49 protein-coding genes and 5 tRNA genes (2 of these 54 cut by a window edge) are annotated in these 57,172 nt (G+C 69.3%); 37 read left to right on the forward strand and 17 right to left on the reverse strand.

Going from position 1 to position 57,172, the window contains the following annotated elements:
• Window positions 1-368 carry the 3' portion of a hypothetical protein gene (locus IPP98_00315; GenBank protein MBL0177562.1) on the forward strand. 277 nt of this gene lie to the left of the window's left edge, so 368 of the gene's 645 nt are visible here — the last part of the coding sequence; the start codon falls outside the window, past its left edge; the stop codon is at window positions 366-368.
• A gap of 33 nt (window positions 369-401) precedes the next feature.
• On the opposite strand, the gene IPP98_00320 is transcribed toward IPP98_00315, so the two are convergent.
• The 3 genes from IPP98_00320 to IPP98_00330 form a co-directional block, all read right to left on the reverse strand.
• Complete coding sequence (locus tag IPP98_00320) at window positions 402-1,418, reverse strand: flippase-like domain-containing protein (protein MBL0177563.1); 1,017 nt, start codon at window positions 1,416-1,418, stop codon at window positions 402-404.
• A complete protein-coding gene (locus IPP98_00325) occupies window positions 1,415-2,326 on the reverse strand; it encodes a phosphatase PAP2 family protein (protein ID MBL0177564.1) in 912 nt (303 codons plus the stop codon). Before IPP98_00325 ends, IPP98_00320 begins: the two co-directional genes overlap by 4 nt.
• Window positions 2,327-2,417: 91 nt before the next feature.
• On the reverse strand, window positions 2,418-4,676 hold the full coding sequence (locus IPP98_00330) for a hypothetical protein (GenBank protein MBL0177565.1): 2,259 nt from the start codon (window positions 4,674-4,676) through the stop codon (window positions 2,418-2,420).
• Window positions 4,677-4,931: 255 nt separating this feature from the next.
• Between IPP98_00330 and IPP98_00335 the strand changes: the two genes are divergently transcribed.
• Window positions 4,932-6,086: a response regulator gene (locus IPP98_00335; GenBank protein MBL0177566.1), complete on the forward strand. Its 1,155-nt coding sequence runs from the start codon at window positions 4,932-4,934 to the stop codon at window positions 6,084-6,086.
• Window positions 6,087-6,221: 135 nt separating this feature from the next.
• Window positions 6,222-6,779, forward strand: a complete 558-nt coding sequence (gene efp, locus IPP98_00340; protein MBL0177567.1) for an elongation factor P — start codon at window positions 6,222-6,224, stop codon at window positions 6,777-6,779.
• A 100-nt stretch (window positions 6,780-6,879) separates the two neighbouring features.
• Here efp and IPP98_00345 read toward each other — a convergent pair whose 3' ends face one another.
• The 3 genes from IPP98_00345 to IPP98_00355 form a co-directional block, all read right to left on the reverse strand.
• Complete coding sequence (locus IPP98_00345) at window positions 6,880-7,230, reverse strand: DUF983 domain-containing protein (protein MBL0177568.1); 351 nt, start codon at window positions 7,228-7,230, stop codon at window positions 6,880-6,882.
• Window positions 7,231-7,291: 61 nt separating this feature from the next.
• Entirely contained in the window at window positions 7,292-11,002 is a 3,711-nt protein-coding gene (locus IPP98_00350; GenBank protein ID MBL0177569.1) for a TonB-dependent receptor, read from the reverse strand.
• A gap of 163 nt (window positions 11,003-11,165) precedes the next feature.
• A complete protein-coding gene (locus tag IPP98_00355; protein ID MBL0177570.1) occupies window positions 11,166-11,477 on the reverse strand; it encodes a hypothetical protein in 312 nt (103 codons plus the stop codon).
• 442 nt (window positions 11,478-11,919) lie between these two features.
• On the opposite strand from IPP98_00355, the gene IPP98_00360 reads away from it, so the two are divergent.
• Window positions 11,920-13,629 carry an ABC transporter ATP-binding protein gene (locus tag IPP98_00360; GenBank protein MBL0177571.1) on the forward strand — a complete coding sequence of 570 codons (1,710 nt, stop codon included), beginning with the start codon at window positions 11,920-11,922 and terminating at the stop codon, window positions 13,627-13,629.
• Between the two features lie 12 nt (window positions 13,630-13,641).
• Here the strand turns inward: IPP98_00360 and IPP98_00365 are convergent, their stop codons facing one another.
• The 3 genes from IPP98_00365 to IPP98_00375 form a co-directional block, all read right to left on the reverse strand.
• Window positions 13,642-13,833 (reverse strand): hypothetical protein, encoded by a 192-nt coding sequence (locus IPP98_00365; protein MBL0177572.1) that lies wholly within the window; start codon window positions 13,831-13,833, stop codon window positions 13,642-13,644.
• 311 nt (window positions 13,834-14,144) lie between these two features.
• The gene (locus tag IPP98_00370) at window positions 14,145-16,433 is read right to left on the reverse strand and encodes a TonB-dependent receptor (protein ID MBL0177573.1); all 2,289 of its coding nucleotides are present in this window, start codon (window positions 16,431-16,433) and stop codon (window positions 14,145-14,147) included.
• A 7-nt stretch (window positions 16,434-16,440) separates the two neighbouring features.
• Entirely contained in the window at window positions 16,441-16,728 is a 288-nt protein-coding gene (locus IPP98_00375) for a hypothetical protein (GenBank protein MBL0177574.1), read from the reverse strand.
• 27 nt (window positions 16,729-16,755) lie between these two features.
• Here IPP98_00375 and IPP98_00380 point away from each other — a divergent pair, with 27 nt between their 5' ends.
• Window positions 16,756-17,631 (forward strand): sulfurtransferase, encoded by an 876-nt coding sequence (locus IPP98_00380; protein ID MBL0177575.1) that lies wholly within the window; start codon window positions 16,756-16,758, stop codon window positions 17,629-17,631.
• Here the strand turns inward: IPP98_00380 and IPP98_00385 are convergent.
• On the reverse strand, window positions 17,628-19,235 hold the full coding sequence (locus IPP98_00385) for an O-antigen ligase family protein (protein ID MBL0177576.1): 1,608 nt from the start codon (window positions 19,233-19,235) through the stop codon (window positions 17,628-17,630). The genes IPP98_00380 and IPP98_00385 overlap by 4 nt on opposite strands.
• An 81-nt stretch (window positions 19,236-19,316) precedes the next feature.
• On the opposite strand from IPP98_00385, the gene IPP98_00390 reads away from it, so the two are divergent.
• Window positions 19,317-20,030 (forward strand): hypothetical protein, encoded by a 714-nt coding sequence (locus tag IPP98_00390; protein ID MBL0177577.1) that lies wholly within the window; start codon window positions 19,317-19,319, stop codon window positions 20,028-20,030.
• A 33-nt stretch (window positions 20,031-20,063) separates the two neighbouring features.
• Entirely contained in the window at window positions 20,064-20,441 is a 378-nt protein-coding gene (locus tag IPP98_00395) for a hypothetical protein (GenBank protein ID MBL0177578.1), read from the forward strand.
• A gap of 96 nt (window positions 20,442-20,537) precedes the next feature.
• Here the strand turns inward: IPP98_00395 and IPP98_00400 are convergent, their stop codons facing one another.
• Window positions 20,538-21,434, reverse strand: coding sequence for an alpha/beta fold hydrolase (locus IPP98_00400; protein MBL0177579.1), 897 nt, complete (start codon window positions 21,432-21,434; stop codon window positions 20,538-20,540).
• 32 nt (window positions 21,435-21,466) lie between these two features.
• On the opposite strand from IPP98_00400, the gene icd reads away from it, so the two are divergent.
• From icd to IPP98_00415, 3 genes are read left to right on the forward strand one after another with little or no spacing between them, the layout of a single operon-like run.
• Window positions 21,467-22,738 (forward strand): NADP-dependent isocitrate dehydrogenase, encoded by a 1,272-nt coding sequence (gene icd / locus IPP98_00405; GenBank protein ID MBL0177580.1) that lies wholly within the window; start codon window positions 21,467-21,469, stop codon window positions 22,736-22,738.
• Window positions 22,739-22,769: 31 nt separating this feature from the next.
• The gene (locus tag IPP98_00410) at window positions 22,770-24,710 is read left to right on the forward strand and encodes a hypothetical protein (GenBank protein ID MBL0177581.1); all 1,941 of its coding nucleotides are present in this window, start codon (window positions 22,770-22,772) and stop codon (window positions 24,708-24,710) included.
• Window positions 24,707-25,822, forward strand: coding sequence for an HD domain-containing protein (locus IPP98_00415; GenBank protein MBL0177582.1), 1,116 nt, complete (start codon window positions 24,707-24,709; stop codon window positions 25,820-25,822). The genes IPP98_00410 and IPP98_00415 overlap by 4 nt, the downstream gene beginning before the upstream one ends.
• Here IPP98_00415 and IPP98_00420 read toward each other — a convergent pair.
• Entirely contained in the window at window positions 25,792-26,730 is a 939-nt protein-coding gene (locus IPP98_00420) for a COX15/CtaA family protein (protein ID MBL0177583.1), read from the reverse strand. The two genes, IPP98_00415 and IPP98_00420, sit on opposite strands and share 31 nt — an antisense overlap.
• Window positions 26,731-26,906: 176 nt before the next feature.
• On the opposite strand from IPP98_00420, the gene IPP98_00425 reads away from it, so the two are divergent.
• From IPP98_00425 to IPP98_00490, 14 genes are all read left to right on the forward strand, one after another.
• Window positions 26,907-29,078, forward strand: a complete 2,172-nt coding sequence (locus IPP98_00425; GenBank protein ID MBL0177584.1) for an ATP-binding cassette domain-containing protein — start codon at window positions 26,907-26,909, stop codon at window positions 29,076-29,078.
• A complete protein-coding gene (locus IPP98_00430) occupies window positions 29,075-30,430 on the forward strand; it encodes an HlyD family efflux transporter periplasmic adaptor subunit (GenBank protein MBL0177585.1) in 1,356 nt (451 codons plus the stop codon). Before IPP98_00425 ends, IPP98_00430 begins: the two co-directional genes overlap by 4 nt.
• Entirely contained in the window at window positions 30,427-31,839 is a 1,413-nt protein-coding gene (locus IPP98_00435; protein MBL0177586.1) for a TolC family protein, read from the forward strand. The genes IPP98_00430 and IPP98_00435 overlap by 4 nt, the downstream gene beginning before the upstream one ends.
• A gap of 1 nt (window position 31,840) precedes the next feature.
• Entirely contained in the window at window positions 31,841-32,707 is an 867-nt protein-coding gene (locus IPP98_00440) for a DMT family transporter (protein ID MBL0177587.1), read from the forward strand.
• Window positions 32,704-33,366 carry an aminotransferase class IV gene (locus IPP98_00445; protein ID MBL0177588.1) on the forward strand — a complete coding sequence of 221 codons (663 nt, stop codon included), beginning with the start codon at window positions 32,704-32,706 and terminating at the stop codon, window positions 33,364-33,366. The genes IPP98_00440 and IPP98_00445 overlap by 4 nt, the downstream gene beginning before the upstream one ends.
• A gap of 42 nt (window positions 33,367-33,408) precedes the next feature.
• Window positions 33,409-33,482: transfer RNA gene (locus IPP98_00450), tRNA-His, on the forward strand.
• Between the two features lie 46 nt (window positions 33,483-33,528).
• Window positions 33,529-33,601, forward strand: a tRNA-Trp gene (locus IPP98_00455).
• A gap of 55 nt (window positions 33,602-33,656) precedes the next feature.
• Window positions 33,657-33,729, forward strand: a tRNA-Glu gene (locus IPP98_00460).
• Between the two features lie 23 nt (window positions 33,730-33,752).
• Window positions 33,753-33,824, forward strand: a tRNA-Glu gene (locus tag IPP98_00465).
• Window positions 33,825-33,835: 11 nt separating this feature from the next.
• Window positions 33,836-33,908: transfer RNA gene (locus IPP98_00470), tRNA-Lys, on the forward strand.
• Window positions 33,909-34,635: 727 nt separating this feature from the next.
• On the forward strand, window positions 34,636-35,382 hold the full coding sequence (locus IPP98_00475) for a hypothetical protein (GenBank protein ID MBL0177589.1): 747 nt from the start codon (window positions 34,636-34,638) through the stop codon (window positions 35,380-35,382).
• A 361-nt stretch (window positions 35,383-35,743) separates the two neighbouring features.
• A complete protein-coding gene (locus IPP98_00480; protein MBL0177590.1) occupies window positions 35,744-36,289 on the forward strand; it encodes a hypothetical protein in 546 nt (181 codons plus the stop codon).
• Window positions 36,290-36,348: 59 nt separating this feature from the next.
• Entirely contained in the window at window positions 36,349-37,401 is a 1,053-nt protein-coding gene (locus IPP98_00485) for a hypothetical protein (protein MBL0177591.1), read from the forward strand.
• A gap of 120 nt (window positions 37,402-37,521) precedes the next feature.
• Window positions 37,522-37,983: a hypothetical protein gene (locus IPP98_00490; GenBank protein MBL0177592.1), complete on the forward strand. Its 462-nt coding sequence runs from the start codon at window positions 37,522-37,524 to the stop codon at window positions 37,981-37,983.
• On the opposite strand, the gene IPP98_00495 is transcribed toward IPP98_00490, so the two are convergent.
• Window positions 37,967-38,473, reverse strand: a complete 507-nt coding sequence (locus IPP98_00495; protein MBL0177593.1) for a paraquat-inducible protein A — start codon at window positions 38,471-38,473, stop codon at window positions 37,967-37,969. The genes IPP98_00490 and IPP98_00495 overlap by 17 nt on opposite strands.
• Window positions 38,474-38,530: 57 nt before the next feature.
• On the opposite strand from IPP98_00495, the gene IPP98_00500 reads away from it, so the two are divergent.
• Together IPP98_00500 and IPP98_00505 are read left to right on the forward strand one after the other, a co-directional pair.
• Window positions 38,531-39,673 (forward strand): beta-lactamase family protein, encoded by a 1,143-nt coding sequence (locus IPP98_00500; GenBank protein ID MBL0177594.1) that lies wholly within the window; start codon window positions 38,531-38,533, stop codon window positions 39,671-39,673.
• Between the two features lie 87 nt (window positions 39,674-39,760).
• The gene (locus tag IPP98_00505; GenBank protein MBL0177595.1) at window positions 39,761-40,612 is read left to right on the forward strand and encodes a hypothetical protein; all 852 of its coding nucleotides are present in this window, start codon (window positions 39,761-39,763) and stop codon (window positions 40,610-40,612) included.
• Window positions 40,613-40,762: 150 nt separating this feature from the next.
• On the opposite strand, the gene IPP98_00510 is transcribed toward IPP98_00505, so the two are convergent.
• Window positions 40,763-41,635: a thioredoxin family protein gene (locus IPP98_00510; GenBank protein ID MBL0177596.1), complete on the reverse strand. Its 873-nt coding sequence runs from the start codon at window positions 41,633-41,635 to the stop codon at window positions 40,763-40,765.
• A 384-nt stretch (window positions 41,636-42,019) separates the two neighbouring features.
• Window positions 42,020-43,993, reverse strand: coding sequence for a thioredoxin family protein (locus IPP98_00515; protein MBL0177597.1), 1,974 nt, complete (start codon window positions 43,991-43,993; stop codon window positions 42,020-42,022).
• A 133-nt stretch (window positions 43,994-44,126) separates the two neighbouring features.
• Here IPP98_00515 and IPP98_00520 point away from each other — a divergent pair, with 133 nt between their 5' ends.
• The 9 genes from IPP98_00520 (at window position 44,127) to IPP98_00560 (ending at window position 51,604) form a co-directional block, all read left to right on the forward strand.
• On the forward strand, window positions 44,127-44,573 hold the full coding sequence (locus IPP98_00520) for a hypothetical protein (GenBank protein ID MBL0177598.1): 447 nt from the start codon (window positions 44,127-44,129) through the stop codon (window positions 44,571-44,573).
• Window positions 44,570-44,830 carry a hypothetical protein gene (locus tag IPP98_00525; protein MBL0177599.1) on the forward strand — a complete coding sequence of 87 codons (261 nt, stop codon included), beginning with the start codon at window positions 44,570-44,572 and terminating at the stop codon, window positions 44,828-44,830. The genes IPP98_00520 and IPP98_00525 overlap by 4 nt, the downstream gene beginning before the upstream one ends.
• Window positions 44,831-44,977: 147 nt before the next feature.
• Window positions 44,978-45,646, forward strand: a complete 669-nt coding sequence (locus tag IPP98_00530) for a GntR family transcriptional regulator (GenBank protein ID MBL0177600.1) — start codon at window positions 44,978-44,980, stop codon at window positions 45,644-45,646.
• A complete protein-coding gene (locus IPP98_00535; protein MBL0177601.1) occupies window positions 45,646-47,085 on the forward strand; it encodes an aldehyde dehydrogenase family protein in 1,440 nt (479 codons plus the stop codon). Before IPP98_00530 ends, IPP98_00535 begins: the two co-directional genes overlap by 1 nt.
• An 11-nt stretch (window positions 47,086-47,096) precedes the next feature.
• Window positions 47,097-48,011 (forward strand): dihydrodipicolinate synthase family protein, encoded by a 915-nt coding sequence (locus IPP98_00540; GenBank protein ID MBL0177602.1) that lies wholly within the window; start codon window positions 47,097-47,099, stop codon window positions 48,009-48,011.
• Window positions 48,008-48,952: a proline racemase family protein gene (locus IPP98_00545; GenBank protein MBL0177603.1), complete on the forward strand. Its 945-nt coding sequence runs from the start codon at window positions 48,008-48,010 to the stop codon at window positions 48,950-48,952. The genes IPP98_00540 and IPP98_00545 overlap by 4 nt, the downstream gene beginning before the upstream one ends.
• On the forward strand, window positions 48,949-50,085 hold the full coding sequence (locus IPP98_00550) for an FAD-binding oxidoreductase (protein MBL0177604.1): 1,137 nt from the start codon (window positions 48,949-48,951) through the stop codon (window positions 50,083-50,085). Before IPP98_00545 ends, IPP98_00550 begins: the two co-directional genes overlap by 4 nt.
• Window positions 50,082-50,330: a (2Fe-2S)-binding protein gene (locus IPP98_00555; protein MBL0177605.1), complete on the forward strand. Its 249-nt coding sequence runs from the start codon at window positions 50,082-50,084 to the stop codon at window positions 50,328-50,330. The genes IPP98_00550 and IPP98_00555 overlap by 4 nt, the downstream gene beginning before the upstream one ends.
• Window positions 50,327-51,604: an NAD(P)/FAD-dependent oxidoreductase gene (locus IPP98_00560; protein MBL0177606.1), complete on the forward strand. Its 1,278-nt coding sequence runs from the start codon at window positions 50,327-50,329 to the stop codon at window positions 51,602-51,604. Before IPP98_00555 ends, IPP98_00560 begins: the two co-directional genes overlap by 4 nt.
• 4 nt (window positions 51,605-51,608) lie before the next feature.
• Here the strand turns inward: IPP98_00560 and IPP98_00565 are convergent, their stop codons facing one another.
• Window positions 51,609-54,233 (reverse strand): glycoside hydrolase family 3 C-terminal domain-containing protein, encoded by a 2,625-nt coding sequence (locus IPP98_00565; GenBank protein MBL0177607.1) that lies wholly within the window; start codon window positions 54,231-54,233, stop codon window positions 51,609-51,611.
• Window positions 54,230-54,664 carry a MarR family transcriptional regulator gene (locus tag IPP98_00570; protein ID MBL0177608.1) on the reverse strand — a complete coding sequence of 145 codons (435 nt, stop codon included), beginning with the start codon at window positions 54,662-54,664 and terminating at the stop codon, window positions 54,230-54,232. Before IPP98_00570 ends, IPP98_00565 begins: the two co-directional genes overlap by 4 nt.
• 207 nt (window positions 54,665-54,871) lie before the next feature.
• Here IPP98_00570 and IPP98_00575 point away from each other — a divergent pair, with 207 nt between their 5' ends.
• Both IPP98_00575 and IPP98_00580 read left to right on the forward strand, forming a co-directional pair.
• Window positions 54,872-55,945, forward strand: coding sequence for a hypothetical protein (locus IPP98_00575; GenBank protein ID MBL0177609.1), 1,074 nt, complete (start codon window positions 54,872-54,874; stop codon window positions 55,943-55,945).
• Window positions 55,945-57,172, forward strand: the 5' portion of a protein-coding gene (locus IPP98_00580) for a TonB-dependent receptor (GenBank protein MBL0177610.1). Its footprint extends 869 nt past the window's final position; 1,228 of the gene's 2,097 nt are visible here — the first part of the coding sequence; the start codon lies at window positions 55,945-55,947; its stop codon lies beyond the right edge, outside the window. The genes IPP98_00575 and IPP98_00580 overlap by 1 nt, the downstream gene beginning before the upstream one ends.

Genomic DNA, 57,172 nt, shown 5'->3' on the forward strand with positions numbered 1-57,172 from the left:
ATCTCAACACCGCGACCGATGCCGAGTTCAACCTGATCCCCGGCATGGGGCCGAAGATGCTGAAGGAATTCAACGAGTACCGGCCGTACGCGTCGCTCGCCGTGTGGCGCAAGGAGATCGGCAAGTACGTCGACGCCGCCGAGGTCGCGCGCTTCGAGCAGTACGTCTTCGTGCCGGTCGAGCTGAACGCCGCGACCGACGAGGACATTCTTTCGATTCCGGGCGCCGGTCGGCGGATGGTGCGGGAGTTCAAGGAGTACCGCCCTTGGACGAGTGCCGCGCAGTTCCAGAAGGAGATCGGCAAGTACGTGCCGGCGAAGGAAGTCGCGCGCCTCTGGCGCTATGTGACGATCGCACCGGCGAAGTAATTCGCGGCCGCGGTACGCAACGCCCCCGGTCGCCTACGCGGCCGGGGGTGTCGCGTGTCCGGCACGCGCCTCGGCGGCGGCGGCGCGGCCCCCGGGGCCGGCCAGCGCCAACCCGAGCGCACACCAGACGATCTCGCGCAGCCGCGTCATCACCGCCGCGATCAATCCAAGCGAGGCCGGGACGCCGGCGAGCCCGAAGAGGAGATAGAGCGACCCCTCGCGCGATCCCATCTCCCACGGCAGCAGGAAAAAGAGATTGACCGCGAGTGCCGAGAGACCGGAGATCATCACCGCCGGCGTGACGCCGAGCGGGGTGCCGACCGCGTAGGCCACCAGCAGCAGCTCACCCATCGCCACCCAGCGCGAGAGGTAGTCTACCGCAATCGCCGCCCCGAGCCGCCCTGGCTGCTCGGCGTGCAGCGAAGTGATCTGCGCATCCACGGCGACGAGGGCCTCCTCCTGCTTCGTGAGCCACGCGGAGAGGCGACCCAATCGTCGCCTCGCGATCCACCCCGCGAGCCGCGCGACGAAGCCGTGCCGGTGCCCGGAGCGCACCACGCCGAGCGCGGCGACGATCACGCCCCCCATCGCGAGCAGCGCCCACCAGATGCGTCCGTGCACGCCCGGCAACGTGAGCGCTGCGACGATCGCGGTCAGCCACATGAAGAGTGACGACAGCGCGTGCAGCATCGCGTACTGCAGCACGCTCCCCGCCGCACGGCGCGCCCCGAGCCAGGGCGCAAGCGCGGCCATGCGGTAGGGCTCGCCACCGGCGTTGACGACGGGGGTGAGGAAGTTGATCGCGAAGCCAACGACGGAAATCCGGAAGATGCTGCGGAACGGTGGGGCACCCGGTTCGTGGGCCAGGGTGATGTACCAGGCGAAGGCGTTGAGCCCGTAGACGATGGCGTGCAGGGCCACGATCGGGACGGCGAACCAACCAACAGTGCGAGCGCCATCCGCGAGCGTGTCGACACCGACTTCACGAATCAGCAGCGCGAGGACCACCGCGCCCACCAGAAAGGCGACGAGGCGGAGCGTGCGGCTCATGCGCGCGCGGTGTGTGCCGGGATGAGGCGCGCGGCCATCGTGGTCGCGAAGACGGCGATGATCAACCCGGCGACGGCGTCCACCGCGTAATGCACCTGGAAGTAGACCACGCCCACCAGAATGCCGAGGGCGAACGGCAGCAGCACGATGCCGAGCGGGCGCCAGTTGCGGAAGGCCAGGAGCACGGCGGCCATCGAGGCGGCGACGTGGCTCGATGGGAAGGCCGAGCCCCACGAGTCGCCCCCATCGATCAGGTCGCGCACCAGGCGCGACGGCAGGGCGGTGTGCGCACCGTCGGTCGGCCAGCCCCAGAGGTAGGTCGGCCCGGCGACCGGGAAGAGCAGGAAGACGAGGTAGCAGGTGAAGAAGGCGAGCGAGATACCGAAGATCGTCTGGCGCGCGCGGACGATGTGTCCGCGCCACCAGAGGACGGCCGGCGCGGCGATCACCAGCGGGAAGAAGCCGAGATAGGCGAGCGAAAGCGGCCAGGAGAATGCGGCCTGGGTCTGGCTCCGGCTCCAGTCATGCGCGAGCTGCCGTCCGAAGGTGGCGAACTCGAGGCGCTGAATCACGGCATCGTGGGAGAGGCCCGCCGCTTGCCGCGGCCCGTTCACCAGATCGACCGAGGCGTACACCGCCACCAGGACGACCAGTGGATACCACTCCGCCAGGAAACAATGCTTGGCGCACGCCTCGTTGCGCGCCTGCGCGGCGAGGAAGACCAGGACCACCAGCAGCGCGTGGGCGCAGAGGAGCCAGGCGAGTTCGGCCGACGAGACCCGCATCGTGTCCGCCCCAATGGACTGCACCGAGACCACGAGGAAAGAACTCGCCGTGTAGAGGATCGTCAGGATGTCGAGTGGGGCGAGGGTGCGCACCAACTCGGTCGGGCGGCGGGGCAACGACATCGTCGTCCGGTGATCGGGTTGATGGCGCGGCCGGCAGACTGGCGCGCTCCACCGAAAGATGGGTGGCCGGGCCCGGCAAAGCCACAGGACGCTACTTCCTGAGGAGTGGGACGAGGGGATCTCGGATGGAGTTCCAAAGGAACTGCGGGAGGGTCTCCCGCGGGGTCCAGCGGTGATCGATGGTGCCGTCCCGGGGTGGCTCCTTCTTCCCCGTGACATTGTCGTCCCGGACCATGAAGGCGTTGGCCACGAACTTCCCCACGGCCCGCTTGAGGCCCCCGAAGATGCCGGTGTTCTTTCGGTCCAGTCCGGGGAGTTCGATCCCGAGGTTGGTCCACCGCGGCGTGATCCGCCCCCGGGCCCGACCGCCGGCCACGGTGGCGTCGAAGCTGATCCCTTCGATCCGTCCGCGGGTGAATTTCACCCCGGCGCCATCGGAGGCGAACGGATTCAAGGCCGACGCGTCCATGGCGCCGAGGCGACCGCGATACCGCATGGTGAATTGATCGGCGAGCAGCGGCATCTCGAGTTCGAAGTGAAAGGGGGCCACTCCCATGAGGCGCGCGTCCGCCGTGAGCCGGAAGGGCGTGCTGTCCTGCATCCTCGCCGGGTCGTTGGAAAAGTTGAGCAGCGTGGCGCGCAACGATCGGAAGGCGATCACCCCCGGCGCCGGGGCCGCCACCGCATGCTCGCGATAGCGCGCCTCGCCCGTGAGGGTGAGCGTGTCGGCGCCGAACGGGAGTCCCAGGTCGCGGAGGGCTTGCTGCGGATACCGGTGACTGGTCCGCTTGCCACGTTCCACCGGCATCCGCTTGTCGGTGAGGATGTCGAGCTCGACGCCCGTGGCATCACCACGACGGATCCGGAACGCACCATCCTGCAGGTACGCGGGGAAGTCCACGCCGGCGATCGCCACGCGTGCCGCCGAGAGCACCATCCGGTCGGTACGGAAACGATGGCGTCGGCGAAACGCGGCGTCGTTGCCGTCGGGTCCGACGCGGAGTGAATCGACCCGGGCCGTGCCGGCCACGACGCTGAGTCGCAGCGCCCCGACCTGCAGCTGATTCTCGCCCTGCCGACGCGTGAGATGGTCGGCTTCCACCGTGATGCGGCCGACCGGAAAGGCGGTGCTCCAGCTGGTGGAGTCGTCGAAGTGCGCGCCTTGCACCGCGAGGCGCTCGAGGACGGTGACCGTGCTGTCCTGTCGATTCGTGGCGCCCTCGATGAGCGTGAAGCCCAGCACGCTGAGGGTGTCGAGTCGCATGTCGCGCCCCAGTGCGCGCAGCAGCGAGCCGACGGTGCGCTGCGTCAGGGGCGTCGAGATCGGCGCGGCAATCGGCTTGGAGGGGGCTGCGCCGCTGCGCTTCGGTGCTGCGCCCGGCGGTGGGAAGCGCAGCAGGGCGCGCTCGACGGCGAGCCGGCTCACGCCCACGTCCCCCGTGGTGAGGAAGCTGCGCCAGTCCACGCCGCGCAATTGCAGGTGGCCGACCTCGAGCGCCTGAAAGCCGAGGGAGTCGCCGAGCGACCCGACGATCGGCTCGTAGACCAGCCCATCGAGCTGAAAGGTCCCGCGACCGAGTGACGCCGACATCGAGTCGAGTGAGAGGCGAGTCGCCGCTTCGCGATTGCCCTCGAAGCCGACCAACCGCAGCGAGACGTCGCGCGAGAGCAGGGGGCCGCGCTCCTCGATCGGTTGCTTGGGGTCATAGTGCAGCGAGTCGAGGCGCACCGCAAAGCGGTCGAGCGAGAGCACCGTGCGGCGCCGGTTGCGCCCCGCGAGTCCGAGGGCGATCGACACCTGCGGGAAGGCGATGGTATCCACGCTGATGGAGGGCACCTCGCGCGGCAGGTCGAGGTTGTCACGCAGCGAGAGGAAGACGCCGGGGCGGATCGGGACCGGAGCCGCGCCCGGCTTCGGTGCCGGCACCTCGCCCTCCAGATGCACGCTGTCACAGCCCGCACTGCGCAGGTGGAGGCCGCGCCGCGCCGCCAACCGATCGAGGTCGATCCCCTCGAGATCACACCCCAGGAAGCGGAGCGAGACGGTCGGGAGCGGCGTCGGGCGGCGTGCGTTGGCCGCGACGTTGGTCACCAGCGTGATCGTGTCGATCGCCACCCGATGCCGGGCTTCGTCGACGACAATGGTCGAGGCGTGCAACTGATAGACACCGTCGGAGAGCCGGGAGACCTCGCGCTCGGCCCAGCGACGGACCTTCGGGTCGACGATCGCCACCGCGCGACCACTGATCGCCCAGCGCTGGCTGTACGCCAGCACGCCGAGCGCCACGACGGCGACCGCCGCCACGGCGATGAGGAGGATTCGACGCCGACGAGGGGAGAGGGAAGGCATGCCCGAAACGTGGGATCGGACGGGAGGCATCGCAACCACGTCGAAGGAGCGAGGTGTGGCGCGGACGCGTCGGAATGATCTCGCCACAGCAGCACCCTCCAGCGCCGCGCCCACCAACCTTCCGACAACCTGTTGGCAACAAAGCACTTGCGTGGAGGCCCGCGGATCGATTCTCGCGGCCCGTCGCTTGCGAATGTGGGGGGCGTGAGTCGCTGCACCTGGCCGCGACCGATCGACACGAGCACGGATGGACCTGTGACGCTGACTGACGCCGCCATGCCAAGCGATCTCGACCAGGCCGACTGCGCCCGCCGTCGCCACGTGGAGAAGATGGAGGCCATCACCCGACTCGCCTCCGGCCTCTCGTGCGAACTCACCCCCTTGCTGCGCGACGCCGGGACCACGGTCCAGACGTTGGTGGGCAACCCATTGGTCGACGTCTCGGTGCAGGCGCGGCTCGAGGAGGTGCGCGAATCGCTCCAACGCGGCGCGATGATCGTCCGCCAGCTGGAAGCGGTGGGCCGCGCGGTGCCGCGCCCGGCCTCCGAGGTCGATCTCGACGAAGTGATCGCGCGGTTGCGTCCACTCTTCCCGCGACTCGCCGGTCCGCACATCACGATCACCGAGGAGAGCGGCACCCGCCGCGAACGCATCGTCGCCGAACACGGGCAGGTCGAGCAGGTGCTCCTCACGCTGGTGGTCAACGCCCGCGATGCCATGCCGCTTGGCGGCCGAATGACCATCTCCACCCGACGCTGGACGCTCGACGCGCCCCAGCCACATCGTCACGGCATCCTGCCGGCGGGCGAGTGGGTGGTCGTCGAGGTGAGCGACACCGGCATCGGCATGGACGCGGCGACGCAGGCGCAGCTCTTCGAGCCCTTCTTCACCACCAAGGCGCTCGGTGTCGGCAGCGGCCTCTCGCTCTCGGCGATGTATGGCATGATGGGCCAACGCGGCGGACAGGTCATCGTCGCGAGCGAACCGGGGGTCGGCACCACCGTCAGCGTGTGCTTTCCAGCCCAGGCGGTGGCCGTCGGGCAGGCGCGTGATGACGACGCCCAGACCGCGGTCCTCGTCGTGGATGATGATGAGTGGGTGCGCAACGTCACCGCGCGGATCCTGCGGCGCGCCGGGTACGGCGTCCTCGAGGCCGAACACGGCGAGTCGGCGTTGGAACTGCTCCGCGATGTGGCCGGACAGTGCGTCGGCACGGTGCTCACCGACATTCACATGCCGCGGCTCGACGGGCACCGGCTGGCGGAAGTCGTGCGGCGCGAGCATCCGGGGCTCCACGTCGTCCTGATGACCGGCGACGCCGATGGCGCGGACGGCCTCCAGGCGGTCCTCCGGAAGCCGTTCACGGCGGGCGAACTCCTCTCCGCGGTGCAGCGTCCCCACCCGGTCTAGCGCCGCGGCATGGGGCACTCGGACGCCTGGGGGGAGGCCGTCGTGGCTCCCCCCGGAGTGTTTCGGGCGATTATCTTCTCGCGCTGGCCGGCGGGGACGAGTCCTGCCGGCAATCGATCACTTCCGAGAGTGGCCATGAAAGCGAACGACATCCGCAAGGGCACCGTGATCTACTACGAGGGGAAGCCGCACCTCGTGATGGACTTCACGCACCGCACGCCGGGCAACCTCCGCGCCTTCGTCCAGGTGCGCCTGCGCAATCTCAACAACGGCATGTCGCTGGACCATCGCTACAGCGCCACCGAGACGGTCGAGGAAGCGCGGCTCGACACGAAGGAGATGCAGGTGCTTTACGCCGATGGCAATGGTGTGCACGTGATGGATGCCGACACCTACGAGCAGTTCACGCTCGACCCCGAGATGGTGGGCGATGACGCGGCGTGGATGCAGGCCGAGATGCGCTTCGAGGCGGTGTGGCTCGAGGGGAAGCCGATCTCGTTCAAGCTGCCGTCGTCGATGGAACTCGAGATCGTCGAGACGGCGCCGGCCATGAAGACCGCGACCAAGTCGTCGAGCAGCAAGCCGGCGACGCTGAGCAACGGCGTGACCATCAACGTCCCCGAATTCGTGGAGCAGGGTGAACGGGTGCGGGTCAACCCGCGCGAGCGCGCCTACATCGAGCGCGTGAAATGACGTAGGGGCGACCTGTAGGGGCGACCCATGGGTCGCCCGGTTGTGTGGATGCGCCAGACCCAAGGGGGCGACCAGTCGGTCGCCCCTTTTGCGTCCAGCGTTACAATTCGCGCCGGAAGGTGAGGTCGAAGGCGAGGTAGAGCGTCTTGGTGAACGGGAAGAGCACCAACGGCCCCAGCGCCATCAGCGCCGGGCCGCCCCACTGGAGCAGCCGCCAGGGCGGGTCGGGCCAGGTGGCGATGAGGATGGCGGCCAGCAACCCGACGAACAGCAGCTCGATCGCGATCATTGCCACCAGATACGACCCCACCTGGTAGCCCGACTCGCCGCGGTCAAAGACCAGCCCGCAGGTGGGGCAGGCAGGAACCATGGCGAACCAGTGGCGGAGGATGCCACCACTGCCGCACTTGGGGCAGCGGAGACGGAGGGCGCGGAGGAAAGGACTCAGCATGAGGTAAAACTAAAGGGGCCCCCGCGTGGGGGCCCCTTCAGCGTGTCAGGCGGGCCGAGAGTTACTCGGCGCCGCCACCCGTCCGGCCACCCGGCCGCCCCGGGGCTGCGCCGCCTGCCGGCGCCGCTCCCCCCGGCTGCATCAGCCGGTTGATCCCGACCGGCTGCTTGGCGCTTTCCGGCATCAGCGACCACTGCACGTCGGTCAGCACCTTCTTGGTGAGTTCGATCGCCTTGATCTGGCTGCCCTGGAAGGCCTCGAAGATCGGCGTCAGCTGCGGGAAGAGCGCCTGCGTGTTGCCATTCGCGGTCTTGGCGGCCTCTTCCAGCTTGGCGACCAGCGGCTGCAGCGCGTTGTTCGTCGAGTCGATGAAGGCCTGCAACTCGGCGACCTGCTTCGGCGCCAGCGCCAGGGAATCCTTCCGCTCGATCGCAACCTGCGCCGCGTTGAACGGGAGGTTGGCCAGCATCTGCTGCACGAACGTCGTGCCGCTTGCCGCGCCGGCCGCGGCGTTGCCCTGACCGAACGCCATCCGCTGCATCTCGCGGCGCTGATCGAAGCCGATGATGTAGCGCATGTTCACGCCGACCTGGAACGGCGAGCGAACCGCCGTCGCCCCGCCACCCGTCGCGCCGAAGCGGCTGTTGACGGTGTACTTGTACCGGTTGGTCGACGGGTCGAAGCCGGTGACGGCGAGCAGCGTGCCGTCCGGGCGCGAGAAGCCACCCCAGCCCTTCAGGTTGTCTGCGCCGTTGAACAGCTCGTCCAGTCCGCCCAGCAGGTTGATCGTCGCGAAGGAGATCGTCAACCGGTTCTGGAACATTCCCGGCTTCAGGTTCACCTGCAGGTTGAGCGACGGCTGCCACGGCCCGATGCAGCTGTTGCGCTCGGCGACCTTGCCGACCTGCGACGCCAGACAGGCCTTGGCGCCCTTCGAGCCGTTCTTGAGCAGGTCATCCATCGCCGCGGCCAGGACCGGATCGTTGGCGTTGGCCGGATTGAAGACGTACGCCAGGTCGTTGCGCGACCCGTCGCCGTTGATGTCGCTGCCGACCACCGGCGAGTAGCGGGAACCCGACGCCATGCTGCCGATCGCGGTCAGCTCGAACGTCGGCGAGAAGACCTTGGTGAAGTTCAGCTGGATGTTGTGACGCCGCTCGTTCGACGACCGCGCCCACAGGAAGGCGTTCGGATCGCCCCGGGTCAGGTTGCCGCCGCCGCCGCCGAACCCGCCGCCACCACCGCCCTGGTCGCGGGCGAACTGCATGGTGTAGTTGGCCGACAGCGTCGAGCCGCGGGTGTTGAACCAGTTCATCGAGGCGGTGACCTGCTTCGTCTCGTTCTCGAGGCCGCTGAAGACCTGGTTGACCGAGCCGTAGCCGGCGTCCTTCCGGGTCGACGTGAAGGGAATCGCGCCCGTCGTCGGCACGATCAGCGACGGATTGATGTAGACCGGCCGGTCGCCCTCGTTCGCCAGCAGGAACGGGGTGCCGAGGTTCAGGTTCAGGTCACGAGACGCCGACTGGCCGATGCCCTTCACGTACGAGGCGTCGAGCGTCATCGTGAAGAACGGGGTGAGGCGGCGCGTCGCGCCGAGGTTGGCGCGGATGGTCTTCGCAGCGCCGTAGCCCTCGTCATACGTGGTGACCGACGGGCTGCCCGCGATGACCGGCGTGTTCTGGTTGTTCAGGCACTGCGTCGGAATCGACGACGGGTTGGTCGCGAAGTTGTTCCAGTCCGGGATCGGCACGGCTGCACCCACGCAGACCAGTTGCGCTTCGGTGGTGCTGAAGCCGGCCTGGGCCTGCGCGGTGCTCGGCAGGGTGCTCGACATCGTGCCGCGGAAGACACCGACGCCGCCACGGAGCACGACGGCCGGCGGCGCGAAGCCGCGCTGCCCGAAGCCCTGCTGCTCGGCCGCCGGGATCGTCCACGAGAAACCGAAGCGCGGCGTGAAGTAGGTCTCGGTCGGGAGCAGGTCGGTCCGGACGCCGAACTTCGCTTCCGCATCGGTGTTCCGCGCCGGGGCGCCGCCGAACTTCGAGTACTCCAGGCGGCCGCCGATCGTGAACTGCAGGTTCGGCCCCTTGCGCCACACGTCGCTCAGGAAGAGCGCCGAGTTCAGCGACGAGCCGTCGCGCACGACCGGCTGCAGCGTGCGACTGAAGGTCGCCGGGACGTTCGCCGCGAAGTCGGCCAGCGAGTTGTAGCTGTAGCTGCCGTACTGGTTGTTGGTGTTGTTCGCCGTGAAGCTCTGCATGTTCAGGAGTGCGCCGAGCTGGAAGCGGTGCGCGCCGCCCTTGGCGAAGTACGAAATCGTGTTCGTGAGTTCGAGCGACTTGGTCTTGTTCGTCGTCGGGAGGCCGGAGTTGCCGCCAAAGCCGAACGAGGTCGTCGCGATGTTGCCGTCATCGAGCGTCGACTGGTTTTGCACCCGGCCGACCGGGACGTACAGGAACGGCGTCGACTCGGCGTTGCTGAGCGAGCCGTAGGCGCGGAACTCGTTCGAGAGATCCACGGTCGGGCGCGAGACGAGCGAGACCTGCACGCCGCCGCCGTTGTTGCTCTGGTTGCCGCCGACCTGCGGGAGCTGCGTCTGCCCGACGCGAGTCGGGTCGGACGTCGTGGTGTTCAGGTCGCCGCGGACCGTGAGGATCTGCCGGTCGGCGACGTTCCAGTCGAAGCGGAGCGAGCCACTGAAGCGGTCCTGGGTCCGGTTCGGGTCGACGGTGCCGACACGATTCGTCAAGCCCGTCGCGCCAACCAGCGCAATGAAGCGCGCCACCGAATCCGGCGAGGCGCCGAGACGGAGCAGCGTCGTCGCGTCCGCGCGATCGAGCGAGGCCATCGGGTTGACGGCGCGATTGACGTTGAACGAGCCGAAGAGGAAGAGCTTGTCCTTCCGGAGCGCGCCACCGAAGCCGGCGCCGACCTGCTGCGAGGTCTGGCCCGCGGTGAAGACGTTGTCCGTCGCGCTGCCGAAGGCGAGGTTGCGATCGCGGAAGTTGCCGCTGATCGAGCCCTGCTGCCGGTTGCTGCCGCCGCGCGTCGTCGCCGAGACCTGGCCGCCGGAGAACTGGCCGCGCGAGACGTCGAAAGTGTTGGTGATGACACGGGTGCCGCGGATGCCGTCGGCCGGCAGGGCGCCGCCGTTCGACGTGCCGTCGACGACGATGTTGTTCGACGCGCCGCTCTGGCCGGCCACCTGGAAGGTCGTCGCGCTCGAGTCGCTGCCGGCCGTCACGATCACGCCCGGCACCAGCTGCGCCAGCGCGGCGAGGTCGGAGGCGTCGATCGGGAGGCGGGCCATCTGGCCGGCGTCGACGTTGCGCTCCGTGGCGCCCGGCGTCGGCCGCTCATTCTGGTCGCCCTGGGCGCGCACCGTCTGGGTGCGGATGTCGGTGAGGACCTGCGGCCGGTCACCGAGCTTGACGTTCAGCACGATGCGGTCGTCGTCTTCCTGGCGCGACACGTTGGTGATGAACGGCGTCTTGCCGATCGCGCGCACCGTCACGCGGTAGCGACCGCCACCATCGTTGAACGGAATGGAGAAGCGCCCCTTGTCGTTCGCCGTCGCCTTCTTGGTGACGTCGAGCTCGATGCTGTAGGCCTCGATCGTGGCGCCGACGACCGGCTTCCCGGTGCCATCGGTGACCGCGCCGGTGATCCAGTCGACGGTGCTCTGGGCGGCGAGGGGTCGGGCGGCGAGTCCCACCAGCAACAGCAGGCTGGCGAGGGAACTCGCGAATCGTGCGAATGAGCGAAGCGACATGTCGCGTTCCGTTATCGGGTCCGTCGGCACGGCCAGGGCGGGAGCGCCCTGTCGCACCACGGCCTTGGTACGCTGGCACCGGGGGTAAGGTTGCGGAGCGAGACGGGCGGGGGACAGCAACCCCGAAACCAGCGGCGGGCGCTGGTCTCGGGGCGGGGTGGGGCTAGGCGGCGGGCGGAGCGTCTGCCGGGGGCGGGGCGGGCGGTTCGGCGGCGGGGGCTGCGGGGGCGTCGGTCGTGGCCGGAGCCGCCGGGGTACCGTCGCGATCAAGGAAATCGGCCACCTTGGCGCGGAGCTCCTGCAGCTCCTCCTTCGCCTCGCCCTTGAATTCCTCCAACTCTTCCTTGGCGTCGGCAATGGCGCTGTCCATCCGCTCACGGGCCTTTGCCAGGAAATCGTCCTTGTTCTCGAGCGCGGCCTTCGCCTTCGCCGCCAGCTCCTTCGCCTTCTCGTCCAATTCGTCGAACACACCCATGGGACACCTCACTCTGGGACCGCCGATCGTGAACCGGGGCGACGGGCGGTGCGCGCCCCGGGATGACTGGAATATGGCAGGAGGGCGACCGCGGTGTTCCACGGCTGCAACGACGGCGTCAGAATGCTCGGCGCCATTCCCGTCGCTTGCCGCACGCATCATCAACCGCTCTTTGGGAACCTGACCCCCCGCTTTCCGGTTACCATTCGTGTCGGCCGGACACCTCCGGCCGACACAGGGTGGCAACCGAGGGGGCTTTCTGGCATTCCGGGGCGGCACGAGCGGGTTGGGCACGGGCGAACGAGGCGGCAAGGGCCGCGGCACGTCGGCGAATGTCGGTGAGCGGCCCAAGAAGAAGAAGGTGTCAGGCGAGGTCGTCTGGCGGGAAGCGCGGGAACTGCTCTGGTTCCACCGCCGACGGCTGGCCATCGGCTTCGTGCTGATGCTGATCAATCGCGCGGCCGGCTTCGTCCTCCCCTGGTCGTCGAAGGAACTCATCGACGTCGTCCTCCCCAGTGGCAACCGTTCCTTGCTCTGGCCGCTCGCCGCCGCCGTCGGTGCCGCCACCGTGGTGCAGGCCGCCTCGTCGTTCGGCGTGTCGCAGATCCTCGGCGTCGCCGCGCAGCGTGCCATCACCGAGATGCGCCGCGCCGTGCAGTCGCACCTGGTGCGCCTCCCGATCCGCACCTTCGACGCGACGCAGACCGGACAACTCGTCTCGCGCGTGATGAGCGACGCCGAAGGGATCCGCAACCTGGTCGGCACCGGCCTCGTGCAGCTCGTCGGTGGCGCTGTGACCGCCGCCGTCGCCTTCACCTGGTTGATGCTCCTCAACTGGCGGCTCACCTCGGTGACTGCCGTGCTGCTCGTCGTCTTCGGCGGCGGCATGGCGTACGCCTTCACCCGACTGCGGCCGATCTTCCGCGAGCGCGGCAAGCTCAACGCCGAAGTGACCGGTCGGCTGGTCGAGAGCATCTCAGGGATTCGCGTGGTGAAGGCGTACACCGCCGAACGCCGCGAGCAGCACGCCTTCGCGAAGGGCGCCAACAAGCTCTTCCGGAACGTCGCCGCCACCATGACCGGCGTCTCCGCCACCACCGCGCTCTCCACCGTGATCGTCGGCATCATCGGCACGCTGCTGATCGTGGTGGGCGGCCAGGACATTCTCGCCGGGCGGATGTCGTCGGGCGATCTCTTCCAGTACGTCTTCCTCACCGGCCTGCTCGCCGCGCCCCTGATCCAGATCGCCTCGATCGGCACGCAAGTCACCGAGGCCTTCGCCGGCCTCGACCGCATCCGCGAGCTGCGTGCGCTGGCCACCGAGGACGAAGGTGATGCCGACCTGGCGCCGCTCGGCCAGGTAACCGGGCACGTCGCCTTCGAGAATGTCACCTTCAGTTACGACGAGGGGACGCCGGTCCTGAAGGGGATCACCTTCGACGCGCCAGCCGGCACAACGACGGCGCTCGTCGGCACCAGTGGCTCGGGGAAGAGCACCTTGGTGTCGCTGGTGATGGCGTTCAATCGCCCCGACAGCGGCCGCATCCTGATCGACGGTCGCGACCTCGCGACGTTCCGCCTGCGCGAGTATCGCCGCACGCTCGGCATCGTGCTGCAGGACAATTTCCTCTTCGATGGCACCATCCTCGACAACATCCGCTTCGCCAAGCCGGATGCGACCGCCGAGGAAGTGCGCGAGGCGGCGCGCGTCGCGCACTGCGACGAGTTCGCGCTGCGTTTCGACCTGGGGTACGAGACGATCGTCGGTGAGCGCGGCGTCAAGTTGAGCGGTGGGCAACGGCAACGCGTCGCGATCGCCCGCGCGATCCTCGCGAACCCGGCCATCCTCATTCTCGACGAAGCGACGTCGTCGCTGGATTCGGAAAGCGAGGGACTGATTCAGGAAGGGCTGACACGCCTGCGGGCAGGGCGGACCACCTTCGTGATCGCGCACCGGTTGTCGACCATCACGTCGGCCGATCAGATCCTGGTTCTGGAAGGGGGAGAGATCGTCGAGCGCGGCTCGCACGATGCCCTGGTCGATCTGGGGGGCCGGTACCACGCGCTGTACGAGCGGCAGTTCCGGCAGGCCCTCGATCGGTACGTCAATCCCGGTGAGGAGCTCGCGGGCGCGTCGCGCCAGCGCCCCTGACCGGGACCGAGGTCAGCAGCCGCCGACCTCGCGAAGCAGTTCGGCGATCGCCATCCGACGACGGAGGCGCTCGTCGAGCACGCCCATCGCCGTCACGTCGTCGAGTTCCGTGCCGGCCTCGGATTCCGCGGCGTCCATCTCCTCGCGGCCTTCCTCGGCGCGGCGCAACCGCTCCTCTTCATCCCACATGCTGTCGCCGAACATTCGGCACCTCCTGTGGCTGCGCGTCGTTCCGCCACGCGTCGGGGTGACACGGGTTGAGCCTGGAACGGGGATTCCGGGGCGGAATCACCAAGCGCAGCGTTTACTCACTCATACTTCGTGCCAGACGCTTCAGCGAGCAGTATCGGCACACGTCCCCTCGGATTGATGACGTGGAGGTCACGGCCCCGCAACGAGTTGCGGACCCACGGAGCCGCGGGACGGGGGCGGCCGGCACGTACTGTCAGCTCGCTGGGGAAGTCGACGGGTGGGCGCTCTGCGGTGCGGCGCCGACGCCACATCGTCCGGGCCGCTCAGAAATCGAAGGTGAGGCCGATGCTGGGGAGGCGGCCGACCGAGGTATCCGTTTCGACGACCCGCTCCCGGAGATTCCACTGGTAGCGCGCCGGATTCTCGCGATCGGTCACATTCTGGATGTCGAGGTAGAGCGTCAGCTGGGTGGCCCGGAAGCTCCAGCGCCGATCCACCCGGAGGTCGATGGCGTAGAACGTCGGCAGCCGGGGGCCCGCCAGGTACGCCTTGAAGTTCGGCGTCCCCGCGAGCTCACCGGTCGTCACGAACGGGGTCGTTCGGGCGCCGCTGCTGACCCGCACCTTGCCACTCACCTCCAGTCGGTCGGTCGGCCGCCACCCCGCCAGCGCCGTGACGATCACCGGGACGTCGAAGGCCCCTGGCCGCTCGATGCCGTCGAGCGCCGTGAAGCGCGCGCGGGCCAGCGTCAACGACGCGAGGCCGTAGATCGGGAGGTCGTCGAGTCGGCGCTGTGCCAGCACCTCAAGCCCCCACGCGCGCCCGCGTCCGCTGCTCCGCAGTGGTTCAAGTCCGAAGGGGATGTCATCCAACGCATCCTCGAACCCCGAGGGCGTCAGCACTTCCTGGCGACGGAAGAGGCGGATCGGGTAGTCGCGGTACCGCTTGAGGTAGCCCTCGACCTGCACAGTGGTACTGCCGATCCGGCTCCGCACGCCGAGGGTCGCCTGGTCGGCGCGCCACGGGCGGAGGGCGCCATTGGTCGGGTCGCCGACCTGCCAGATGAATGGTGGTGGCTGCACGGTGCGGCCGACGCTCGCGGTCACCTTGGTCGCGCGCGCGACATCGCGCGCCAGGCTCAGCCGCGGCGAGAGATGGACGGCGTTGCCGAGCCAGGCGTAGCGATCGGCGCGCAGCCCGCCGGTCAGTCGCCACTGGTCGCGCGGACGCCAGGTCGCCTCCGCGTAGGCGGCGACGCGCCGGGCACTGAAGGTCGAGTCGACGCGGAGCGGTCGCGGCACACCGTTGCCGTCGCGTCGGAGGGTGCCCGGCAGCGTGACGTCGTAGTGCAGCGCCGGCGCGAGGCGACCAACGGCGCCGAAGCGCAGCTCCAGGTCGCGTCGAGGGGCCAGCAACAGATCGGTGCGCAGCGAGTATTCCGCCTCGCGCGACTGCGCCGCAAAGATCGTGGTGCCGGTCGTGTCCACCTGCCGACTGTCGAACGTCGTGCGCGTGTGACCAAGCGTGACGGTCAGCGCACCGGAGGGCAGCGTCCGCTGCCAGGTCAGGCCCACGATCGCGCTGCGCTGGGCGCTGCCGAGGATGCGGGCGTTGTCGAGTCGCTGATCGGCGCTGTCCGTCAGGAACGCGATGTCATCGCGAGCCCCGAGCGCCAGCAGCGTCAGCTGGTCGCGGCCGCCCAGGCGCTGTGTCGCCTTGAGCGTGGCATCGTAGTAGGTCGGCAGGAAGGAGAAGTCGAGCGCACGGAACAACAGGTCCAGATACGACCGCCGCACGCCGATCAGCGCCGAACCATTGCCGATCGGTCCTTCGGCGATCGCCCCGATGCCGGTCGCCGAGAGGTTCGCTTGTGCCGCCCACCGTTCCTCGTTCCCCTCGCGCAGGGTGATCGCCGTCGCCGAGCTGGTGCGATCGCCATAGGCCGCCGACGGCGGCGCGCTGGTGAAGGCGGCGCCGCGCACCAGGTCGATCGGCAGCAGCGAGACGGGCCCACCGGTGGCGCCCTGCGAGCCGAAGTGATTGATGTTGGGGACTTCGAGTCCGTCGAGCAGGAAGAGATTCTCGGCCGCGGAGCCACCGCGCACCACCAGGTCGTTGCGCCCGGGGGAGGTGACGCCGACGCCGGGGAGCAGCGCCACCGCGCGCACGATGTCCTCTTGCACACCAGGTGCGCGGCGGGTCTCGTCGCGGCCGAGTGTCGCGGCGGCACCACCTTGGCCGAGGTTGTCGCGGGGGGCAACGGCGGTGGTCAGGGTGCCGAGGTCGAGCGGACGCGGTTCGAGCTCGACCAGCAGCGGGACGGGGCGGCCGCTGCCGACGGCGATGTCGCGCAGCGTCATCGGGGTGAAGCCGATGGCGATCACCCGAAGGGCCACTTGCCCCGGGGTGACGCCGCTCAGCGTGAAGCGCCCTGCGGCACCGCTCCGCGCCCGCATCGTGGTGCCTTCGATCTCGAGCTGGGCGTCGCTGATCCCCTCGCGCGTGAGTCGGTCGATGACGCGCCCGGTGAGCGTCCCGGTCTGCGCGGCAAGCAGTACGGGGCAGCCGACCAGGGCGAGCAGTAGCAGGGCACGACGCCGGAGAGGGGACATCACCGTGTTACAGCTGATCGAGCCCTTCCGTTCCGATCACCGGCTTCCAGTGCCGCAGTTCGTACTCGGCGAGGCCGCGCTGGTGGAACGGATCGGCGTCGCGAATCGATTCGAGGGAGGGACCGTCGTCGGGGAGACGGAGGAGCAGGGCGCCACCCGTCCGGGGGTCGAAGGGGCCCGAGGCGAGCAGCCAGCCGCGCTCCCGGAGGCTCCGGAGGTAACTTCGATGGTCGTCCGTCGAGGCGATGATCTCCTCGAGTGGGGCGGTATAGTGCAGGATCACCAGGGCGTACATGGCAGGCCTATCGGCGAAGGAGTGGGCGTGGAATCTACCAAGGCGTCGTTGCCGGGTCCGTTGGTCACCGCGATGTGGCTCTCGATTCACCTCGACGAGCCGGATCTGGTGGTGCTCGACACCTCGTGGTACCTCCCCGCCGCCGGCCGTGATCCGGACGAGGAGTACCGACGGGCGCACATAAAGGGCGCGGTGCGCTTCGACCTCGACGCCGCCAGCGACACGATCAATCCGCTGCCGCATATGGTGCCGACCGCCGAGCGCTTTGCAGGCCTGTGCGAGCGCCTCGGCATTCGCCGCGACGATCGCATCGTCTGCTATGACGGCAGCGGCGTGAACCTCTCGGCGGCGCGCGCCTGGTGGCTCTTCCGCTACTTCGGGCACGAGCGCGTGGCAGTGCTCGACGGCGGCTTCGGCGCGTGGGCGCGCGAGACGCGGCCGGTGCAGATCGGCGTCGTGCGTCGCTACCCGACCGGCTATCACATCCCCACGCCGAACCCGGCGCTGATTCGCGATCTCGCCGGCATCGAGCGGATCGTGGCCGGTGACGAGGCGGCGCAACTGGTCGATTGCCGGAGCGGTGAGCGCTTTCGCGGCGAAGTCGACGAGCCGCGTGCCGGGCTGGCCCGTGGGCACATCCCCGGTAGCGCCAATGTCCCGTTCAACACCTTGACCGATCCGGAAACGGGCTGCTTCCGGAAGCCGGCGGAGTTAGCGGCGATGATTCGAGAGAGTGGCCTCGACATCACCCGGCCAATTGTCGCGTCGTGTGGCAGCGGTGTGACGGCGTGCACGCTCGCGCTGGCGGTGGAGGTGGTGCGCGCGGCGTCGATCGGCCCGGTGGGGCCGCCGGTCGCGATCTACGATGGCAGTTGGTCGGAGTGGGGGCAGACCGCGCGCTAGCGCACCCCGCACCGTGCGGCGGCGTTGCGGCTCGCGGGCCAGTTGGGTGCGAGGGCCAGGGCGGCGCGCGCGTGGCTGCGTGCCCTCGCGCACGGCAACCGCGTGGCGAGCGCGATGCGCAACGGATAGGACGTCGGATCGAGCCGCGCCGCCCACACCATCCGGCCCGTGTCGCGCCCCGATCCGGCGACGACGTATGCCGCCGTCTGTTCGACGCTGCGGAGCGCCACCACCATCAACACCAGCGGGAGGGCGCCACGCCAGCGCGATGGCGCCGCCGTCTCCATCGGCAATGCTGTGGTCGAGGCCAACGCCCCGATCGCCAGGGCGACGAAGAGCAGCGGGACCGGCAATAACAGCACGGCGTCGAACGCCCCCACCACCGCCGTCGCCGCCAGCACTCCGAGTGCCGCCGCGCCACGCAGCGCTTCATCGCCCGCGCGTTGCAGGCGCCCGAAGGCCCGCCACGCCAGCGCGAGGCCGAGCAGCAACGATCCCGCGAGCGCGATGATGCCGCGCTCCGAAATCAGTGCCATCCAATCGCTGCTCGGCCAGGGGTTGATGGGGATGACATCGCCCCACACCCAGGTCGGGTCGTTCGGCGGCGCCACCTCGTTGTATCGAAGCGGCCAGTTGCCCGGGCCGACCCCGACGATCGGGTGCGCCGCCGCCAGCTCGAGCGTGTTCCGGTATTGAATGACCCGGCCGCGCCCCGATCCTTCCTGCGTGTTCGCAATGCCGCTCAGCGTCTCGGCATAGGGTGAGTCCGATCGCCAATTGAGATCGTTGGGGAGGGTGAGTGCGAGCAGCGGGCCAATCACCATCGCCGCGGCCAGCAGCACGACGCGCGACATCGACACGGGAAGTGCGCCCTTCCGTCGTGCGACCAGGAGCGAGAGCATCACCACGCCGATCGCGGCCGCCGCCGCGAGCCACGCCGCGCGCGACCGGGTGAGCACGATCGCGCCGACGAGGGCACCCCCCGCCACCGCGGCGATCAGCGCGCCGATCCAGCGTCGCGAGGTGACCGCGAGCAGCGCGATGATCGGCAAGGCGATCGCGGCGAGGTGGGCCAGGAAGTTGCGATTGCCGAAGCTGCCGCCAGGCAACCGCGTGGTCGCGAAGTTCGGGAGCTGCAGCCCATACGCCTGCGCCAGGCCGGTGAGGGTGCCGATGAAGGCCGCGCCGCCGAGCCAACCGAGCAGCACGCCGCCCAATCCGCGGGTCGCGAGCTGGTGGGCGGCGAGCAGGGCGGCGGCCCCGGTGAGCGTCAGGGAGCCGGCGCGGAAGGCGAGCCACGGGTTGTCGGCGAAGGCGGCGGAGGCCAGTGTCGCGCCAAGGAGCAGGCCGAGGCCGAGTCGGGCGGCACGGGAGAGCGATGCCATCCCCGGCCGGAGCAGCGCCACCGCCAGCCAGGTCGCCAGGTGGACCACCGTCTCTTTCGGCAGCTGGTGGCGATCGAGGTCGGTCGGCGCCGACGGCAACGCGGCCAGCACCGCGAGGAGGAGGCCTCCGCCCAACAAGTGGGCGGCCAGGCGCTCCTGCCAGCGGACCACGGCGTCGCGGTCAAGGTCTGGGGCGAGGGCGAGCAGCGGATCGGTCATGTCGGCGGGGGGTAAGATATCGCCGACGGCCCTTCGGGGGTGGGGCTAGATTGCAGGAGACTGGTTAGCCGGGAGGCGACGATGCACGACGACCATGAGAAGCCCGACGCTGCAGGTGCCCCGGATGGCCGCCCGGCCACCGTCCTCGCCGCCACCGACCAACCGGTGCCGCTCGTGGTGCGCGAGGTCGAAGATGATCGGGTCCCCGAGGGGATGACCTGCCTTGGCACCTTCCTCGACGGGATGCTGGTGGCTCGTTGCGCCGTGCCGCCCGAGGCGGTCGAGTTCTTCGCCGAGCAGCACCTCTTCGACGAGCCGCGCCAGCTGGTGCTCGCCGCACGTGAGGAGGAGCCGGGGCTGCGTTGCGAGCTCTACGCGCTCGTGCCGATGCCGGAGCGCGAGATGCCCGTGTCGGAGGAGGAACCGGAGGAGCCGTGGCTCTCCTCGGTGCCGTCGTACGAGGAGGCCCTCGCCCGCGCGCAGGAGGACGAGGAGGACGAGCTCGACGATGAGGAGCTCGACGACGACGACCTCGACGACGACGATCTCGACGACGACGACGAGGCCGACGAGGACGACGACGCAGCGGATGATGTCCTGGCGGCGCTGCATGGCGCACACGCCGATGGCCGCCCGATGGCGGCCGTGCTGCTCGGCCAGATCGTTCGCTTCCAGCGTGACCGCAAGCATCCTGACTCGCTGCCGCTGGAGACCGTCGACGTCCTGGCGCGAATCGTCTCGGGCCGCGTCGTCGAGGTTGTCGACAAAGTGCTCGAGGACCTGCTCGGGTCCTGAGAAATCCCCCTGACCGCTTGATGGAGTGATCGCTTGGAACGCTACGCCATTTACCGTCTGCTGCATCTGGGCGGCATGTTTGCAATGTTCATGGGACTGGGCGGCATCGCCCTCCACGTCGCCAACGGTGGCACCAAGGCGTCGAACACCGCACGGAAGTTGCTCGCCTCCGTGCACGGCACCGCACTCTTCGTGATCCTGCTCGGTGGCTTCGGCATGCTGGCACGCCTGAAGCTGGTGCAGGGCGGCGGCCTCCCCGGCTGGATCTATCTGAAGCTGGCCATCTGGGTGGTCATGGGCGCGATGGGCACGGTGATGTATCGCGCCCCGAAGGTCGCGCGCTGGATGCTGATCCTCCTCCCGCTCCTCGGCATGGCGGCGGCGTGGATCGCGGTCAACAAGCCGATCTAACCCACGCGGGATGATGCCGGTATGTGTAAGGGCGACGCATGCGTCGCCCTGGCCGGCACCGCACTGATGGCGGGTCGGGCGACGCATGCGTCGCCCCTACGGAGCCCTACCAACCCGCAGGAAGTCGACGACGGTGTCGATCACCGCTCGGTCCCGCAGAATCGCGCGGTGGCCGAGCTTCTCCGTGGTGTGCAGGATGCTGCCGCGCCACGCCGCTGCGAGCTGCTTCCCCTCGGCGTACGGCACGTCGGAGTCCTGCATGTCGTGGACGATCAGCGCCGGCTGCGTCAGCTGCCGAGCCAGCACCGGGAGGTCGAGGTCGTCCCAGGTCAGGCGCAGGCGATGCTGCATGTTCCGCTGCATCCGGGCGTAGATCCTCTCCGGCAACTCGAAGGTGTCGCGGAAGCGGACCAGCCACGAGGTGATGTCGGCGGGAGCGGCGATCAGGACTGCCCGCGAGGCATTCAGGCCGCGGGCCAGCGCAAAGATGGTGGCCGAGCCGCCGAGGGAGTGGCCGACGACGGCGTGGAGGGGCCCGTGATGGTCGCCGACGGCGCGGATCGTGGCGGCGAACTCGGGCATCGTCGCGCGCCAGCCGGTCGAGCGGCCATGCCCCGGGGCGTCATACGCCACCACGCGCATGCCCGCGTCGAGCAGCCCTTTGGCCAAGGGGGCAAAGCGCCCGGCGTGGCTCCACCAGCCGTGGGCGACGACCACGATCGGCCCCGACTCGCCCCAGGCATAGCCGGCGATCGTCTGGCCGGCGGCGCGCACCGAGAACCGCTCGGCGGTGGCGAGCCAGGCCGTTTCGTCGGGTCGGGGGGCGGGGCGGGCGGTCTTCACGAACAGCGCCTCGGCGATCCGTGCCGTGGCCCCGGGGGCGATCCGGCCGAGGGCCCGGAGGGCCGCGCGGGTCGTCATGATCCGCCGATCGGCGCGCAGGAGGGGGTGGCCGGGTGCGAGGGCGGGCGAGGGGGTCGGGTCGTCGGCCATCCCGGAACATACTGGGACGCTATATTTGCCGGATGCCCACTCCATCCCATGCCCCGGTCTTCACGACCCTCGCGCCGCCTACCGACGGCGAACAGATCACCCTTGTCGATGGTGTCCTGCAGGTTCCCGACGCCCCGATCATCCCCTTCATCGAGGGCGATGGCACCGGCCCCGATATCTGGCGCGCCTCCCAGCACGTCCTCGACGGCGCGGTGCGGATTGCCTACGGCGGGAAGCGGCGGCTGGCGTGGTTTGAGGTGTTTGCGGGCGAGAAGGCCAAGGACCGGTACGACTCCTGGCTTCCCGAGGACACGATCACCGCGATCAACCACTATCTGGTGGCGATCAAGGGGCCGCTGACCACGCCGGTCGGTGGCGGGATCCGCTCGCTCAACGTGGCGCTCCGGCAGCAGCTCGATCTCTACGCCTGTGTCCGCCCGGTCCGCTGGTTCACGGGCGTGCCGTCGCCGGTGAAGGACCCGGGTGCGGTCGACATGGTGATCTTCCGCGAGAACACGGAAGACATCTATGCCGGCATCGAGTACGAGGCACACTCGGCCGACGTGAAGAAGCTGATCACCTTCCTGCAGCAGGAAATGGGCGTCAAGAACATCCGCTTCCCCGACTCGTCGGCGATCGGCATCAAGCCGGTGTCGGAAGAGGGATCGAAGCGGTTGATCCGTGCGGCAATCCTGTATGCGATCAAGGAAGGTCGCCCGAGCGTGACGCTGGTGCACAAGGGCAACATCATGAAGTACACCGAGGGCGGCTTCCGTGACTGGGGCTACCAGCTGGCGCGCGAGGAGTTCGGCGCGGTCGATCACGAGGGCGGGCCGTGGCAGGTGCTGCCGAACGGCATCATCATCAAGGACGTGATCGCCGACGCGATGCTGCAGCAGGTGCTCACGCGGCCGCGCGACTACGGCGTGCTCGCGACGCTGAACCTGAATGGCGACTACATCTCCGACGCGCTGGCCGCACAGGTCGGCGGCATCGGCATCGCGCCGGGCGCGAATATCAACTACGTCACCGGCCACGCGATCTTCGAGGCGACCCATGGTACTGCGCCGAAGTATGCCGGCAAGGACATGGTGAACCCGGGCTCCGTCATCCTCTCGGGCGAGATGATGCTGCGCCACCTCGGCTGGCACGAAGCGGCGGAGCTGGTGCTGAACTCCCTGGCCGCGACGATCGGGCAGAAGCGCGTCACCTACGATTTCGAACGGTTGATGGAGGGCGCCACCAAGCTCTCGACCTCGGCGTTCGGCCAGGCGATGGTGGACAACATGGTGGCGCCGACCTGAGGATGGCTCGGCTGCTCACGGATGGCACCGCGTGAGCAGCCCCGGGAAGGGTGCTGCCCTCCCCAAGGCCGTGGCACTCGTGCTGCGCGACCTGATCAACGCCGTGGGCAAGGCCACGATGTACCCGGCCAACCACCGCTTCGTCACTGAATCTGCCACCCAGCTGGTCGATCGCCTCACACCGCTGGTGCTGGAACGCGGTGCGCTGACTCTTGGCGTGACGCCGAAGGGCTTCCTCCTCGACGGCGTTGCCGTCGACCCGCTCCCGCCCATCCTGCGCGAATTTGCCGCGCGGCTGCATCGCAAGAATGTCGGCACCATTCGCGTGGCCGAAGGCGTGACGGCCACGGAAGTGACGGCGATGCTGGCGGCCCTGGCCGATCACGATGCCGCCGAGCATGTCGGACGCGACGGGTGGCGATCCGAGTGCATTCGGATCGACCCGCTCCTGTATGACGTCGTCGGCTTCACCGACACCCCGTTCGATCATGAACTCGACGAGGCGTTCTGGGGCGAATTGGTGGAGGCCGCCTTCGGCCGCCGGCTCACCGATGTCGAGGGCACCCCGACCACGGCGCAGGTCGCCGAGGCGATCACCGAGCGGGTTGAGCGGAGTCCCGACGAGGCGCGGCGCGTCTTCGAGGCCTTGGCGTCCTTTTCGTCGGCGATCGCAATGCGCGGCGACCGCGGCACGGTCGGCGCCCGCAAGCGCTTCACGGAAGTGCTCGGGGCACTGGCCCGCCCGACGCAGCTCCACCTGATGCAGGCCGCGCCGTCGCCCTCCGCCCGCCGACGGTTCCTTGCCGACACCCTGCGCGTGGTCCCCCCGACGCTGCTGCTGCAGCTGCTCGAATCGGTGGCCGAATCCGACGGCGAGCCGATCTCGGCCCATTTGCGGTGGCTGCTCGGCAAGCTCGCCATGGGTCCGGATGGGAGCATCACCGCAACGGCCTCGTTCACGGCGCAGGTGTTGGGCATCGTGGACCAGTGGGAAGGAGCGGACGATCCCGAGCCCGGGATCGCCGATGACCCGCGCCTCCTCCTCGAGCCGGTGCGCACCGTCTCGCTCGGCCTGGAGCTCGCTACCGCTGGGCGCTCCGTGCTCGTGGCCGCACGGCTGATGCGCGACCGCGGCCAGTTTGTCGAAGTGCTCCAGCTCGCTGATGCACCTGGTGTCGACCAAACCACGGCCGAGGCCATTCTCGCGGCGGTGCTGGACCCCGGTCTGCTCACCCGTCTCCTCACGGCGCCGACACCCGATTTCCCGTTGATCGAACGCGTGGTGCAACGCAGCAAGGAAGCCGCGGTCCCTGCACTGCTCGAAGGGATCGAACGCGCCGACAGCCGCACTGCACGTCGCAAGATGCTCGACTTGCTCACGCACGTCGGACCCGGGATCGCGCCGGAGTTGGTGCGGCGCCTCGATGGCGCGCCGTGGTACCTCGCGCGCAACATCCTCGTCGTGCTGGCACAGCTGCCGCCGGTGGCGGACCCGCAGCCGATCCTGCACGCGCTCCACCATCAGGAGATCCGCGTGCGGCAGGAGGCGCTCAAGGTATTGCTCCGGCATCCGGCCACCCGCGAGCGTGCGATCAGCGACGTCCTCGAGGGGGGCGACGAGGCGCAGACGCGCATCGCGCTCACGTCGCTCGGTGGGCAGTGTCCGCCGTCGCTGGTTGCGCCGGTGCTGGCCGTGATCGGGCATCCCAATCCGGAGTTGCGCCTGCAGGCCGTGCGTCTGCTTGCCGATTCACCGAGCCCGCTGGTCGTCCCGCAACTGCTCACGCTCGTGCGGACGCGAGGTGGGCTCCTCCGCCGGCAGCGACTGCTCCCGGCGACGCCGGTGATGCTCGAGGCGCTCGAAGTGCTGGCGAAGCGCTGGGCCAATCACCGACCGGTGATCGCCGTGCTCCAACTCGCCAGCCGCTCCTCTGACGCGCAGGTGCGCGCGGCGGTTGGAGGTAGCGCGTGAGTCACGCCGTCCGTTTCCTGCACGCGCTCGCGCATGCGCTCGCGACGATGGCGCTCTACTCGCCCGGCCACCCCGCGGGCCGTCGCGCGCAGGAACTGGCGCTCGAGGCGTTGCGTGCGCTGCTCGCTGCCGACCCCGATCCGATCTTCCTCTTTCTCGGCGGGCCGCCGATCTACGCCGGGCGCGCGTTGCATGAACTCGGCGACTGGCCGTGGGGACCACGCTTCACCGACATCTCCGTGCAGCGACTGCAGTTCGATGGCGGGGTCACGCCGGAGTCATTCGCGGCGCTGCTGGAGCAGTTGCAGGCGCGTCTCGTGGGGAGCGACGTCGCCATCCTCGGCGAGGTCCACCTGCCAGGCATCTCGTTCGGCCCGGTGGCCGTCGAGGCGATGGCGTCCGAGGAAGCGGTGCTCTCCCCCGAAGCCCCGGAAGAGGGCGAGCCGCTCGTCTCCGTGGACCTGCGCGAAGAACTCGAGGCGATGCGCTTCGTGCTGACCGAAGCGCGTGCCGGACGCGTGGCGCGCGCCGAGGCGGAGGCGATTGCACGGATCCTGGCGGGGCTGGTCGAGCAGTATCTCCTGCCGCAGGCCACCGTGACCGATGGCGGCGAACCCGCAGCACACGCGGTCAACACGGCGCTGCTGACCATGGCCGCCGGGCAGCGGGCGGGACTCGACGGGCCCGATCGGGTCCGACTCGGCGTCGCCGCGCTCTGGCATGACGTGGGGATGATGCGGTTGCCGGCGGAGTATGGTGCAAAGACCTCGCTCTCACCCGATGAGCGTCGGCTGGTGGAGCGGCACCCCGTGCTTGGCGCCGAGCTCCTGCTGCAGGCGGGTGGGCGAGGGCTCGAGCTGTCGGCGCTGGTGGCCTTCGAGCATCACCTGCGCCCCGACGGCACCGGCTACCCCATGCGCCGATTCGGCCACCACCAGCACTGGGCGTCCGCGCTGGTTGGTGCGGCCGCCGCATACACCGCCGTCCGTGCGCCGCGCCCCTTCCGCGACGCGTGGGGAGCGACGCGCGCGATGCACTACCTCGAGTCCGGCGCCGGCACCGTCTTCGATGCCGGCGTGGCTCAACTCCTTGCGGGGCTCGTCGCCGCCTGACCTGCGGCAAGCGCCGCACCGACCCACAGCACGGCAAGCCAGAGCAGGTCGGCAGTGAGCAGGTGCAGCAACTGCAGCGGCACCGGTACCAGCAACACCAACGTGGCCACACCCAATCCCCATTGCGTCAGCACGAGTCCGGTCAGCGTCCGACTGGCGCGCGCGGTCATGGGGTCATGCCGCCACTTCGGCGCCGCGAGTGAGAGCAGCAGGAGGCCCGTCCCCACGGTGACCGCCAGGATCGGGTGCCACATCCGCAGCTTGATCAAGGGATGGGCGGCGGGGTCCTGATCCTGCACGAGTCCGGCTTGGAGCGAGCTGGCCGGGAACAGCGTGTCGCCGAGCGAGACGATTGCGCCGGTGGTGCCGACGACGATCAACCCGAGCAGTCCGACCACTGGCCACCACGCTCGGCCCTGCAGGCGCACCATCGGATGGCCGGCGCTCCACCATCCGGTCAGCGCGATCGCTCCCAACAAGAGCTGCGTATTCACCAGGTGCGCTGCGAGCGACCACGCGCGCGCCATCGAGGCGTTGTCGGCCACCAGTTCAAACTTCACCAGCCCGGCACCGATCGCGGCCTCCATCAGCATCAGCACCATGGCAGCGACGGCGGCCCCGCGGGCCCGATGGCCGGGGGCCAACTGGCGACGCGTCCCCACGAGCAGGGCGATCACGAAGAGGAGCGCCACTCCACTGGTGACGCGATGCGTCAACTCGACGATGGTGTGCAGCGTCGGGGACTGCGGGATCACCTGGCCGTTGCAGAGCGGCCAGTGATTGCCGCAGCCGGCGCCCGAACCGCTGGCCCGCACGAACGCCCCCCAGATGATCACCAGGAGGTTCACGGCGAGGGTCCACCAGGCGAGGCGGGCGAGTCGAGGCTGGGCGTCGGGGAGCGTCGTCATGGCAGAACCAATAGCACCCTCCCATCCTCAGCGGGACCCGGGGTCCTCCGGAGCGGACCGGGAACCGCGAGGGCCCGGCGGGGTATCCCTCCCCGATCCCCGGGACGGTTCCCGGGCGCCCCCCGCCGAGCCTTGCCCGCGCGGGGTGCGATGTATCTGGAGGCCGAGGAGGTACCGTGGTGGGGACCAGAGTCGACCAGATTGTGGCGGCCGTGCTGGCCGGAATGGGGCGGACGGTCGTGCAAGCCGGCGCGCGGGCCGAGCGGCATAGCACGACCCTCGCTGGCCTCCTCGAGGTCGCGGCGACGGAGCAGATTGCCCTCCTCCAGCGCGAGGGCTCGCTGTCGGCAGTGACGGAATCCCTCAAGGGGCGCGTCCTCCCGGCCGTCCTCTGGCGGGACGATGGATTCGCGGTGGTCGTCGCGGCGACCGAAGGCGACGGGCTGCTGCTGACGATCGCCGATCCATCGGGTGCGACCCGCGAAGAGCGCTGTGCCCTGACCGCGGTGGTCGATCGCCTCACGGCGCTCGGCGCAGTGGGGGCTGGCCCGGCCCTGCTGCTCACCCCGATCGAAGTCGAGCCGGTGCTCGGGGCCGGCTCGGCCGACGAACACGGCGACTCGCACCTGACGCCGGTCCAGCGGCTCTGGCAGCTGCTTCGCCGCGAGCGCAGCGACATCGGCCTGGTCTACCTCTACGCCACCCTCAACGGCCTGATCTACCTGACGTTGCCGCTTGGGGTGCAGTCGATCACCGGCCTCGTCTCCGGTGGCCTGATCCTGCAGCCGGTCGTGCTGCTGATCCTCTTTGTCATCTTCGGGTCGCTCGCCTCCGGCGTGCTGCAGCTCCTGCAGCTCAGCGTCGTCGAACTGCTGCAGCAGCGCATCTTCGCGCAGCTCGCCTTCGAGTTCGCCTTCCGGTTGCCGCGTGTGCGGCTCGAGAGCGTGCGCGATGAATACCTCCCCGAGGTGATGAACCGCTTCTTCGAGTCGGTGATCATCCAGAAGTCGCTCGCCAAGCTGCTCACCGAGTCGACCACGGCGGCGTTGCAGGTGCTCTTCGGGCTGGTGCTGCTGACCTTCTATCACCCGTACTTCGCCGCCTTCTCGCTGCTGCTGCTCGCCGTGCTGGCGCTGATCTTCCGGGTGTCCGGGCCGCGCGGCCTGGCGACGTCGATCGCCGAGAGCGCCGACAAGTACGCCGCGGTGCGCTGGCTGCAGGAGATCGGCCGCTCGATCACCGCCTTCAAGTTCGCGGGGAGCAGCGCCTTCGCGGTCGAGCGGATGGATCGTCACGTCACCGACTATCTGCACCACCGCAAGGCCCACTTCCGCGTGCTGGTGCAGCAGGCGATGGGGATGGTGGTCTTCAAGACGGTGGTGATCGGCACCGTGCTGATCCTCGGCTCGCTGCTGGTGATCAATCGCCAGATCACGCTGGGGCAATTCGTCGCCTCCGAGATCGTCATCGTGATGGTGATGGCCGGGATCGAGAAGTTGATCCTCTCGCTCAGCACGCTCTACGACATCCTCACCTCGGTCGACAAGGTCGGGCACGTCTCGGAACTCCCGGTCGAGCGCGATGGCGGCGCGGCGCTCGCCCCGACATCGCCGGCCGGCATGACACTGCGCACCCACGACCTGCGCTATCGCTATCCCGGCGCGCCATCGGCCGCGGTCGATGGCATCACGCTCGACGTCACCGCGGGGTCTCGCGTGGTGATCACCGGCTTCGACGGCGCCGGGCAGACCACCTTCCTGCGCGTGCTGGCCGGACTCTACCACGACTTCGAGGGCGGGCTCGCGTATGACGGACAACCGGCACGCTCCCTTGAGCTCGCTGCGATGCGCAGTCAGGTGGGCCAGCTCCTCTCCGCGACCGACCTCTTCGACGGCACGCTCGCGGAGAACCTGCGCGTCGGACGTGCGCATCTGAGCAACGCCGACCTGGCCGCCGCGCTCGACGCCGTCGGCGCCGGCGATTGGCTCGCCACGCTGCCCAACGGCCTCGAGGCACCAATCCGCTCCGGTGGGCGCTCGCTGCCGTCCCACCTCGTGGCGCGGCTGCTCCTGGCGCAGGCCATCGTCGGGTCGCCACGACTGGTGGTCATGGACGACTTCTTCCAGAACCTCGAGGCGCAGACGCGCGACCTCTTCGTCGAGCTCCTGATGGATCGTCGCCGCCCGTGGACCGTGATCGCGGTGTCACATGACCCGGCCTTCCTCGCGGCGGCCGACCGCGTCCTGGTGATGCAGGCCGGTCGGGTGGTCGCCGATGGTCCGCTCGACGAAGTGTCCCGGACACCGGCGGCGAGCGCGATTCTCGGCGCGGTCGGAGTGACCTCATGAACACCGCACCCGATCTGAGTCGCGACACGGAGGGACTCGCGCTGCACGCCCCGAGCCTCCTGCGTACACCACGTCATCACGGCGTGCTGCGCCGCTGGCTGCTCGGCATCGGCCTCGTCGTCCTGGTGATCCTCTTTCTCCCGTGGCAGCAGTATGTCTCCGGGAAGGGGGCGGTGATCGCGTACCGTCCCGAGGATCGGCCGCAGTTGGTCAACAGCGCGATCGCCGGCCGCATCACGACATGGCACGTCGCCGAGGGGCAGTTCGTGCGCCGCGGCGATCCGATCCTCTCGCTCGCCGAGATCAAGGACGACTACCTCGACCCGTCCACCGCCGATCGCTACGGCGAGCAGGTGGCCGCGAAAGGGATGGCGGCAACGGCCAAGGCGGCGAAGGTCTCCGCGCTCGACCTGCAGATCGCCGCGCTCACCGAAGGGCAGGGGCTCAAGGCGCAGCAACTGCGCACCAAGATCGAGCAAGTGCGCTTCACCGTCGTCGCCGACTCGGCCGCGGTGGAGGCGGCACTCCTCGACAGCGTGGTCGCGGTCCGCCAGCTCGGCGCGCAGGAGGCGCTCTATCGCGATGGCCTGAAGAGCCTGGTGGAACTCGAGGGCGCACGCACCCGGGCGCAATCGGTGGCCGCTCGCGTCGCCTCGGCGCGTGGCACCTTGGCGAAGAGTCGCGCCGAGCTGGAGAACGCCACCCTCGAAGTGCGCACCGTGGCGGCGGAGTACGCCGACAAGCTGGCCAAGGCACGCGGCGATCGGAGTGCGACCTCGGCCGAGATGCACGAGACGCGCGCCGACATCGCCAAGCTGCGCAACAGCGAGGCCAACGTCCGGCTGCGCAACGGACTCGCGACGGTGACGGCGCCGCAGGATGGCTACGTGGTGCGCGTGCTTCGCGCCGGCGTCGGCGAGACGGTCAAGGAGGGCGAGGCGGTCGCGACCGTGATGCCGAATGCCGCCGATCTGGCGGTGGAACTGTACGTCAAGGCGATTGATGTGCCGCTCCTGCGCCCCGGCCGCAAGGTGCGCCTGACCTTCGATGGCTGGCCGGCGCTGCAGTTCGCGGGCTGGCCGAGTGTTGCGGTCGGGACGTTCGGCGGCATCATCGCGGTGATCGACCAGATCAACGCGCCGGATGGCACCTACCGCATTCTCGTCCGCCCCGACGGCACCGACGAGCCGTGGCCAAGCTCACCGTCGCTGCGTGTGGGGTCCGGCGTCGTGGGCTGGGCGATGCTCGACGAAGTGCCGATCTGGTATGAGTTCTGGCGCACCCTCAACGGCTTCCCGCCGACGGTGCAGCAGCCCGCGCCTGGCGCGACGCCGAAGGGCGGCGGCAAGTGAGGTGGCTCGTTGGAGTGGCACTGCTGGTGCACGTGCCACAGCCCGTGCTGGCCCAGTCGCCGGGGCTCTCGCTCGATTCGCTGCGCGCCGTGGTGGCTGCCCACCATCCGGTGGCGCGGCAGGCACAGCAGATGGTGCGGCAAGCCGACGGTGCCGTGCTCGCGGCCACCGGCGCGATGTTCGACCCACAGCTTTCGGCGTCGTGGGAACGGAAGGCGTTCGGCGGCCGCGAGTACTACAACTACCTCGAGGCGGCGATCAAAGTCCCGACGCCGTTGGGCGTTGACCTCAAGATCGGCCTCGAGAAGACGACCGGTCAGTACATTGCGCCGGACCGACGCACACCCGCGCAGGGACTGCTCTCGCTCGGCCTCTCGATGCCGATCGGCCAGGGAATCATCACCGATCGTCGGCGGGCCGAGTTGGGTGCGGCGCGCGCCAAGCGCGACGGTGCGGCGGCTGCGCGCGAAGCACTCCTCAACGCGCTGCTGCTTGAGGCCACGACGGCGTGGGCGGATTGGTATCGGGCCGAGCGGATGCTCGAGATTGCACGCGAGGGGCGCAGCCTGATCGAGGTGCGCAGCCGCGGCATCGCGGCACGCGTGACGCGCGGCGATCTTGCGGCCGTGGACACCATCGAGGTCCGCCTGGAGGTGGCGCGTCGCGAGGCGACCCTTGCCCTGGCAGAGGCCGACGCCGCGGCGGCTCGCGCACGAGTCGCGACCTACCTCTGGGACGCCGACGGCGACCCGCTCGACTGGAACGAGGCCACTCGCCCCGTGGCGGCACCGACACGGCCACGCCCCGATTCGGCGTGGATTGCTGGCGAACTGACCCGGGCGCTCACCATGCACCCGAAGGTCCGGAAGGCGCGCGCCGACGGCGATGCGGCCACGGCGGCGCGTCGGCAGGCGCTCGCCGAACTCTTCCCGGACGTCGAGGCCGAGGCGGCGCGCCTCGCGGACCGGGACGGGGTGTCTGGCCTCTCGGACTTCCCGTCCGGCTCCGGCAACTACAAGTTTGGGCTCCGGGCCAGCACCGGCCTCCTCCTGCTCAAGGAGCGTGGCAAGGCGGGCGAGGCTTCGGCGAAGGACCGGATCGCGGCCCTCATCCTCGCTGACATTCGCCGTGACGTGGTGGCGGAGGCTCGGGCCGCGGCGGCTGGCCTCGAGGGTGCCTTTCGTGCGGCAGGGTGGCAGATTGAGGCGGTCGCGCTGGCCCGCCAGCTCCTGGCGGCCGAACAGCGGCGCTTTGATGCCGGCGAATCATCGCTCTTCCTGGTGAATCAGCGCGAGCGCGGGTTGCTCGACGAAACAACCAAACTGGCCGATGCTGAGGTGAAGCACATCGCCTCGGTGGCCAAGCTCGCCACCGCCCTCGGATACCCCGCCCAACTCCCGGAGCCCTGACCTGTCCCCACGTCTCCAGATCGCGATCGCCGCCTTGCTCTTCTCGACCGGTGGTGCCGCGATCAAGGCGGCCCAGCTGACGGGTTGGCAGATCGCATCGTTCCGGAGTGGCGTGGCGGCGTTGGCGTTGTTCATCGCCGTGCCGGCCGCTCGCAAGGGGTTCGGCTGGAAGACCGCGCTCGTCGGCGTCACCTACGCCGTCACGCTGGTCACCTTCGTGCTCGCCAATCGGCTGACCACCTCCGCCAACGCGATTTATCTCCAGTCGACCGCTCCGGTCTATCTGCTGCTGCTTGGGCCCTGGCTGTTGCGCGAGCCGATCTCGCGCCGTGACCTGCCGATCCTGGCTGCGGTCGCGACCGGGCTCGCGCTGGTCTTCCTGGGCGTCGATGTGCCGAGCGTGACGGCACCGGATCCGGTGCGCGGCAACCTGCTCGCGGTGGTGAGTGGGGTGGCCTACGCGGTCATGCTGATTGGGTTGCGCTGGCTCGGGCGCGACCACGCCACGCAGGGGCATGGCGTCTCGGCGGTGATCCTCGGCAACCTGATTGCGTGCGTGGCCGTGCTGCCGTGGGCATTGCCGGTCGGGCCGACTCCGATGGCCTCGTGGGGGGTGATCCTCTATCTCGGCGTCTTCCAGATCGGCGGCGCGTACCTGCTGGTGACGAGCGGCCTCAAGCATGTGCCGGCGCTTGATGCGTCGCTGCTGCTGCTGGTGGAGACGGCGCTGAATCCGGTCTGGTCGTGGTTGCTGCTGCGCGAGGTGCCGTCGATGATGGCGTTGGCGGGTGGGGCGGTGATCATCGTCGCGACGGCGTGGCAGGCGTTGCGCGGGACGCGCGTGGCGGAACCCGTGGCGGTCATGTGAGCGCCCCGCAGGCGGCGACGACGCTCCTGGAGACGGTGCGCGTGCGGAACGGCGTGGCGCCGCTCTGGCCGCTGCACCTCGAGCGGCTGCACCGCAGTGCCGAGGCGTTGGGGATTGCGGTCGGCGAGATCGCGCGGCCGGAGGGTGGCGAGGACCGCATCGTGCGCTTCGAGGTCAGCGACGGGCTGGTGCGCAGCACCGAGCGCGAGGTCGGGAGCACGGCGCCGCTGGCGTTGGTGACCGCGCACGTGCCCCATCAGGGCTATCCCCACAAGATCGCGGCGCGGGCCTGGCTCGAGGCGGCGCGGCTGCCGACCAAGTCGCAGAGCACCGACGACGTGCTCTTTTTCGACGCCGAGGGGTACCTGGTGGAGTCGTCGATCTGGGCAATAGGGTGGTGGGACCGGGAGACGCTGGTCTTTCCGCCGCTGGCGCTGGGGGGGCTGCCGTCGGTGGCGCGGGCGCGGCTGGCGGAGACGGTGCGCGGAGGGATCGCCACCGGGCGGCTCCGGCGGGAGGAGGTCACGGGGACGGCGCTGCTGGCCTGCAACGCGGCGCGCGGGGTGGTCCAGATTGCCGCGCTCGACCAGGACGCGGTGGTGGCCAATATGCGGACCCTGGCGGTCGGGAAACGGTTCTGGGAGCGTCGGGACGCTTGACCCGGAGGGCTTCGGGGGCCATTTTGGGCGTCCGTTGTCGTGGTGCTTGTAGCTCAATTGGTTAGAGCGCCGGATTGTGGTTCCGGAGGTTGCGGGTTCAATCCCCGTCAGGCACCCTGTGAGTCGTTAGGCGTTAGTTGTTGGTTGTTAGAGGGTTTATCTAGGTCCGTAGCTCAATTGGTAGAGCACCGGTCTCCAAAACCGGGGGTTGCAGGTTCGATTCCTGCCGGGCCTGTTGGGGGTTGATATGCCTTCTGGGCTGGGTATATTCGCCGACTTGGTTTGGCCACGGCGCTATCGTCTAGGGGCCTAGGACACAGCCCTCTCAAGGCTGGAACACGGGTTCGAATCCCGTTAGCGCTATGCAGGGGAACCCAGGGGAAGTCGGCCCCATCGTCTATCGGTTAGGACGCGACCCTTTCAAGGTCGAGAGACGGGTTCGATTCCCGTTGGGGCTACTGCAGGAAGCGCCTCGATAGCTCAATTGGTAGAGCACGTGACTCTTAATCACTAGGTTGTAGGTTCGAGTCCTACTCGGGGCATGTCCAGCCGCCCGTCACTCAGCAGAGTGGCGGGCGGTTTGGTGTTTGGGCACCGCCACCCCTCCCGGCATCGGCCCGACACCGTACCTTTGGGATGTCAGGCGGGTCCAGCGCCGGACGCCTTTCCGCAGGTCACTCCTCCTCGATGACAGAACCAGGGCGCCTCGAGGCGCCCGAGCCTCGCGCTCGCATGCCGTCAATCATCCGCCCCCGCAGCATGGAAGGAATGCGCCTCATGGATACTGCGCGATCGATTGCACTGACTCCGGCGAACTGCCGTAGCGATTCCCACCATCGGACAGGTGTCAGGGGGAGAGCCGCGACTCGATTGTTGACCGGCGGTATGCTCGGTGTGCTGCTGACCGCGTGCTCGGGACGGGAGGAAGGGACTCCTTCCATTACCCAGCAGACTGCGACTCCATCGGTGGGCGTCGTCCTGGAGCGCAGCGAGAAGTGCGGGACATGTACCGTCACTCTTGAACCAATCGCGGTGCTCGGCAGTGAAGACGACTCGCTCTCGATGGGGGACGCCCCGTCCTTAGTAGTGACCCCTACCGGTTGCGTAGTTGGCCCGACTGATAGGGACCGCGAACTGCTCGTATTCAAGAACTGCAGTGGTGCACCACAGCAACTTGGCCGGGCTGGTGACGGTCCCGGCGAACTGAGCTCGATCAGAGCGATCGCTTCCTGGCCTGGGGATTCCGTGGCTGCCTTCGGCTATGGAAACATGACCATCCTCTCGGCACGCACCGGCGCAGGGCGAACGGTCCCGGTCGACCCGGACACGCGGGGAGAGAACATCGTGGTGCTTCCTGGGGCGCCTCTACTGATTGTGAACAACGAGCTCCCTGCGCGAGCACAGTTCACGGCGATCAACGCGGACGGTTCGCATCATCAGACCTTCGGGCTGCCACCACGTGCCGACCCTCGGGCTGACAGGTTCGCGAATTTGGTCGTCCTCGGCCAGGCGGGCGCTCAGGACGGTTTCTGGGCTGGTTCAACCTTCTATCGGTATCGGCTCGCGCACTGGATGGTCGGGGGGAGGGCCGCGTCCTTCGTCGAGAGGACGCCCAAGTGGTTTGCGCCCTACGACGCCACCGCGCTGTCACGGTTCTGGGACGCGAGCGCCGCAGTCATGCGACCCTTGCCATACCTGCGGGGGATCCACGAAGCGGCCGACGGAACGCTGTGGGTGGCCGCGGCTGTTGCCGCAATCGACTGGTCTCCCGACTCGATCAAGCCAGTCGTCAGGCGGAGCCGAACGGGAGAGGTGACTTCAAGAAGCGGCAGTAGGCTGGAGCACTATGACGGGGTGCTTGAGGCACTTGATGCCAAGACGGGAGCTCACCTCATCACCATCCAGACGCCGGACCTTTGGGTCGGGTTCGCAAACGACACCATCGTGTATGCTCGGCGTGAGAGTGTCGAGGGCGTCCCCCAGATTGCTCTCTACCGAATGAGGCTAAAGAGGTAGTCAGGCACACTGCCGGCACCGTCTTCTACTTCCTCGTCACCACGGCATTGTTGCTTTACGTCGGTGCCCGCTCTCGGGGAGGTCGTCGCGCGGTCAGTCATGACCGATCCATTGAGCCCTTGATATAGGCTGGTATCTAACAGGCGTTTGCTGCGGTCGTGGCCTGCCGCAGAAGCCCACGACGGTTCGCCGCTACCCTCGTGCCCGATCGAATACAGGCGCAAGGGCAGCTGGGGACACCCCTTCCGCTTGGTGATTGGGGGGGATGGCGGCGCCACCCGTTCCGTTCGCGCCGTGGTGGAGGTAGGCTTGAGGATACTCGCCAACCGCATTGCAATGGGGCCCTACTAGATGAGGGCGCATGACACGCTATCTCACGCTGCTGCTCGGCCTGCAAGCTTGCGGATCACCCGACCGCGCCACCCCAGACTTCAGTCAGGACTCGACCGCCCGACAGGCCGCCACGCAGACGGTCAGCAACGCCGCCGTGGTGGCGCTCATCGCGCGCAATCGGCCCGCCAAGGTGCTCGTCGAACAGGATCGCGTCATCTGGATGGGAGACTCCGCGGGGCCCGCGATGGCCGAGCCGGCGTGGGCGGATTTCGTGCGCGAGGCGAGAACGCCTGGCCGGGTCCCCTCGCTCCTCGGTGAGGTGGCACACGACCGTGTGAGTCGCTGGCAATTGCGCGGCGAGGTGACGGACACGGCAGTGATTGCCCTCTCGGGCATCGGCTTCGCCCCGTCCGGGGACGAGGCGGTCCTGCTGGTCGACTACCGCTGCGGCACGCGATGCGGCGTTGGGATGATCTGGACGATGCAGCGCCGGGGCGAGTCGTGGGACGTCACCAAGTCCGATACGGTCTACCGCAATGGTCCCCGCGGTCGGGAACCAGTGCGCATGCGGTAGCAGCGCTAGTCCATCTAGGGGGTATGATGCGAACCACCTGCCAAGCGATCACACTGGGATTGACCCTCATCGGGGCCGCTCCCGCCACCGCCCAGACCCGCACGATCGACCTCACCGGACGGCCTGCGGCGACGATCTCCGAGCCGGTCAGCGGATTCAGCGAAGGCGCGGAGTTGGCGAGCGGCAAGTTCGTGTTTGTTGACGGGCGCGAGGTCGCCATTCGACTGGCGGACTTCTCGGCCGATGCGCTGCGCGTGCTGTCGCGTACCGGCGCTGGCCCTGGGGAGTATCGGTTGCCGTCAGACGCGATGGCCGATGGAAAGGGCGGTGCGGTCGTCGCAGACCAAATGCTCGCGAGGGCAGTTTTCATCTCGGGCACGGGCGAGGTGACTGGAACAGGATTGACTCGTGAAGAGGCTGGCATGGCGCCGATCGACATTCGCGGGTTCGACGCGCTGGGTCGCGTATACCGCACTGGCCGCGCCGGGGCAGCGGGACGCGATTCGCTCCCGATCGAGCGGTGGGATCCAACGACCAAGACCGTCACGATTCTCGCATGGCAGCAGGTGGAGCGGGCGCATGCAGCACCGATGCGGAAGGGTCCCGACGGGAGAATGAGCGCGGACATTGTCGGCCCTCCCGCCATCTTTCCTACGCGGTCTGAGTGGATGCCGCTCTCCGATGGCAGCGTCGCGATCGTCTATCAGTCCCCGTATCGGGTGGACGTCGTCACGCCAGCGGGGAAGCGGATTCGCGGGCCGGCGGTGAAGTACCAGCCGATCAAGGTCACCAGCGCGTACCGGGCGTGGTGGTCAACAACTCAGTTCCCCGCGCAGGATGACATGTTTCCAGCCGTGCTCCCACCGGTCGATGGGCTCATGTCCCAGGTCCTTGCCTCAACTGACGGAGAACTCTGGGTGCCGCGCCTTCGTGACTGGAATGACTCGCTGCCGAAGTACGACATCTTCGACAAGACGGGGACTCTCACCGGTCGGGCCGTCCTGAAGCCGCACTCGAAGGTGATCGGTTTCGGCCGCGGCGTGATCTACGTCGCGCGGCAGTCGCCGGACGATGATTTCTGGCATCTGGAGAAGTACCAGGCGAGACCCTAGCCGCTCGAATTAGTTGCAGTTGCCACCGCCTGTGGTTCTCCCATCGCCGAATCCGTCCCATATTTCATCCGATTCCAACTCGTCGGCCCCCGTCCCCCCTCAGCCCGCGTGAGTTGCCCCATGTCCCGTCGTCCCGCCTCCGCCATCCCTCGGCTCGTCGCCGCGCTCCTCCTGACCCTCGCCGCGCCGGCCGTTGCCCAGCAGAAGTCCGCGCCGGCAGCAGCGCCATCCGCCACGTCCCTCGTCGGCACGTGGGCAGGCAGCGTCACCGTGCCGTTCGGCGACAGCTCGATCGTGGCGCCGGTGAGCTACACCTTCGTCGCCGCCTCGGGTGGCGTGGGCGGCACCGCGATGGTGCCGGGGCAGGGGAGCGGGACGATCTCCAACGTGGTGCGCACCGGTGCGCACGTGCAATTCCGTGTGACCGTTGCGGCGGCGACGGCGGCAGCCGCGGGCGCGACCTCCGCCACGCCAAAGCTGCTCGAGCACGACGGCACGCTCGGCGCCGACGGTGCGCTCGAAGGGCTCGTGAACCTCGCCGGTCAACCGGTCGCGAAGTTCAAGGTCACACCGAAGAAATAGCGTCGGGCTCGTCGAGCTCAAGGAGCTGGAAGGCAAGGTTGGAAACGAGGCAGTACGCGGCAAAGCAGTAGAAGCCGGGTCCGGCCACCGCCGAGAGGTTGGCGGTGCCCTTGGCGGCGAGCAGGGCGATCAGCATCCCCACGGCGAAGACATCCGCCATCGACCACTTGCTGATGGTGCGCACGAAGCGATAGAGGCGGAGGCGCTGCGCCGTGCTCCGCAACGTGAAGATCGGGATCAGCAGCGCCGCCTTGATCAGCGGGATCAGGATGCTGAAGACGACGATCAGCCCGGCCACGAAGTCGTTGCCCGACTGGTGCAGGCTCCGCACGGCGCCGACCACGCTCCGCGTCTCGTTCGACAGCTCGCGCGTCTGGCCGAACATCTCCATCGTCGCGCGAATGGTGAGCGCCGGCTTGACCAGTCCGGGCCAGAGCAGGATGACGGACCCGATGGCCAGCGCGACGGCGAGACGGTTGCGAGGACTCATACTGCGAAAGTAGCCCGCCCGTCGGCGACGTGCCATCCCACCCCGTGAGGCCCCTCGATGCGCGCCACCTCTGTGATCGGTCTTGCGGTGACGATTGCGCTGGCGGCCGGATGTTCCACGGCGAACACCGCGCTCCAGATGCCGAGCAGCCATGCCATCGACTCCGCCGCCACCGCGCTCATGGCGCGCGATTCGGTGCAAGGGCTTGCCATCGCCGTGATCGACGACGGCCAGGTCCGCCACGTCGCCGCGCTCGGCTGGCGCAACGCCGCCAAGCGCCTGCCGCTCGACACCGCCACGATCATGTACGGCGCCTCGCTCACCAAGGCGACCGTCGGCTACCTGGTGCTGCAGCTCGTCGACGAGGGGAAGCTCGACCTCGACGCCTCAATCGCGACGCTCCTCCCCAAGCCGCTCCCCGAGTACGAGGAGTTCACCGACCTCGCCGGCGACGAGCGTTGGCGTGCGCTCACGCCGAGGATCCTCCTCAATCACGCCACCGGCTTCGCCAACTTCCGCTGGCTCGAGCCCGACCAGAAGCTGCGCTTCCACTTCACGCCCGGGAGTCGCTACGCCTACTCCGGCGAGGGCTTCTACATCCTCCAGCTCGTCCTCGAGGAAGGGCTCAAGCTTGACCTCGGTGCCGAGGCACAGCGCCGCCTCTTCGATCGCTTCGAGATGCCGCGCACCTCGCTGCAATGGCGCGCGGACTTCGCCAGCAACCTTGCCGATGGCCACGCGCTCGATGGCACGATCGAACCGCACGACGAACGGAGCCGCGTCAGCGCGGCCGGCTCGATGGACACCGACATCGCCGATCAGGCCCGCTTTTGGGCGGCCGTCGTACGCGGTGACGGCCTGACGCCGACGTCGCGCGCCGAGTTTGTCCGGCCGCAGCTGCCGATCACCTCGCGGCAGCAGTTCCCGACACTGCTCGAGGCGCGCGGCAGGTGGGACAGCACGGTCGCGCTCTCGGCGGGCCTCGGCGTCGTGACATTCCGCGACCCGTCAGGGCCGGCCTGGTTCAAGGGCGGCCACAACGACTGGACCGGCAACATGGTGATCTGTCTTGAGGCCCACCGTCGGTGCGTGGTCTTCCTCGGCAACGACGTCCGTGCCGAACGGATCTACCCGGAGCTGGCGGCGTTCATCCTGGGGCCCACGCAGATGCCGTGGGGGTGGGAGTACGGAACGCCATAGGCGCCCATCTTGCCGGATCCCGTCCGGCGCACGACCTTCAGACTGTCACATGGGACGCACCTCCCCCCGCTCCTCTTTGAGGTCGCCATGCTCCCCGCTTTCCTCGCCGCAGGGCTCGTCCTGGCATCCACCGCGCCAGCACCGCCGGCGATGCGCGCGTTTCCCAGCTACGTGCTGGTGCGCGGCGGCGAACTCAAGGCGCCGGTCGTGGTCCACCACGACAAGGTGCGACTGCGCGGCTTGCGGGGCGACATCAGCTACAGCCCGCTCGCCACGGTGATGGCGCTTGACGACATCTTCCTCCCGGCGCCGGGTCACCCTGCGCTGGTCATCTATGAGGTGGCCGAGTACTGGATGTCGGCCGTCGACAGCACCGGCCGCCCGACGAGTCCGCCACGCTGGGACGCCGCGACGCAGTACTCCCGACTTCATGTCCTGACGAACGGGGATGTGCTCTGGGAGGCCCTGCCGGGCCAGTTTCAGGGGGCGCGGACCTCATTCCAACCACTCACGCTGCCGGCCATCGAAGCGCTCGCAGCCGCCGGTGTGCCGTTCCCGCCCGTGGTCCGACGCTTCAACCCCTCGGCATCGGCCAGCGCGGTTGCCGGCTGTTACACCACCACGAAGGCGTGGCAATTCGGGGGTGGAGAACCAGGCGCCGGGCTTCCGTCGCGCGTCGTGCTCGAGACGACGCCGACGAGTGCCGCCAACGAATGGACGCTGCGTGTGCCGCAGGCCACGGGAAGCGCGCGTGGCAGTTGGCACTTCGGCCGTGCTGACATGGTGGTCCTCAACCTCCCGGTCGGCATGGGGGGGCGTACGGCACATCTCCTGACAACCACGCGCGACACGCTGCGCGGCATGGTCGAGACGGCCGCGTCGACGCCCATCGACGTCGCGGGTGACGGACTCCGGATGTCGCGGACCCGCTGCGAGTGAGCGCGACGCCCTCCGCCGGGGGGGGGGGGGCGGGGGCCGGGGGGGTGTGGGCGGGGGCCCCCCCCCGCCCCCCCCCCCCCTTCTCCCTCCCCCCCCCCCCCCGCGGCGGCATCGTGCCGCGGCGCGTCGCACTGAGCGAACCTCGCGGCGCTACGGCGTCGCGAGGAACTTCAGCATCATCGACGACGACTGATACTCCACCACCCGCTTGAGCTCGCTGCCATCGGGGTTGAGGATGATCATCGTCGGGTAGCCGCTGGTCTTGAATCGGGCGACCAGCGGCTTCTCCAAGTCGACGTCGATCTTCACGCCGAGATACTCAGCGTTCAGCTTGGCGGCGACCTCGGCGTCGGTCCAGATCCACTCATCCATGGTATGGCAGGGGCCGCACCAGGTGGCCTCGAAGTCGAGGAAGAGCTTCTTCCCCGACGTCTTGGCCTGCGCGAGTGCCGCGTCGAGGCCGGCCGACCCATGGGCCCAGGCAAATGCCACCGTGGTGCGCGGGCGCGGCCGCTCCTCACGCAGTTGGTCGTCCGGCGCGCGGTCCTGCGCGCTGGTGACCGGCTTGTCGATCACGGCGAAGTCGACGCTCCGCCCGTCGGGGGAGAAGCGGCGGAACTCGAGCACCAGTTCCTTGCCACTCGTCGGCAGGAACATCAGTCGGTTCGTCCCACGCGCCTCGGCGATGCTCAGCACTGCTTGCTCCGCCTTTGGAAGAGACGCCGCCAGCACGCTCCAGGTGTCCTTGGCGTCGAAGATGGCATTGTTGTCGCTGTCCATCGCCGCGACCAGCGCGGGGACACCGTTCACCGTCACTGTGCCGCCGCGCCACGAGCCGGTCGAGAAGCGGATCACCTCGGGCGTCTCGGCGGAATCGTTGCGCACGACCCAGAAATTCACAAAGTACGGCTCGGTCACCTTGGCCGAGTACCGCACTGGGAGCTCGACCTTGTTGAACGAGGTCCACCACGCCCGCGTCTTGGCATTCTGCGCCGGGGTGCCCGGCGAGCGGCGCGCCGTCATCGGCGAAGTTGCCGTTGCGGTTCCGGTCGATCCACAGCTGCACCAGGTCGGTCGGGAATTCCTTGCTCGCCGTCGCGAGCACCGGCACCCAGCCCGCCTTGGTCGGGCCGAGCTGCATCAGTCCGCGCTTGGCAGGGCGCACCGCGCCTGCCGGAAGCTTGACGGTGCGCGGCACTGCGGTGAGCGCGACCTGCATCCCCTTCGGCGAGAAGTTCGGCTTCGGCTGCCCGTCCACGGGCGCGTGATAGTCGAGCGGGACATGGACGAGTTGTTCTGGGGCCGACACCGCCTGCGCGCCGAGCGCAGCGGGCAGGAGCGTGATGAGGGCGAGCAGGCGCATCAGGCGGGTCTCCAGGCCGGCAACTGGCCGGTGCAGGGGGTGGATCAGCGAACGGCGAGCGGGGCGACGCCGCGCAGGAAGGTGAGGTACTCCTCGCTGCTGCGGGTCATCCCGAGAAACTGCGCCTGCGGCGTGCCGAGCGTGTCCATGATGGCGTAGTACGGTAGCGCCACGGTGCCGAAGAGGTCGAGCTCGAGTTGCTGCTGCTTGCGGTAGAGATCGCCCTGACCGTCGGTGTAGAGCCGCACGCGGACGAAGCGTTCCAGTTCGGCGGAGATCTCCGGCCGTGGGAACATGTTGGCTTCCATCCATCGGCAATTCGTGCAGGTGTAGCCGGTGAAGTCCACGAGCACGCGCTTCTGCTCGCGCTTCGCCTGGGCCAGTGCGGCGGGGAGGTCATTCACCATCCAGGGCAGTTCACCCTCGACGGTCGCGGTGCCGCTCGTGACGGCGCCTTCGGGCGGTGGCAGGAACGACTCGAGCTCGCCGAGCCGCGTGCCGCCGACGCCCCGGCCGAGCCACACGGCCACCGCAATGCAGCTCACCGCCACCAGTTGCTGCACCATCGCGATGCGCGGGCGGGGCCGCGTGACGACGCCGAAGAGCCACGCCGCGGCGGCCAGCGCGACGAGGACCCAGACCACCAGCACCACGTCGCGCGTGAAGATGCCCCACTGCCACACCATGTCGGCGTTGGCGAGGAACTTCATCGCCGTCGCGACCTCGAGGAAGCCCATCATCACCTTGACGCGCTGCAGCCAGGCCCCCGATCGCGGGAGCTTGGCCACGGCGCGCGGCATCAGCGCCAGCAGGAAGAATGGCAGCGCGAAGACGGCGGAGAAGACCAGCAGGCCGAGCAGCGGCCAGCGCCAATTGCCCTGGGCCGCCATCACCAGCAGCGTGCCCACGAGCGGTGCCGTGCAGGTGAACGACGTCAGCGTGAACGTCAGCCCCATCGCGAGGATGCCGGCGGTCTCGCCGCCGCGCTTCCCATCCGACGCCGCGTTGAGCTTGGTGAGCAGCGCGCTCGGCAGCGTCACCTGCCACACCCCGAAGAGATTCAGCGCAAAGGCCAGGAAGAGGCCGGTGACGAGGAGGTTCACCCACGGGTTCGCGGCGAAGCGGTTGATGCCGCCGGCGCCAACCAGGATGGCGATCGCCATGCCGAGGATCGTGAAGGTCGCGATGATGCCGAGCGCATAGGTGAAGGCGTTGCGCGCCGCCGAGTGGCCCGAGGTCTCGCTGGTGCGCGTGAAGTACGACACCGTGATCGGGATCATCGGGAAGACGCAGGGCGTCAGCAGCGACAGGGCGCCCATGACCGCAGCGAGCCAGAGGAAGAGTGGCAGCGACTGGCCACTCGTGCTGCCACCTGGAAGCATGCCGGTGTTCGGGGCGGCGACGGGCGCGGCGGTTACCGTGCTCGGCGGCGTGACGGTCGGCGTCGGCGTCGGCGCTGCCGGCGGCACGATCGGCGCGATGGGCGCGGCCATCACGGCGCCGGGCGCCGCGGCCGTCACTTCGAATGACGCCTCGACGATGTCGGACGTCGGGGGCAGACAGTAGCGATCGGTGCAGGTCTGATAGGCGACCTGCAGCGCGAGCTTGGCGCGCCCGGGCGCGAGCGCCGTCACCGGCACCGTGAACGTGGCGGAGTCGGTGTAGGTCTCGGTCAGGATGCCGAAGTTCTTGTCCTCGGCGATGTCGGGCTCGGGGGAGCGGATTGAACCGGTGATCGCGATCGTGGCGCCTGCCGCGGTCGTGATCGTGGTCGGGACCGGTCCGCCGGGGCCCTGGGTGATCGAATAGAGGTGCCATCCCTGCGGGATCGTCGCCCGCAACGCGAGCTTGACCACGGCACCCTGCGTGATGCGCGCCGGCGGGCGCACCACCACCCAGCTGATCGGATGTTCCTGGGCCGCAAGCGGCGCGACGATCAGGGCCGTGAGGGCGAGGACGGTACGGAGGCGCGAGGAAACCAGGCGCAGGATCGGCACAGAGGCTGGGGTCTGGGGCACGGTCAACGATAGCCACCGAGCGGTCGCGAGGCCACCGGCAAGGACGGTCAACTTGCAGGGCCCAGACGGCGTATCACTTGGTTGGGCGCCCCATGGCTGCCTGCCCCTCACACCAGCTTCGCCGGAGATGTCCGTGTCTCGCACCCGTACTGCCGCGTTCGCCGTGGCGCTGATCGCTTTCGCGGCCCCGCTTCGCGCCCAGGAGAAGCCGACCGAGGCCATGATGAAGGCGATCGCCGGCACCTGGAAGCTCGATTCGACCCGTAGCGATTCCACCCCGCCGGGGCTGGCCGCGTTGCTCAATCCGCGTCCGGCGGCTCGTCCGCAGCCGGACTCGACCACGGCTGCTGGTTCCGTTGCCGCGGGCGGTGGTGGCGGTGGTGGCGGTGGTGGTGGTGGCGGTGGTGGTCGGCGAGGTGGCGGTGGGGGTGGTGGTGGCGGAGGTGGCGGGGGCGGGGGCGGGGGTCGAGGGCTGGGAGCGCGGGCTTTTGGCGCGGCCAACGGAACGCTCGCGCCTTCGCCACCGAAGTCCGTCCGCAGCAGACCTTGGTCATCAAGGTCAGCGACGGTACGGTCGTGACCACCGATCCGTCCGGCTTCGAGACGATCTGGCAGACCGACGGGAAGAAGCACCAGGTCGCCCAGATGGAGGGCGGCGTGATCGAGTTCCAGGGGGAATGGCAGGGGAAGGTACTGCTCCTCGAAAAGAGCATTCCCGGCGCGGGCGCCGTCGAACGTGAGTTCAAGCCGACCAAGACAGGCGATCTCGAGGTGAAGATCACCTTGAACCTCGGGAAGAAGGTGGAGCAGAAGCTGGTGTACCGCCGGCAGCCGTGAAGCGTGAACGGTGAACGGTGAACGGTGAACGGCGTAAGGGGTGAGGAGTGAGGGGCAACAGCCCCCGGACCCCTCACCCCTCACCATTTCCCACCGTTCACCGTTCACCCTTGCCACCTCCCGGATGACGGGATATTGTATACAATCATGTCCATCCCCCGCCGCACCCTGACCGATGCCACCGCCGACGCCCTCCGCGAACGGATCCTCGACGGGGTCTATCCGGCCGGGACGCCGCTCCGGCAGGCCGCCCTGGCGGCCGAGCTCGGGGTGAGCCGGATTCCGCTGCGGGAAGGGCTGCTCCGGTTGGAGGCCGAGGGGCTGGTGACGCTCTCGGCGCATCGTGGTGCCGTCGTCGCCTCACTCCCCGCCGGTGAAGTGGCGGAACTCTTCGAGGTGCGCGCCCTGCTGGAGGCCGATCTGACTCGGCGCGCCGTACCCCACCTGACCTCGGCTGACGACGCGTTGCTGCGGCATCACGCCGTCGCCTTTGAGCAGGCCGTGGCGAGTGCCGACACCGCGGCCTGGGGCGAGGCCAACCGTGCCTTCCATCTGGCGCTCTACGCGCCGGCCGGTCGCCCCCGGACGATCGAGATCATCCATCGTCTGCACGCGCAGTGTGATCGCTACCTCCGATTGCAGCTGGTGCTCACCCGAGGCACCGCGCGCGCCGTGCGCGAACATCGTGCAATTCTCGCCGCCGCGCGCGCCCGCGACACGGTGCGCACCGTTCGCCTCGTGCGCGATCACATTCTCGGCGCCGGCGCCGCGCTCACCGACGCGCTCGCCCGTCACCGCCATGCGGAGTCCTCCTGATGTCTGATCTCACCCCGCGCTTCGTCGCCGGCCAGTTCCACGCGCAGGCCGGCACCGCCGTCCGTGAGCAGTTGAATCCCTCCGACACGCGCGACGTGGCGAGCCGCTTCGTGCCGACTTCCACGGCGGAAGTCGCCGAGGCAGTGGGCGCGGCGGCGGCCGCTGCTCCCGGATGGCGCGCCACCACGGGCCCGGCCCGTGCGGATCGGCTCTACGCCTGGGGCGAGGCGATTGCCGCACGCGCCGAGGCGCTGGCGCAGGCAATCACCCGCGAGGTCGGCAAGCCGATCGGCGAGGCGCGCGGCGAAGTGGGGCGCGCCGTGGTGATCTGCCGCTACTACGCCGGCGAGGCAGTCCGCGAGAGCGGCGAGGTGATCCCGTCGCAGGCCGCGGATGCGCTGCAGTTCACCGTGCGCGATCCGCTCGGTCCGGTGGCGTTGATCACCCCATGGAATTTCCCGCTGGCCATTCCGCTCTGGAAGGCGGCCCCGGCGATCGCCTTCGGCAACCCCGTCCTCCTCAAGCCGTCCGAGTACGCCAGCGGCGTCGCGCACGCGCTCGCCGAGACGGCGCTGGCGGCGGGACTGCCGGCCGGCGTCTTCAATGTGTTGCCGGGCGACGGCGTCACCGGCGAGGCGCTGCTGCGGCAGGATGGCGTCCGCGGCATCTCGTTCACGGGGTCGGCCGCGGTCGGGGCGCGCGTCGCCGCGATCGGCGCCGAGCGCAATGTGCGGACGCAAACCGAGATGGGTGGCAAGAACGTCGTGATCGTCGCCGCCGACGGCGACCTCGACCGCGCCGCGCTGCTCACCGCCGCCGGCGCGATGCGCTACGCCGGTCAGAAGTGCACCGCGACCTCGCGCGTGATCGTCGACCGTCGCGTCGTGGAGCCGTTCCTCGAGAAGCTGCGCATGGCGATGGCGGCGCTCCCGCTCGGCCCCGCAACGGACGTGGCGTGCGCGATCGGCCCGATGATCACCGCCGCGGCGCGCGATCGCGTACTCGCCGCACTCGCGGCGGACCCGGCCGAGGTGCTGGCCGGTGGCACGCTACCGGACGAGGCAGCGTACACCCACGGCAATTGGTTCGCACCACGCATTGTGCGCTTTGAGGGGACCGAGCATCCGCTCGCGCAACGCGAACTCTTCGGCCCCGTCCTGGGCCTGCTGGTCGCCGATGATCTCGAGCACGCCCTCGTGATGGCCAATGCCACGCCCTACGGCCTCTCGGCGTCGCTCTTCACGCGCGACCTCGGCAGCGCGATGCAGTACCTCCGCCGCATTGAAGTCGGCCTCGTTCGCGTCAACGGCGATACCACCGGTGTCGATCCGCACGCCCCGTTCGGTGGCCTCAAGGGGTCGTCGTCGGGGAGCAGGGAGCAGGGCCGCGCCGCGCGGGACTTCTACACCGAAATCCGCACCATTCAGATTCACGCCTGAGAGGAACCACCATGTCGTCGATGACCGCCCAGCAGTGGCACGGAGTCTTCCCCGCGATCACCACCCCGTTCGGACCGGACGGCAAGGTTGACCACGGCTTCCTCAGCGGCCATGCGCGCCGCCTCATCGCTTCCGGCTGCCGCGGAATCGTGGCGCTCGGTTCGCTCGGCGAAGGGGCGACGCTGACCTTCGACGAGAAGGTCGAAGTACTCCGGACGCTGGTGGCCTCGGTCGGCGATCGGGTCCCCGTCGTGGCCGGCATCTCCTCGCTGAGCACCGAGGAGGCCGTTGCGCTCGCGCGTGCGGCCGCCGGCGCCGGCTGCAATGGCCTGATGGTGCTGCCGCCGTATGTCTATCAGGGCGACTGGCCCGAGATGCGTGCCCATGTCTCGGCGATCATCACGGCGACCCCGCTCTCCTGCATGCTCTACAACAATCCGATCGCCTACGGCACGGACTTCATTCCGGAGCATGTCCGCCAGCTCTGCGAACACGCCAATCTGCACGCCATCAAGGACTCGAGTGGGGATGTGCGGCGCATTACGGCCCTCCGCGCGTTGCTCGGCGATCGCCTGGCGCTCTTCGTCGGACTCGATGATGCCCTGCTCGAAGGCGTCGCCGCGGGGGCGCGCGGCTGGGTCGCCGGCCTGGTCAACGCCCTCCCCGACGAGTCGGTGCTGCTCTTCGAACACGCCGCCGCCGGACGGGTGGCCGAGGCGCGGAAGCTGTATGATTGGTTCCTCCCGCTCCTCCGGATGGACACCGTGCCGAAGTTCGTGCAGTTGATCAAGCTGGTCCAGCAGGAAGTCGGTCTCGGCGACGAGCGGGTGCGCGCGCCGCGTCGCGTGGTCGAGGGGGCCGAGCGCGAGATGGCGATGGCCGTGATCGGGCAGGCGCTCGGCAGCCGGCCGGTGGCCGCGTCATGACGCTGCCGCTCACCATCGAGGTGGTGGACTCCCACACCGAGGGAGAGCCGACGCGCGTCGTGGTGAGTGGCTGGCCGCAGCCCGCGGGCGAGACGATGGCGGCGCGTCGCGACGCCATGCGGGCGACGCACGATCATCTGCGCCGCGCGGTGGTCCTTGAGCCGCGTGGCCACGAGGCCGTGGTCGGCGCGTTGCTGACGCCGCCAGTGCGGCCGGACGCCGTCGCCGGCGTCGTCTTCTTCAACGACGTCGACTATCTCGGCATGTGCGGCCACGGCCTGATCGGCGTCGTGCGGACGCTGCAATTCCTCGGGCGGATCACGCCCGGCACGGTGCACCTCGACACCCCCGTCGGACCGGTCTCTGCCGTGCTCGCCGAGGATGGCGAGGTGACCATTCGCAACGTCCCGTCCTACTGCCACCGCGTTGACGCCTCGGTGGACGTCCCCGGTCTTGGGCGCGTCACCGGCGACGTGGCCTGGGGCGGCAACTGGTTCTTCCTTGCCTCGATCCCGACGCCGACCCTCGAGCTCGCCAATCGTGCCGCGCTGCTGCAGGCGGCGACGGCGATTCGTGACGCGCTGATCGCCGCCGGCATCACCGGTGCCGACGGCGAATTGATCGATCACGTCGAACTCTTCGGGCCGCCGCAGCGCGCCGATGCCGACTCGCGCAACTTCGTCCTCTGCCCGGGAGCAGCGTATGATCGCTCCCCATGCGGGACCGGTACCTCCGCGAAGATGGCGGCGCTGGTGGCGCATGGCATGCTCGAGCCCGGCATGCCGTGGCGGCAGGAGAGCATCGTGGGCTCCCGCTTCGTCGGCTGGGTCGAACGCGAGGGCGACGCGTTGATTCCCTTTATCCGCGGCAACGCCTTTGTGACGGCGAGCAGCACCCTCCGATTCGATCCCGCCGATCCGTTCCGCCTCGGCCTCGCATGAGCACCGCGCCGGCGCCTGACGTGATCGTGATCGGCGCCGGACTCGTCGGCACCGCCACGGCGTTGGCGCTGGCGGAGGCTGGGGCACGCGTAACCCTCGTGGAGGGGGCGTTCGCGGGGAGTGGCAGCACCGGCGCGGCGATGGGGCACCTCGTCGTGATGGACGACTCTCCCGCGCAACTCGCCCTCACCGCGCACTCCCGGCGGCGATGGCACGCGCTCGCCGAGACGCTGCCACCGGATGCCGAGCAGGATCGCTGTGGGACCCTATGGATCGCGGCCGATGATGCCGAGTTGCAGGGCGCGGCGGACCGCATCGCGGGGTATGGCAGGGCGGGGGTGCATGCCGAGCTGCTGACCGCCGCCCAGTTGCAGCGTGAGGAGCCGGCGCTTCGGCACGGCTTGGCCGGCGCCCTCCTCGTCCGTGACGACGCGGTCTGCTATCCACCCACCATCGCGCGCGAGTTGCTCCGCTTGGCAGTGGCGCTCGGCGCCGTGGCGCACGCCCCGTCGCGGGTGCAGAGCATCGCCGCCGGCCGCGTGACGCTCGCGAGCGGTGAAGTGCTGCAGGCCGGCGCGATCGTGGTCGCTGCTGGCGTCGAGAGTCCATCGCTGGTGCCCGGGCTGCCGATCGTGCCGCGGCGCGGCCATCTGGTGATCACCGATCGGCGCCCCGGCACGGTGCATCACCAACTCGTCGAGCTCGGCTACTTGCACTCCGCCCATTCTTTCGGCGGTGCGTCGGTGGCCTTCAACGTGCAACCGCGTCGGAACGGGCAGTTGCTCATTGGCTCCTCACGTGAACTCGTCGGCACCAACCCGACCATCAACCGGCCGCTGGTCCATGCGATGCTCGCTCGCGCGACGGAGTACCTGCCGGCGATCGCGCAGCTGCGCGCACTTCGCACCTGGGTCGGCTTCCGCCCGGCCACCGCGGACAAGCTGCCGCTGATCGGCCCATGGCCCGCCATCCCCGGTGTCTGGATCGCTGCCGGGCACGAAGGCCTCGGGATCACCATGGCGCCGGGCACTGCCGACCTGATCGTGGCGGGACTGCTTGGGACCACGCCGCCCGTCGATCCGGCACCCTTCCGCCCGGACCGCGCGATGCCCTCGCTCGAGGTGGCGGCATGACCGACGACGTCACCATCCTGGTCAACGGGGTGCCGCGCCGAGTCAGCGCCTCCGCCACGGTCGCTGCGGCGCTGCTGGGGCTTGGGATCACCGCGTTTCGTCGCGATCAGCACGGCGCGCCGCGTGCCCCCATCTGCGGCATGGGGAGCTGCCACGAGTGCCGGGTGCGGATCGATGGCGCGACGGAAGTGCGCAGTTGCCTGGTCGGCGTGCGCGACGGCATGCGCGTCGAGACAGCCTCGTGACGCGCCGCCGGGCGATGGACGTCGTCGTGGTCGGTGGCGGCCCCGCCGGACTCGCAGCAGCGGCTGCCGCGGCCGAAGGGGGCAAGCAGGTCTTGTTGATCGACCAGGGACGCGCGCTCGGCGGTCAGATCTGGCGCCATCGGCGGACGGCGGAACTGCCGGTCATCGCGCAGCAGCTGCTCGATCGCGTCCGCGCCGCTCGGGTCACCGTGGCCAGCGAGGCGCGGGTGATCGATGCCCCCTCCGCGAATGAACTCGTCGTCGATTTCCGCGGCCGCGTCGATGTGCAGCGCGCGGATCAGCTGATCCTGGCCACTGGGGCCGTCGAGCGCTTTGTCCCCTTTCCGGGATGGACCCTCCCCGGCGTCACCGGGGTCGGCGGGTTGCAAGCATTGATCAAGAGCGGTCTGTCGTTGACCGGGACCCGGGTCGTCGTAGCGGGGAGTGGTCCGCTGCTCTGGCCCGTGGCGGCCACCGCGATCAAGGCCGGCGCGAGGCTGGGGCTCATCGCCGAGCAGGCCGGTCGCGGGCAACTGCTCCGCTTCGTTGGCGATGTGATGGCCGATCCCGAGAAACTCCTGCTTGCCGCCCAGTACCGGTGGGCGACGCTCGGTGCGGCCTTTCGCACGGGGAGCTGGGTCGTCCGCGCGGAGGGCGACGATCGGGTTCGCGAGGTGGTGCTCTCGGTCGGTGGGAAGGAGCGACGTCTCCCCTGTGATTGGCTGGCGACCGCGTGCGGCCTTGCCCCCAGCACCGAACTCGCGCGGCTGCTCGGCTGCGCCCTCGACGGTGATGCCATCCGGGTGGACGAGATGCAGCGCACCTCGGTTCCATGGGTGCAGGCGGTCGGCGAGTGTACCGGCGTGGCGGGTGATGGTGCCGCGCGCACCGAAGGGGAGATCGCCGGTCGGGCGGCGGCGGGCGACGAGCGCGGCGCGCGTGAGCCGAAGCTCGTGCAGCAGCGCGATGCCGGCCGGCGCTTCGCCGTGACGCTGGCGCGGGCCGTGGCTCCGCGCGAGGAACTGCGCCACCTCGCGGCGCCCGACACGATCCTCTGCCGTTGCGAGGATGTCTTGGTCGGGACGGTGGATCCCACGTGGTCTGCTCGGCAAGCCAAGCTGTGGACGCGGGTCGGCATGGGCAGTTGCCAGGGTGCCGTCTGCGGCGAGGCCTGCAAGCTGCTCTTCGGCTGGGACGCCAACAGCGCTCGGCCACCCCTCGGCGGGCCGGTGATTGGCGGATGGAACGAAGCGATCGGCAAGCTGGGCGAGTAGCCGGCTACTCGACCCGGAAGACGCCCCGCAGGCGCAGGTCCTTCGACGACGCCCCCAACATCACTCGAAAACTCCCCGGTTCGACGATCCGGCGCCCCAGCGTGTCGGTCAGGGCCAGGTGCGTCGAGTCAAGCAGGAAATGCACGGCGCGTGACTCCCCCGCAGCCAAGTGGATCCGCTGGAATCCCTTCAAGGCGATCACCGGTTGCGCCACTGACGCGAGTTCGTCGCGCAGGTAGAGCTGTACCACCTCGTCACCGGCACGACGACCCTTGTTGCGAATCGTCGCGCGGACGTCGAACCGCGCCGGGCCGAGCGGCACGATCTGCAGCGCACTGTACTCGAAGGTGGTGTAGCTCAACCCGTGTCCGAACGGGAAGAGCGGTTGACCGGAAAGATCAGCGTAGTCATCACCGCGGCCCGTGGGGAGATGCAGGTAGGGGAGCGGCAACTGCCCCTCACTCAGCGGCACCGTGAAGGGCAGGCGGCCGGCGGGATTCACGTCGCCGAAGAGCACTTCGCCGACCGCGGTGCCACCGGTCTCGCCGGGATACCAGGCGTTAATCACGGCCCCGACACGATCAATCCACGACCGCATCGTCACGGCGCTGCCGCCCACCACGACCACCGTCACCGGCCGTCCCGTCGCGGCCACCGCGCGGATGAGCGCCTCCTGCGCACCGGGCAGTGCCAGCGAGGCGCGGTCGCGGAACTCCCCCTCCTCGATGCCCGCGACCACGACCACCGCATCACTGCGCCTGGCGAGCGCCACGGCCGCGGCGATCTGCTGCGCGGAGTCGTCGTGCACGCCCGCATTCCACACCAGCCGGATGCGACCATTGCCGGCGCGCTCGGCGTATTCAATCCGCAGCCGGTAGCGCTGCCCACGCATCATCCGGACGCGGGTGGTCGTCGTGGCGTACGACCCTGGCTGCGACCTGTCGATCAGCAGGCGATCATCGAGCCAGAGTCGGTAGCCGTCGTTGCCTTCGATGCCGAGTTGCACGGTGCCGGTGACCGGAGCGATCAGGGTTCCGCTCCACCGCACGCCATACCAGTCCCAGGCGAGCGAGGTGTCGGGTGCGAAGAGCGTCCACCCGAAGGCGATCTGCGCATCGCGGCGGATCATGCGCGGTGCGCCGGTGAGGTCGGGGTTGTCGTAGTACTCGCCCCGCAGGCCACCGGGCAGGGCGGTCTCGGGGACGGTGACGTGCGTGGTGATGGAACGGCCCGGGCCAGCCAGGTGACTGACCCGGACGCGCGCGCCGCCGGCCGCACGGATGCCGTCGAGGATCGAGATGCGCGACGTCCCGCTGCCGCTGTAGCCGCCGAACCGCGCCTCGGTGGCGTCGGGGCCGATCACGGCGAGGGTGCGCAGCGTCTTCCGATCGAGCGGCAGCGTCCCGCGCACGTTGCGCAGCAGCGTGATCGAGGCGCGTGCCGCCTCGGTGGCCAGCGCGCGATGCGCCGGCGACGCCGCGATCCGCTCGGCGGACGCGACATCGACGTACGGCGCGTCGAAGAGGCCGAGGTCGAACTTGGCGCGAAGGACGCGGACGACGGCACTGTCGATCGCGGCGGTCGGGATCGAGCCGTTGGCAAACGCCGGGTAGAAGAGCGGGACGTGATCCCACGAGGTCTGGAAGATCACGTCGAGCCCGGCGGTGATCGCGCGGCGCGTCGCGTCCGGGTAGTCGCGCGCCGTGAAGTGCAGGACGTTGGCGCCGCCGGTGCCGCCGGCATCGGCGATCACGAAGCCGGTGAAGCCCCACTGCCGCCGGAGCGTCTCGGTGAGGAGCGCGGCATTGGCCGTCGACGGTGCGCCGCTGACGGAGTTGTACGAGGCCATCGCGCTCCGGGCACCGGCGGCGAACACCGCGCGGAACGGCGGGTAGATCACGTCGTCGAGAAAGCGCTGATCGTAGTGGATCGGGTAGCTGTCGCGGCCGCCATCGCCGACGTTGGCCGCGAAGTGTTTCGGCGTGGTGATCACGCCGGCGGCCTCGAACGGCCTGATGAAGGCAACACCCAGGCGTGACGTCAGCCACGGATCTTCGCCGTAGGTCTCCTCGACCCGGCCCCAGCGGACGTCGGTGACGACGTTCAGCACGGGCGACAGAATCTGGCGCACGCCGCGGCTCCGCGCCTCTGCCGCGATCGCCTCGGCCACGCGCCCCACGAGCGCGGTATCCCAGGTGGCGGCGAGTCCGATCGCCTGCGGGAAGACGGTCGCGCCCGATTGCACCAGGCCGTGCAATCCCTCCTCGAACGGAATGATCGGGATGCCGAGTCGGGTCTGTTCGCGGAACCAGCGCTGGATGGCGTTGAGCCGCGTGGCGACGTCGCGCGCGGAACCGGTGGCATCGCGCGTCAGCAGCTGGGCGGCGGCATCGCCACGGTCACCGCGCGCCGCGATCTGCAAGCCGAAGAGGCCCTGGCGAAAGCGGCTGCTGTCGGGGGCGAGGTCGCCGGGCAGCATGTAGAGCTGGCCGAACTTCTCCTCGAGTGTCATCCGTCCGAGCAGGTCGCGGGCGCGGGTGGCCGTGGGGAGCACGGCATCGCGATACGGCGGTTGCTGAGCAGCGAGCGGCGCCGCGACGAACACCACGAGCAGGGCGATCCGTCTCATGCGGGCTCGATCGGTGTCGAGAGGGCGGTGGCGGTCACCGTCAGCAGGCGACCGAGCTGCTCCGCGTCGGTCGACCCGAGCGAGGCGACGATGGTGTCCTCGAGTTCACGCCAGTTGCGACGGACCATCGCCTCGAGCAACCGCGATCGTGGCGTCGGATGAATGCGCCAGAGGCGCCCGTCGTGAGGGTCACGCCGCCGTTCCAGCAGGCCGCCCCGTTCCAGGCGCGCAATGACCCGGGACACCGTCGCCGGCTCGACCCCGAGCCGCTCGGCCAGCGTCACCTGGCGCAGTCCTGGTTCCGCCCAGACGACCGCCAACAAGGTGTCCTGCCCCGGATGGAGTCCGTGCGGCGCCAGCAGGGCGGCCAGCCGAGCGCGATGCGCACGGTGGCAGGCGTGCAGGGCCTCGAGCAACGGGGGGAGGGTCATTCCAGTACCGGTTCGGCGTGGTGAGGCGAAGCCGGAAAGATAGCGCCCTCGTTCGGGGGTCCGTGGCAGTCCCACGCGCGGTCCGTAGATCCCCGGTCGGCATTCGTCCGGATTATGCGCGCGCCTCGCGCGCCCTACGTTGCAGCCGTGGTGCCGCACTCGGCGACACACACGAGATACCCTGTCCTTCCCGCGGTCCGGTCCCCAATGACACCTGCTCCGATGACGCGCGCCTTTGTCGCCCTTGGCCTTTTCGCCATCATGGGCTGCAACGGCGAAGCGACCTTGCCCGATACCACCGGCCCCGGCCCCACGGGCCAGGTCAGCATCAACGCCACCTCCACCACCGACTTCCGCTACTTCAACCTTTCGACGGGCAGCGAAGTCACCGTTTCCGATCCGGGTAGCAGCACGGCGTGGGACATCGCCATCCGCCGCTACGAGGTGCGCCTCAATGGCGGGGTGGCCGGTACCAAGGGCGTCACCGGCGTCCGTGTGCTCGACAACAGCACCCTCCCGGCCGCAACAATCCTCGGCTTCACGCCGGCGAGCCAACTGGCCTCGTTTGACGGTGTCACCGCATCGTCGATTCCTGCGGCCTCGGCGTTCACCTCCACCGACCTCGCCGAGACCCTGACCGCCTGGTTCCGCGCCGTGAATGCGACCACCATCGTCGCGTCGCCGTCGGCCGCATGGAAGGTCCGGCGGGCCGACGGCGGCTACGCGGTCGTCCGGGTCGCCGAACTCACGCTGAACGGCTTCTCGCTCGCCAGCCTCCGCCTGGAGTATCGATTGCAGCCCGCGGGCGGCGTGCTCGGTGCCGTGCAGAGCGTGACGGTACCCGCAGGGGCATCCGATGCGCCGGGCAAGGTGCTGCTGACCACGGGCTCGACGGTGACGACCAGCGGCTGCACCTGGGACTTCGCCATCACGTCGGCGATCACGCTGGCCGTCAACCCGGACGCGTCGTGCCCGACGGGGACCTATCCGCTCGAGAGCACCGAGGCGTTCACCACCATGACGAGTGCCTCGGATGCCCCCATGTACGGCCGCTTCTTCTCGGCGCTCTCGTCACCGATCCCCAACGGATTCACCGCCGACGTCAAGCCGCCGTTCCTTTACGGCATCGACCCGGTCAACCAGAATCGGCTGACGCCGACGTTCAACGTCTACCTCGTCCGCTCGGGGTCGTCGACCTACAAGCTCCAGTTCCTCTCGTTCTATGATCCGACGAGTGGCGAGAGCGGCCACGTCACGCTGCGTTACGCCCGAGTCCAGTAATGCGCCGCGCGGTGCTGGTGCTCACGCTCGCCTGTGGCGCCGCAATCGCGGTGCCGGGCCGTTCGCGGGCCCAGGACCTCGCTGGCGTGGTGACCGATGCGCAGAGCGGCGCGCCGATCGTCGGGGCGGAGCTCCGGCTCGTCCCTGGCGGTCCCGTGGCGATCACCGGCGGCAGCGGGGCGTTCCGACTGCGTCGGCGCGGCCTGCGTGACACCGTCGCCATCCGCGCCATCGGCTATCTCCCGATGCGCGTGATCGTCGGTCTGCACGCGGCGCCGCTTCGCGTGGTGTTGCAGTCGGCGGCGACGACGCTGGCCGATCTGATCGCGATCGGGGGGCTCCGCACGCAGTCGGCCGCCGGCATCGTCATGCCGGTGCAGCGTGTCGATCGTCAGGAGCTGCTGGCGAGCGGGGCGCTCTCCGTCGTCGAGGTCCTGCGCACGCAGCCGGGATTGCAGGCCACCACCTCGCCTCCGACGGGCAGCGGGATTGCCATCCGCGGCATCGGGGATGGCCGGGTGCTGGTGCTCCGTGATGGCGAGCCGGCACCCGGGCAGATGCTCGAGGACCGCGACCTCTCCCGCCTCTCGACGGTGGGCGTCGACCACATCGAAGTGGTCAAGGGGCCGCTCTCCGTCATCCACGGATCGCAGGCGCTCGGCGGTGTGATCAACATCGTGTCGCAGGTGCCGGAAGGCGCGCTGCACGCCGATGCCGCCACCCACGGCGGCTCGCTGGGCCGTCGCGATGCCACGCTCACCGTGCAACAGGGTGGCCGCGTGGCCTGGCGTGCCACGATCGGTGGCAGGCAGCAGGACCGGATTCCCGGGCAGGTGGAGCAGGCGGGAACGTTGCAGCGGCTGGTCGATGCCCAGGGGTCGCTGCGGACCACCGTCGGACGGGTCGCGCTGCGGGTCGACGCCTCGGCCTTCCGCGAGCGGCAGCGATGGGGTGTGGGCGGTGGGTTCTTTGCGTTCAACGACAACACCGGCGTCACCGCGTGGAGCGAGGCCGGCCTCGACGCACTTGGCGGCAGTTGGCGGCTCCGCCTCAGCAATCAGGAGTTCCGCCACCGCTTTCGGCAGGCTCTCGGTGACGTGCCGTACGCTGACACCGGAGCGCCCACGCAGGAGGAACAGACGCGCCGGCTGCAGCTCAGCCACAGCCGTCGCCTCGGGGCACGGCACCAGGTCGACCTCGGCATCGACGCGAGTCGTCGTCGCGTGG

It is taken from the genome of Gemmatimonadota bacterium, from assembly GCA_016720805.1.
Classification (GTDB): Bacteria; Gemmatimonadota; Gemmatimonadetes; order Gemmatimonadales; family GWC2-71-9; genus Palsa-1233.

What these genes read in the sequence shown, in the direction of transcription:
- IPP98_00575 (MBL0177609.1), top strand. Translation starts at nt 54,872, where the DNA reads ATGACACCTGCTCCGATGACGCGCGCCTTTGTCGCCCTTGGCCTTTTC.
- IPP98_00320 (MBL0177563.1), bottom strand. Translation starts at nt 1,418, where the DNA reads ATGAGCCGCACGCTCCGCCTCGTCGCCTTTCTGGTGGGCGCGGTGGTC.
- IPP98_00555 (MBL0177605.1), top strand. Translation starts at nt 50,082, where the DNA reads ATGACCGACGACGTCACCATCCTGGTCAACGGGGTGCCGCGCCGAGTC.
- IPP98_00545 (MBL0177603.1), top strand. Translation starts at nt 48,008, where the DNA reads ATGACGCTGCCGCTCACCATCGAGGTGGTGGACTCCCACACCGAGGGA.
- IPP98_00350 (MBL0177569.1), bottom strand. Translation starts at nt 11,002, where the DNA reads ATGTCGCTTCGCTCATTCGCACGATTCGCGAGTTCCCTCGCCAGCCTG.
- IPP98_00430 (MBL0177585.1), top strand. Translation starts at nt 29,075, where the DNA reads ATGAACACCGCACCCGATCTGAGTCGCGACACGGAGGGACTCGCGCTG.
- IPP98_00420 (MBL0177583.1), bottom strand. Translation starts at nt 26,730, where the DNA reads ATGACGACGCTCCCCGACGCCCAGCCTCGACTCGCCCGCCTCGCCTGG.
- efp (MBL0177567.1), top strand. Translation starts at nt 6,222, where the DNA reads ATGAAAGCGAACGACATCCGCAAGGGCACCGTGATCTACTACGAGGGG.
- IPP98_00400 (MBL0177579.1), bottom strand. Translation starts at nt 21,434, where the DNA reads ATGGCCGACGACCCGACCCCCTCGCCCGCCCTCGCACCCGGCCACCCC.
- IPP98_00370 (MBL0177573.1), bottom strand. Translation starts at nt 16,433, where the DNA reads ATGTCCCCTCTCCGGCGTCGTGCCCTGCTACTGCTCGCCCTGGTCGGC.
- IPP98_00355 (MBL0177570.1), bottom strand. Translation starts at nt 11,477, where the DNA reads ATGGGTGTGTTCGACGAATTGGACGAGAAGGCGAAGGAGCTGGCGGCG.
- IPP98_00325 (MBL0177564.1), bottom strand. Translation starts at nt 2,326, where the DNA reads ATGTCGTTGCCCCGCCGCCCGACCGAGTTGGTGCGCACCCTCGCCCCA.
- IPP98_00475 (MBL0177589.1), top strand. Translation starts at nt 34,636, where the DNA reads ATGACCATCCTCTCGGCACGCACCGGCGCAGGGCGAACGGTCCCGGTC.
- IPP98_00500 (MBL0177594.1), top strand. Translation starts at nt 38,531, where the DNA reads ATGCGCGCCACCTCTGTGATCGGTCTTGCGGTGACGATTGCGCTGGCG.
- IPP98_00535 (MBL0177601.1), top strand. Translation starts at nt 45,646, where the DNA reads ATGTCTGATCTCACCCCGCGCTTCGTCGCCGGCCAGTTCCACGCGCAG.
- IPP98_00530 (MBL0177600.1), top strand. Translation starts at nt 44,978, where the DNA reads ATGTCCATCCCCCGCCGCACCCTGACCGATGCCACCGCCGACGCCCTC.
- IPP98_00570 (MBL0177608.1), bottom strand. Translation starts at nt 54,664, where the DNA reads ATGACCCTCCCCCCGTTGCTCGAGGCCCTGCACGCCTGCCACCGTGCG.
- IPP98_00550 (MBL0177604.1), top strand. Translation starts at nt 48,949, where the DNA reads ATGAGCACCGCGCCGGCGCCTGACGTGATCGTGATCGGCGCCGGACTC.
- IPP98_00540 (MBL0177602.1), top strand. Translation starts at nt 47,097, where the DNA reads ATGTCGTCGATGACCGCCCAGCAGTGGCACGGAGTCTTCCCCGCGATC.
- IPP98_00490 (MBL0177592.1), top strand. Translation starts at nt 37,522, where the DNA reads ATGTCCCGTCGTCCCGCCTCCGCCATCCCTCGGCTCGTCGCCGCGCTC.
- IPP98_00565 (MBL0177607.1), bottom strand. Translation starts at nt 54,233, where the DNA reads ATGAGACGGATCGCCCTGCTCGTGGTGTTCGTCGCGGCGCCGCTCGCT.
- IPP98_00510 (MBL0177596.1), bottom strand. Translation starts at nt 41,635, where the DNA reads ATGACGGCGCGCCGCTCGCCGGGCACCCCGGCGCAGAATGCCAAGACG.
- IPP98_00375 (MBL0177574.1), bottom strand. Translation starts at nt 16,728, where the DNA reads ATGTACGCCCTGGTGATCCTGCACTATACCGCCCCACTCGAGGAGATC.
- icd (MBL0177580.1), top strand. Translation starts at nt 21,467, where the DNA reads ATGCCCACTCCATCCCATGCCCCGGTCTTCACGACCCTCGCGCCGCCT.
- IPP98_00495 (MBL0177593.1), bottom strand. Translation starts at nt 38,473, where the DNA reads ATGAGTCCTCGCAACCGTCTCGCCGTCGCGCTGGCCATCGGGTCCGTC.
- IPP98_00345 (MBL0177568.1), bottom strand. Translation starts at nt 7,230, where the DNA reads ATGCTGAGTCCTTTCCTCCGCGCCCTCCGTCTCCGCTGCCCCAAGTGC.
- IPP98_00390 (MBL0177577.1), top strand. Translation starts at nt 19,317, where the DNA reads ATGCACGACGACCATGAGAAGCCCGACGCTGCAGGTGCCCCGGATGGC.
- IPP98_00385 (MBL0177576.1), bottom strand. Translation starts at nt 19,235, where the DNA reads ATGACCGATCCGCTGCTCGCCCTCGCCCCAGACCTTGACCGCGACGCC.
- IPP98_00360 (MBL0177571.1), top strand. Translation starts at nt 11,920, where the DNA reads ATGCTGATCAATCGCGCGGCCGGCTTCGTCCTCCCCTGGTCGTCGAAG.
- IPP98_00330 (MBL0177565.1), bottom strand. Translation starts at nt 4,676, where the DNA reads ATGCCTTCCCTCTCCCCTCGTCGGCGTCGAATCCTCCTCATCGCCGTG.
- IPP98_00480 (MBL0177590.1), top strand. Translation starts at nt 35,744, where the DNA reads ATGACACGCTATCTCACGCTGCTGCTCGGCCTGCAAGCTTGCGGATCA.
- IPP98_00365 (MBL0177572.1), bottom strand. Translation starts at nt 13,833, where the DNA reads ATGTTCGGCGACAGCATGTGGGATGAAGAGGAGCGGTTGCGCCGCGCC.
- IPP98_00505 (MBL0177595.1), top strand. Translation starts at nt 39,761, where the DNA reads ATGCTCCCCGCTTTCCTCGCCGCAGGGCTCGTCCTGGCATCCACCGCG.